This is a genomic window from Micromonospora sp. NPDC048871, assembly GCF_043198155.1.
Lineage (GTDB): Bacteria > Actinomycetota > Actinomycetes > Mycobacteriales > Micromonosporaceae > Micromonospora.
Genome location: NZ_JBICUM010000012.1, coordinates 100235 through 156559, shown reverse-complemented (window position 1 = coordinate 156559; position 56325 = coordinate 100235). Strand labels below are relative to the sequence as shown.

The window sequence follows — 56325 nt, the reverse complement described above, 5'->3', positions numbered from 1 at the left end:
GGCCGGGGTGGTGCGCGACGGCGAGCGCAGCCTGCCGGTGCAGGTCGGGGCGCCGCTGACCACTCTGGAGGAGCTGCGGGAGGTGGTCGTCGCCCCGCCGGTCAAGAAGACCCCTGCGGTACGGCTGGGTGACATCGCCACGGTGGAGGAGCAGCTGACCCCGGCCACCGCGATCACCCGTACCAACGGCCGGGAGAGCCTGGGCATCACGGTCACCGCCGACCCGGACGGCAACGCGGTGGAGATCTCGCACGCGGTCGGCGACCGGCTGGACGACCTGCGGACCGCTACCGGAGCCGAGCTGACCGTGGTGCTGGACCAGGCGCCGTTCGTGGAGAAGTCGATCAAGACCCTGAGCACCGAGGGCCTGCTGGGTCTGATCATGGCCGTGGTGGTCATCCTGGTGTTCCTGCTGTCGGTACGGTCCACCGTGGTCACCGCGGTCTCCATCCCGCTGTCGGTGGTGGTCGCCCTGCTGGCCCTCTGGCTCGGCGACTACTCGCTAAACCTGCTGACCCTCGGCGCGCTGACGGTGGCGGTCGGGCGGGTGGTCGACGACTCGATCGTGGTGCTGGAGAACATCAAACGGCATCTGACCTACGGCGAGCCGAAGCGGGAGGCGATCCTCACCGCCGTACGCGAGGTGGCCGGGGCGGTCACCGCCTCCACCCTCACCACGGTCGCCGTCTTCGCCCCGATCGCCCTGGTCGGCGGCTTCGTCGGGCAGTTGTTCGCGCCCTTCGCGATCACCGTCACCGTGGCCTTGCTGGCCTCCCTGCTGGTGTCGCTGACGGTGATCCCGGTGCTGGCGTACTGGTTCCTCAAGCCGGTTACCGGGTCCGACGGTGCGGCCCTGCGTCAGGCCGCCGAGCAGCGCGAACTGCGCAGCCCGTTGCAGCGGGCGTACCTGCCGGTGATCCGGTTCGCCACCGGACGGCGGGCCTACCGCTGGGCCACGTTGGCCGTGGGAGTGCTCGTGCTCTTCGGCACCTTCGGCCTGGCCCGGCAACTGGAGAGCAACTTCCTCGACGACTCCGGCCAGGACACCCTGAACATCCGGCAGGAACTGCCGGTGGGCACCGGGCTGGCCGGCACCGACGCGGCGGCACGTCAGGTCGAGGCGGTGCTGGCGCAGACCCCGGGTGTGGAGTCGTACCAGGTCACGGCCGGTGGCGGGGACAGCCCGTGGACCGGCAGCGCCGGCAACAACGTGGCCAGCTACGCCCTGCGGCTGGACGGGGAGACCGACGCCAAGGCCATGCGCGGCATCCTGCGGGAGCGGTTCGCCGCCCTGGGCGCGACGGCCGGTGAGATCACCTTCCCGGCCGGTCAGGGTGGTGCCTCCGCCAACGAACTGGCGGTCATCGTGACCGCCGCCGACCAGCAGACCCTGGCGACCGCCGCCGAGCAGGCCCGGGTGGCCCTGGCCGGCATCTCCGGTGTCGAGGACGTCTCGACCACCCTCGCCCAGCAGGTACCCCGGGTGGAGGTGACCGTCGACCGGGTAGCGGCCAGCCGGGCCGGGCTCACCGAGGCGGCGGTCGGTCAACTGGTGGCCCAGTCCTTCCGGGGTACCCCGGTGGGTCAGATCAGCCTGGACGGCGGTAGCCGGGACCTGGTGCTGCGGCTGTCCGCCAAGCCGCCGCTGACCGTGGAGGAACTCGAGGCCCTGCCGGTCGGGGCGGTCAAGCTGGGCGACATCGCCGAGGTCACCCAGACCGAAGGACCCCAGCAGGTAAGCCGGATCGACGGTGAGCGCAGCGTCTCGGTGACCGGTACGGTGACCGGCTCGGACCTCGGTGCGATCAGCAGCGAGTTGCAGCGGCGGCTGGACGCGATCGAGGTGCCGGGGGCCACCCTGACCCTGGGCGGGGTCAGTGCCGAGCAGCAGGAGACCTTCGCCGACCTGGGCCTGGCCGTGCTGGCCGCGATCGCGATCGTGTTCCTGATCATGATGGCCACCTTCCGGAGCGTGGTGCAGGCGCTGATCCTGCTGGTCTCCATCCCGTTCGCGGCCACCGGGGCGGTGGCCCTGCTGCTGGCCACCGGAACCGCGCTGAGCGTGCCGGCGCTGATCGGCGTACTCATGCTCGTCGGCATCGTGGTGACCAACGCGATCGTGCTGCTGGACCTGGTCAACCAGTACCGGGCACAGGGGATGGGGGTACGGGAGGCGGTGGTCGAGGGTGGCCGGCACCGGCTGCGCCCGATCCTGATGACCGCGATCGCCACCATCTTCGCGTTGACCCCGATGGCCTTCGGGCTCACCGGGGAGGGGGGCTTCATCTCCCGGCCGCTGGCGATCGTGGTGATCGGTGGGCTGCTCAGCTCCACCCTGCTCACCCTGGTCCTGGTGCCCACCCTGTACGCCATGGTGGAGGACACCAAGCAGTCGCTGCGCCACCGGCGCTCGGGCGACTCCTCGGAGTCCTCCGAGCCGGAGGCCGAGGCCACCCAGCCCACCGGCGAGGCCGCCTCGGCCGAGGTCGAGGCCACCGACAAGCAGCCGGCGCAGAGCCGGCCGGTGCCGGCGGCACCCTCCGGGGCGCTGCTGGAGGGCACCGACCAGTTCGAGGTGCTCCGGCTGCCCAGGAGCCGCAACTCACCCCTCCCCCCGGCGGAGTAACCACGTCGACGCTTCAGGCCCCCGGCCGACCGCCGGGGGCCTCGGCGTCCGCTGTGCCGTGACTCGGAGGCCGGGCAGGTATGGTCCGCCTCGTGGTCTCCACCGTGTCGGTCCTCACCCGCAACCGGAACTTCCGGAATCTGTTCATGGCCGAGTTGGTGGTCTTCGGGGCCGACTGGTTCGTGATGGTGCCGTTGCTGGTCCTGCTGCCGAAGCTGACCGGCAGCGGGGTGTGGGGCGCCCTGGTGCTCGCGGTGGACACCGGCATCCTGGCGTTGCTGCTGCCGTACGCCGGGGCCATCGCCGACCGGTTCGACCGCCGCAAGATCATGATCGTGTCCAACCTGGCCGCGCTCGTCGGGGTGCTGCTCCTGCTCGGGGTACGCAGCTCCGGTACGGCGTGGCTGGCGATGCTGGGCATCGGAGTGATCGCGATGGCCAAGGCCTTCTACTCCCCGGCCGCGCAGGCCGCCCTGCCCAATGTGCTCGAACCCGAGGAACTGGCTGCGGGCAACGCGGTGGCCGGTTCGGCCTGGGGCACCATGACCATCGTCGGGGCCTCACTCGGCGGGGTGCTCACCGCCGCCACCGGCCCGTACGTCTGCTTCTGGGTGGCCGTGGTCGCGTTGGTGGTCGCCGCCGGCCTGGCGGGGCGCATCCGCCGGCCCTTGCAGGCGCCCCGCGACAAGAACACGCCGGTACCGCAGACCTGGACGGCGATCCGCGAGGCCCTGGGCTACATCGGACACCGCCCCCGGGTGCTGGCCCTGGTCACGGTCAAGTCGGCGGTGGGGCTGGGCAACGGCGTCCTGACGGTCTTCCCGCTGCTGGCCGGGCTGTACGGGGTCGGCCCGATCGGCACCGGCCTGCTGTTCGCGGTACGCGGTGCGGGCGCCCTGATCGGTCCGATCCTGATGCGCCGGGTGCTGACCAACCGCGCCTGGCTGCTGCCGGGGCTGGCCCTGTCCATGTCGGCCTACGGGCTGGCCTACCTGGGCACCTCCCTGGTGTCCTGGTTCCCCTTGGTGCTGGTCCTGGTCTTCGTGGCGCACTTCGCCGGTGGCAGCAACTGGGTGATGTCCAACTTCGCGTTGCAGGGCGAGGTGCCGGACCGGTTGCGGGGCCGGGTCTTCGCCACCGACATGATGCTGGCGACCCTGGCCATCTCGGTCAGCCAACTCGTGGTCGCCTTCGTCATCGACGTGGTGGACGAACGGGTCGTGCTGGCCGGCTGTGGCCTGGTCACTCTGGTGTACGCGATCGGCTGGCGGGTGGCCACCCGACGGCTCTCGCTGGCCGCCCCGGAGCCGACCGTCGCCGAGACCGGCACTCGGTGAGGGCACTGGTGCGGTCAGGCTAGAGCCTGCGAGCAAAGCGCGCTCGGGCGCGAGTTGCGTCTCAGGGGACGGGCGGTGCCCCGGACCCGGTCGGTGAACCCCTAGCATGGGCGGCGTGCCGACCACCTTCGCCGCCGGCCCTTACCGGGTCCGGGTCCCCGCCACCAGCGCGAACCTGGGGCCCGGCTTCGACGCCCTGGGTCTGGCCCTGGCGCTCTATGACGATGTGGCCGCCGAGGTGACCACGAGCGGCGTGACCGTTTCCGTGGTCGGTGAGGGCGCCGGTGACCTGCCGCTGGACGACAGCCACCTGTTGGTACGCGCGATGCGGGCGGCCTTCGACGAACTCGGTGGGCAGCCGAGGGGACTGTCGGTGGAGTGCGTGAACCGGATCCCGCAGGCCCGTGGGCTCGGCTCCTCCTCGGCCGCCATCGTCGCCGGGGTGCTGCTGGCTCGGGCCCTGGTGACCGACGGGACCCAGCGGCTCGACGACGACGCCGCGCTGCGGCTGGCCGCCCGGATCGAGGGCCATCCCGACAACGTGGCACCCTGCCTGCTCGGCGGGTTCACCCTGGCCTGGACGGAGCCCTCCGGCGCACGGGCCGTGTCGTTGCCGGTGGCCGAGGGGGTACGCCCCACGGTGCTGGTGCCCACCGAGCGGGGCCTGACCGCCTCCGCCCGGGCGGCTCTGCCGCCGACCGTGCCGCACGGCGACGCCGCGCTCAACGCCGGTCGGGCGGCGCTGCTGGTGCACGCGTTGACCACCCGGCCGGATCTGTTGCTGCCGGCCACGGTCGACCGACTGCACCAGGACTACCGGGCGTCCTCGATGCCGGGTACGGCCGCCGTGGTGGAAGAGTTGCGTGCGGCCGGTGTGGCCGCTGTGGTCAGTGGGGCGGGTCCGACCGCCCTCGCCCTGTCTGACCTGCCCGAAGGGTTCGAGCCGGGAACAGATTGGCGGATTCTGCGGTTGCCGGTGGACGTACGCGGTGCCCAGGTCGGGCAAGGTAGACTCGGACACGCGGAGCGGGACCCTGTTGCCGCAGGTCGCAAGAGTTGATTACGCTCTAGACTTAGCACAGCCGCGAAGCATGCGATCTCCTGCGGGTCGGCGCCCCCCGAAGCTTTCGGCGGTAAGCCCGTCACCCCTGCCTAGGCCACGCCGCACCGCAGTCTTCACTGGTCGCCGCAGACGGCGAAACGCCGCCCACAGCTTTCCTGGGTGGGTCGGGCGACCGACCGGCTGCTGTGTCACAGACTCCCGCGAAGCGTCATGCGAGGCGGGTGCACCGAGGCCGCCCGGCCACCTGTAGTCGATTCCGGGCAGTCCCGGCCTATCGAGGGAAGGAATCCATTGAGCGACACCACCGACGTGACGTCGGATGTTTCCAACGTCGCTGGCGATGCCACCACCGCTGCTCCTGCCCGCCGCCGGCGTAGCGGCACCGGCTTGTCGGCGATGCTGCTGCCGGAGCTGCAGAGCCTGGCTGCGTCGCTCGGCATCTCGGGGACGGCTCGCATGCGCAAGGGCGAGCTGATCAGCGCGATCACCGAGCGGCAGGGCAGCGCCGCGGGCGCCCCTCGACCACGGGCCGAGGTAGCGGCGGCCGCCGCGCCGGCCCGCGAAGAGGTCCACGCCGAGGTACGCGAGAGCGCTGAGCGGCCGGAGTCCGGTCGCCGTGCCGCCGAGCAACCGGCGGCGAGCGTCGAGACCGAGGGCCGGACCCGGACCCGGCGCAGCCGGGCCACCGCCGCAGCGGAGCCGCGCGTTGAGGAGCCCGCAGCCGAGGCCGGCGAGCGGACCGAGGGCCGGGCGCGCCGTACCGAGCGGGCTGCGGAGCAGACCGCTGAGCGTCCTGCCGAGCGTGCCGAGCGCGGCGCGGAGCGGACCGCCGAGCGGACCGACCGTGCCGCCGAGCGGGGCGAGCGTGCCGCCGAGCGCACCGCCGAGCGGGCTGAGCGCACCGAGCGGGGCGACCGCACCGAGCGCACCGAGCGGGGCGACCGCACCGAGCGCACCGAGCGGGGCGATCGTGCTGAGCGCACCGAGCGGGGCGACCGTACCGAGCGGGGCGAGCGGGGTGACCGTGCCGACCGCGGTGAGCGCGGCTCCGAGCGGGGTGACCGTGCTGAGCGTGGCGAGCGCGGGGACCGCGGACAGCGTGCCGAGCGGGACACCAACAACGACGACGACGACGAGAGCGGAGGTCGGCGCAGCCGGCGTAGCCGCTTCCGGGACCGTCGGCGCGGCCGGAACGAGCGTGGCGAGTCCGGCGGCGAGTCCGGCGGCCGTGAGCCGCAGGTCGGCGAGGACGACGTGCTCGTGCCGGTGGCCGGCATCGTCGACGTCCTCGACAACTACGCCTTCGTCCGGACCACCGGCTACCTGGCCGGTCCGAACGACGTGTACGTGTCGATGTCCCAGATCAAGAAGTACGGCCTGCGCCGGGGTGACGCGATCACCGGTGCGGTGCGGGCGGCCCGGGACGGCGAGCAGCGTCGCGACAAGTACAACCCCCTGGTCCGGCTGGACACCATCAACGGGATGGAGCCGGACGAGGCCAAGCGGCGGCCGGAGTTCTACAAGCTCACCCCGCTCTACCCGCAGGAGCGACTGCGGCTGGAGACCGAGCCGCACATCCTCACCACCCGGGTGATCGACCTGGTCATGCCGATCGGCAAGGGGCAGCGGGCGCTGATCGTCTCGCCGCCGAAGGCCGGTAAGACCATGGTGCTCCAGGCGATCGCCAACGCGATCACGCACAACAACCCGGAGTGCCACCTGATGGTGGTGCTGGTCGACGAGCGGCCCGAAGAGGTCACCGACATGCAGCGCTCGGTCAAGGGCGAGGTCATCGCGGCCACGTTCGACCGTCCGCCGCAGGACCACACCACGGTCGCCGAGCTGGCGATCGAGCGGGCCAAGCGCCTGGTCGAGCTGGGCCACGACGTGGTCGTACTGCTCGACTCGGTGACCCGGCTCGGTCGGTCGTACAACCTGGCGGCGCCGGCCAGCGGCCGGATCATGTCGGGTGGTATCGACTCCACCGCGCTGTACCCGCCGAAGCGGTTCCTCGGCGCGGCCCGCAACATCGAGAACGGCGGCTCGCTGACCATCCTCGCCACCGCGCTGGTGGAGACCGGTTCGATGGCGGACACGGTCATCTTCGAGGAGTTCAAGGGCACCGGTAACGCGGAGCTCAAGCTGGACCGGAAGATCGCCGACAAGCGGACCTTCCCGGCCGTGGACGTCAGCGCCTCCGGTACCCGCAAGGAGGAGATCCTCCTCGCGCCGGAGGAGCTGGCCATCATCCACAAGCTCCGCAAGGTGCTGCACTCGCTGGACTCGCAGGCGTCGCTGGACCTCCTGCTGGACCGGCTCAAGCAGTCCCGTACCAACATCGAGTTCCTGATGCAGATCGCCAAGTCGACCCCGGGGGAGTAACCTCCGCCGACGAAGATCGACGAAGGGGGCGTGGCCGACTGGCCGCGCCCCCTTCGCATGGCCGCTCCCTTCCCGGATCCCGCCGCCCGTACCCCTTTGGGCGCAAAGGGGGTGTTGTCTCCGCTGGCCCAGTCCGCCCCGGCGCGCGACCGGCCGGCGGGGGAGGGGGAGGAATGGTGGGCGGGGCGGTGGGAATGCGTACGGAAGGGCTGTTGTTGCTACCGGCGACCAGCTGGTGTGGCCCGATTTCGGGGCCCGCGGCAGCCCATGGCAGACTGGTCAATCGGCCACCGGTTCCGGTTCACGCCCCACGATCGACGCGCAACGGCGTGTCAGGGCGACCCGGCGACCACGACGAGAGGACCGAGGCGACATGAAGCAGAACATCCACCCGGAGTACGTGACCACCGAGGTCACCTGCTCCTGCGGCAACACCTTCAGCACCCGCAGCACCGCCAAGGGGGGCTCGATCCACGTCGAGACCTGCAACGCCTGCCACCCGTTCTACACCGGTAAGCAGCGCGTCCTGGACACCGCTGGTCGGGTCGCCAAGTTCCAGCAGAAGTACGCCAAGGTTCAGGCCAAGAAGGCCAAGTAGCTCCTGGTCCGACGCCCGCGCCCGGCTCTCGCCGGACGCGGGCGTCGTCCGTCTGTTCCCGCCTCCAGCCATTCTCGAAGGAGCGATGCACAGCATGAGCAGCGAGCGTCTGGCCAGGCTCCTCGACGAGTACGCCGAGCTGGAGAAGCGGCTGGCCGACCCGGCCATCCACGCCGATCAGGGCACCGCCCGGCGGGTCGGTCGGCGGTACGCCGAACTGGTCCCGCTGCACAAGGCCGCCGCCGAGCTGGAACAGGCCCGGGCGGATCTGGCCGCGGCCCGGGAACTGGCCGCCGAGGACCCCTCCTTCGCGGCCGAGACCGAGACCCTGGCGGCGGAGTTGCCCGCGCTGGAGGAGCGGCTGGCCGAGCTGCTGATCCCGCGCGATCCGCACGACGCCAAGGACGTCATCGTCGAGATCAAGGCCGGTGAGGGCGGCGAGGAGTCCGCCCTGTTCGCCGGGGATCTGCTGCGGATGTACACCCGGTACGCCGAGCGACGTGGCTGGCTCACCGAGGTGATCGACGCCCAGGACTCCGACCTCGGCGGGGTCAAGGACGTCTCCCTGGCGATCAAGACCAAGGGGGTCCCCGAAGGGGGCAACGGGGTGTGGTCCCGACTCAAGTGGGAGGGCGGGGTCCACCGGGTGCAGCGGGTCCCGGTCACCGAGTCCCAGGGGCGCATCCACACCAGCGCCGCCGGGGTACTCGTGCTGCCCGAGGCCGAGGAGGTCGATGTCACCATCGACCCCAACGAGCTGCGGATCGACGTGTTCCGCTCCTCCGGGCCGGGCGGCCAGTCGGTGAACACCACCGACTCGGCGGTACGCATCACCCACCTGCCCACCGGCATCGTGGTCTCGTGTCAGAACGAGAAGTCCCAGTTGCAGAACCGGGAGCAGGCGATGCGGATCCTGCGGGCCCGGCTGCTGGCCGCCGCCCAGGAGCAGGCCGACGCGGCCGCCTCGGACGCCCGCAAGGCCCAGGTGCGTACGGTCGACCGGTCGGAGCGCATCCGTACCTACAACTTCCCGCAGAACCGGATCACCGATCACCGGATCGGCTACACGGCGTACAACCTGGATCTGGCGCTGGCCGGGGAACTCGACGGGGTGCTGGACGCCCTCACCGAGGCCGACCGGGCCGCCCGACTGGCCGGGGACCCGGAACTGGCCCGCCGCTGAGCAGCCTCAGGCGCCGCGGGGGCAGCCCTTGGCCCGCAGCATCTCCCGGTCGGCCGCCTCGAAGGCGGCGCTGAGGGCGTCGCGCTGGCCCGGGCCGCCCGCGCCGACCTCGGAGAAACCGATGCTGACCCCGACCGGGGTGCCGGGCACCAGGGATTCCCAGTCCTCGGTGCGGATGGCGGCGTCGATGCGCCGGGCCACCTCGGCGGCCTCGGTCATCCCGGCACCGGGCAAGACGACCACGAACTCGTCGCCGCCGTAGCGGGCCACGAAGTCACCCCGGCGCATCACCCGGTTGATCACCCCAGCGATCCGCTGGAGGACCAAATCCCCGGAGTGGTGCCCGTGCCGGGTGTTGACCGCCTTGAAGCCGTCCAGGTCGCAGACGCCGATGACGACCCGCTCGCCGCGGGCGACCACGGCCGCGATGTAGCGCTCCAGCCGGCGGCGGTTCGGCAGCCCGGTCAGCGGGTCGGTGAGGGCCTCCCCCTCGAAGCGGGCCGCCTCCCGGCGCATCTCCTCGTGGTCGATGCGGGCGGCGATGCCGTCGATGTAGACGTCGCGGAGTCGGTCGTGCCGTTGGGCGGCCAGCCGGAAGGCCAACCGGTCGGCCCGGTGCGCCCCCGCGTGGTCACCGGCCCGGCCCAGGGCGATGCTGCGCAACCGGGCCGGTTCGGCGGCACCGAGGGTCTCGGCGCTGACCTGCACGCTGCCCAGCCGGGTGACCGCCTCGATGGGCCGGCCGTCGGCGATGGCCAGGCAGACCTGACCGAGTTGGCGCATGTCCCTGGCGCGGGCGCTGTCCGCCCCGTGCCCGAGCAGCCGGGCCGGGTCGGCACCTCCCACGGTCTCGACGACGTCACCGAGGGCGGCCCGGCGGGCCCCGGCGTACCCGTAGGCGGCGAGGCTGCTGGGGCGCAGTCGGTCGGCGGTGCCGTTGGCGATGAACCGGGTCAGGTCGGTGGCGATGTCCCGCAGTACGCGCAGACAGCCGTCGCCGTCGCCGGTGTGGTCCAGGGCCACCGCATTGCGTAGCCGGATGCCCGGGGCGGCGAAGGTCTCCTCCGGGATCCCGGCCGCGTTGCCCAGTTGCCGGGCCCGTTCGATCGCACCCAGGGCGTAGCCGTGGAAGCTCAGGTAGGAGTAGGCCATGGCCAGGTCGTGCCAGCCCCAGGCGGTGTCCCGATCCGGGTCGTCGACCGCACCCAAGGCCCGGGCGGCCCGCACCAGGTGGGTGACGCAGCGGTCCAGCGCGCCCTGGTGGTGCGCGGCCAGCGCGGCCAGGGCGTTGAGGTGCCCGTGCAGGTAGGGCTCGGCGAGATCGCGTACGACGGCGGAGGCTTCCTCGATGGCCCGGGTGTACTCGGCCGTGCGGCCCAGGTTGATCAGGGCGGAGAGGCGTTGCACCAGCGCATCGCCCCGGGTATGCGGGTCCCGGGTGGTACGCAGCACCCCGTCCAGGATCGCGTACGCCTCCGTGGAGCGACTCACCTCCTGGAGCGCCCGCGCTTTCCTCAGGGCGTCAACCTGGTCCTCGACCCGGTCGAGCCAGCCCACCCGCGACCTCCCGTCGGCGTGCCGCTGCACCTGCTTTTGCACGTGCACCGCGACGACTCATGATTATGGCGTGACCACGCAGCCGCAACACCCGTCCGAAGGACCGAGACGGCACCGTCCGTCTCTGCTGGTGGCCGCTGCCACCCGGGACCTGCTCGCCGCCGGGGTGGAATCGGCCCGTACGGACGCGGAACTGCTGGCCGGGCACGTTCTGGGGCTGTCCCGAGGCCGGCTGGCGCTGGCCGAAGATTTCACCGACGAGCAACGAAACCGTTACCAGGCGTTGGTGGACCGCCGGGCGCGCCGTGAGCCTCTGCAACACCTCACCGGCACTGCCGGATTCCGGCATCTGGATCTGGCGGTCGGGCCGGGTGTGTTCGTGCCGCGCCCGGAGACCGAACTGCTCGCCGGCTGGGGTGTCGACCGGCTCCGCAGCATGACGAGCCAGGAGCCCCTGGTGGTCGACCTGTGCAGCGGGTCCGGGGCGATCGCCCTGTCGGTGGCCCAGGAGGTGCCGGCCGCCCGGGTGGTGGCGGTGGAACGGTCACCGGCCGCGCTGGCCTGGCTGCGGCGCAACGCGGCGGACCGGGCCGCGGCCGGAGACCGACCGATCGAGGTGGTGGTGGCCGACGCCACCGACCCGGACCTGCTGGCCGCCCTGGTCGGCCAGGTCGACCTGCTGCTGTGCAACCCGCCGTACGTGCCGCAGGCGGTGGCCGTACCCCCGGAGGTGGCCGGACACGACCCGGCGGAGGCGGTCTTCGGTGGGATGGACGGCCTGTCGGTCATCCGTCCGGTGATCGACCGTGCGGCGACCCTGTTGCGCCCGGGTGGTCACCTCGGGGTGGAGCACGACGACACCCACGGCGCGGCCGTGCCCGACCTGCTGGCCGCGGACGGTCGCTACACCGCGATCACCGCCCATCCCGACCTGACCGGGCGTCCCCGTTTCGCCACCGCGTCCCGCCGAACGGACCACCCACCGGCCGGCACGACCGGCACGTGGCAGACTGGCTCCTCGTGATGCTCTACGACTGCCGGTCGCTGGCCGACCGGGACCGCGGCATCGCTGCGGCCATCGAAGCGGTCCGCAACGGCGAGCTGGTGGTCCTGCCGACCGACACGGTCTACGGGGTGGGTGCGGACGCCTTCACCCCGTACGCGGTCAAGGCCCTGCTGGATGCCAAGGATGCCCCGCACACGCCGCCCCCGGTGCTGATCGGCTCCCGGCACACCCTCGACGGCCTGGTCTACTCGCTGCCCACCGAGGCGCGGGACCTGGTGGAGGCGTTCTGGCCGGGGGCGTTGACGATCCTGGTGCAGCATTCCGCGAGCCTGCGGTGGGATCTCGGCGACGACAGCGGGGTGGTGGCGGTACGGATGCCGCTGCACCCGGTCGCCCTGGAGGTGCTGCGGGAGACCGGTCCGATGGCGGTCGCCTCGGCCAACAAGAGCGGCCAGCCGCCCGCCCTGACGGCCGAGGAGGCACGCGACCAACTCGCCTACTCGGTGCGGGCGTACCTGGAGGCGGGGCCGGCGGTGGACCCGGTGCCCAGCACGATCGTGGACCTCACCGGTGACGATCCGGTGCTCGTCCGGGAAGGTGCCATCGGGCTGGACCGGCTGCGGGAAGTGGTGCCGGAGCTGCGCGAGAGCCAGGAGGCGTAGGTGCCTCCCTTCACCGTTCTGCACGTCTGCATGGGCAACATCTGCCGCTCCCCGATGGCGGAGCGGCTGCTGGTGCTGGCCGTACGGCAGCGCCTGGACCGGCGCGACATCGACCCGGCCCGCGCCGACGACCTGCTGCACAGCCACAGCGCCGGCACGGGTGGTTGGCACGCCGGCGAGGAGATGAACCCGCCGGCCGCCCGGCAGGTGATCACCCGGGGTGGCAGCACCGCCGGGTTCGCGGCCCGCAAGCTGCGCTCGGAGCACATCGACGCGGCCGACCTGGTGCTCACCGCCACGGCCGACCAGCAGGAGTACGTGGTGGCGCTGCGGCCCGACGCCGCGGCGCGCACCTTCGTGCTGGGGGAGTTCGGGCGGGTGCTGGCCACCCTGGACCCCTCCGGCTTGCCGGCGGCCGAGGCTTCCCCGGAGGCGGTGTACGCCCGGGGGGTGGCGCTGGTCGAGGCGGCCCACGCGGCTCGCCAGGGCACGACCCTGCTGCCCACGGACGACCTCGACGACCCGTGGGGGCGCGGGGACCAGTGCTTCACCCGGGTGGCCGACGAGATCGAGGAGACCGTGCAGCCGCTGGCCGCCACCCTGCTGCCCTGATCGGTGAATCTCCTCCGGATTCGGAGGAAAAGGCAGCAGAAGTGGTGATTAGCGCCATTCTGGGAGGGTCCTGACGGCTCCTGCGGGGAGAGCTGATGACCCGGGCGTTGCTGCCGAAAGTGTTCACCGTCCTGTTGGCCGGCACGCTGGCCGGCCTGGCGCTGGCGGTGGCGGCGCTGCCCGCCGCCCTGGTGTACGGCGTCGGGCTGGCGTCGCTCGCCGCGCCGTACGCGGACCTGCCCAGCAGCCTGCGTACGCCACCGACCGCCCAGCGGTCCAACCTGTACGCCAACGACGGCACCACCCTGATCACCTCCTTCTACCAGGAGGACCGGGTGGACGTGCCGTTGGACGAGGTGGCGCCGGTGATGCGCCAGGCGATCATCGCCGCCGAGGACGCCCGGTTCCACGAGCACAGCGGGGTGGACCTGCGCGGCGTCGTGCGGGCCTTCACGGTCAACCAGCGCGACGGCACCACCCGGCAGGGCGCCTCCACCCTGACCATGCAGTACGTGCGCAACGTGCTGAGCAACGATCCACGGCTCAGCGAGGAGCAGCGGGCCGCCGCCACCGAGGTCAGCACCGCCCGCAAGATCCAGGAGATCCGGTACGCCCTGGCCCTGGAACGGGAACTGACCAAGGACCAGATCCTGACCCGGTACCTGAACATCGCCTACTTCGGCGCGGGGGCGTACGGTGTCGCCGCCGCCGCCCGGCGCTACTTCTCCACCTCCCCGGCGGAGCTGACCCTGGCTCAGGCGGCCTTGCTGGCCGGGCTGGTGCGCTCACCGCACACCGACGACCCGATCAACGGTGACGCGGACAGTGCTACCGCCCGCCGAGGGTACGTCCTGGACCGGCTGGTCGAGTCCGGCCAGGTCCCGCCCGACGTGGCACAACAGGCGCAGGCCGAGCCGTTGAACCTGCGCCCCAGCGAGACCCCGAACGACTGCACCGCGGTACCCGAGGGGCACAACGACTGGGGCTTCTTCTGCGACTGGTTCACCCGGTGGTGGAGTGACCAGCGGGCCTTCGGCAGCTCGGTCGACGAGCGGCAGCGCACCCTGCGCCGGGGCGGCTTCACGATCGTCACCTCCCTGGATCCGGCCGTGCAACGGTCCACCACCGAGCAGGTGCGGCGGATCTACTCGGCGCAGTCCCGGTACGCGATGCCCACCGCGGTGGTGCAGCCGGGCACCGGGCGGGTGCTGGCCATGGCGGTGAACCGGACCTACAGCGTGGCGGCCAACCCGGCGGGGCAGAAGAACCACCCGAACACCGTCAACCAGCTCGTCGCCGGTGGCGGCACGATCGTCGGCTACCAGGGTGGCTCCACCTTCAAACTGTTCACCCTGCTGGCCGCGTTGGAGGCCGGGCTGCCGCTGAACACCGTGTTCGACGCGCCGGACCGGATCGTCACGGGCTTCCGGGCCAGCGGCGAGACGAGCTGCGGCGGCTACTGGTGCCCGGAGAACGCCAGCGCCTCGATGAGCGGGGAGCACGACATGTGGACCGCCTTCGGGGAGTCGGTCAACACCTACTTCGCCTGGCTGGCCGAGCGGATCGGGGCCGACCGGGTGGTGGAGATGGCCCAGCGGCTCGGCATCGTGCTGCGGGCCCGGGACGACGCGCAACTGGCCCGGCACGGGGCCCGGGAGTGGGGACCCTTCACCCTGGGGGTGGCCGCCACCACCCCCCTGGACCTGGCCGGGGCGTATGCCACCGTGGCGGCGGAGGGGATCTGGTGCGCCCCCACCCCGATCACCGCGATCACGGACGCCGCCGGGCGGCGGGTGACCGCCGGCCAACCGGACTGTCGGCAGGTGCTCGACGTCGACGTGGCCCGGGCGGCTGCGGACGCGGCTCGTTGTCCGGTCGGCGACCAGTCGATGTACCGCACCTGCGGCGACGGGACGGCCGCCCGGCTGCGCAGCCAGCTAGACCGGCCGGTGGGCGGCAAGACCGGCAGCTCCGATCGGTACGCCACGGAGACGGTGGTCGCCTTCACCCCCCAGTTGGCGGTGGCCGCGATGGCGGCCAACCCGGACGACCCCCAGGACCCGGTGGGTCAAGCGGTGCAGCGCGCGATGGTGGATTCGGTGGGGGAGATCCTCGCCTTCACCCTGCGGGACCAGCCGGTACGTGACTTCGTGCCGCCCAGCGAGACGACCGCCTGGCGGGTCACCGGCGAACGCACCGGCAACTGAGCCAGGCTGTCCTCACCCCTCGGCGCGGGCGGTGATGTTGCGGGCCATGCCGCCGAAGACAACGGCGTGAAAGGGCGCCACCGCGGCCCAGTAGGCGTGCCCGGCCAGGCCGTGCGGCAGGAAGACCGCGCGCTGCCGGTAGCGGACGGCACCGTCCTCGCCGCGCTGCACCCGCAGCTCCAGCCAGGCCCGGCCGGGCAGCCGCATCTCGGCCCGCAGCCGCAGCACCTCGCCCGGCACGATCTCCTCCACCCGCCAGAAGTCCAGCGCCTCGCCCACCCGCAGCTGGTGCGGGTCGCGTCGGCCCCGGCGCAGTCCCACCCCGCCGACCAGCTTGTCCAGCCAGCCGCGTACCGACCAGGCCAGCGGGAAGGAGTACCAGCCGTGCTCGCCGCCGACCCCCTCGATGACCCGCCACAGCGCCTCCGGTGATGCCGCCACCGGCCGTTCCCGTACGTCCGTGTAGGCGGTGCCGCCGCTCCAGTCGGGGTCGCTGGGCAGGGGTTCGGCCGGGGCGTTCGACCCGGCGGCGGTCGACCAGCGGGTCTCCACCTGGGCGTCGCGGACCTTGGCCAGGGCCAGGGCGACGGCCTCGTCGAAACCGGTAAGCCCGCCCGGTGGGTCCGGCAGGTACCCGGCGATGTCGTGCTCGTGGGCCACCGCCTCGTGGATCAGGCTGGCCACCAGGGGCCGGGCCAGCGAGTTGGGGACCGGGGTGACCAGCCCCACCCAGTACGAGGAGAGGGTGGGGGTCAGCGGGCGGACCGGCAGCAGCAGTCGGCGGGGCAGCCCGGCGACCCGGGCGTAGCGCTGCATCATCTCGCCGAAGGTGAGCACGTCCGGGCCGGCGATGTCGAAGCCCCGGTCGACCTCCTGCGGCAGGTCGGCGCAGCCGACCAGGTAGTACAGCACGTCCCGGACCGCGATCGGCTGGATCCGGTTGGTCACCCAGCGCGGGGTGACCATCACCGGTAGCCGCTCGGTCAGGTAGCGCAGCATCTCGAAGGAGGCCGACCCGGAGCCGATGATCACCGCCGCCCGCAGCACCACGGTCGGCACCCCGCTCTCCCGCAGGATCCGCCCCACCTCACTGCGCGAGCGCAGGTGGGCCGAGGCGGTCGGGTCCTCCGCGGCCGGTTCCGGGCCGCCCAGGTAGACGATCCGGCGTACCCCGGCCGCGCGGGCCGCGGTGGCGAAGTTCACGGCGGCCTGCCGGTCGGCGGCCTCGAAGCCGGCCTGCCCGAGGGAGTGCACCAGGTAGTACGCCACCTCGATCCCGGCCAGGGCCGCCGGCAGGGTCTCCGCCCGGCTGAGGTCCCCCTCGGCGATCTCGACCTGTCCGGACCAGGGCACGTCGCGCAGTCGGGCGGCCCGGCGAGCCAGGCAGCGTACGTCGTGTCCGGCGGCCAGTAGACGGGGCACCAGACGTCCGCCGATGTACCCCGTCGCGCCGGTGACCAGGCATCTCACGGGCTCCAGTCTGCGGCCCAATAGACTCACTCGCTGTGGAGACCGCGACAGGCACCTTCTGGGGGCCGGACTTCGAGCAGTTGAGCACGGGCGATCCGGAGATCGCGGAGGTGGTGCTCGGTGAGCTCGACCGGCTGCGTACCGGCCTGCAACTGATCGCCAGTGAGAACCTCACCTCACCGGCGGTGCTGGCCGCGCTGGGCTCCACCCTGACCAACAAGTACGCCGAGGGCTACCCGGGGCGGCGCTACTACGGCGGCTGCGGCCAGGTGGACCGGGCCGAGGAGATCGGCATCACCCGGGCCAAGGACCTGTTCGGTGCCGAGCACGCCAACCTGCAACCGCACTCCGGGGCCAGTGCCAACCTGGCCGCGTACGCCGCCCTGGTGCAGCCGGGGGACACCGTGCTGGCGATGGAGCTGCCGCACGGCGGGCACCTGACCCACGGCAGCCGGGTGAACTTCTCCGGCAAGTGGTTCCACACCGTCGGCTACACCGTCCGGCGGGACACCGAGCTGATCGACTACGACGAGGTACGCGACCTGGCCCTGGCCCACCGGCCGAAGATGATCATCTGTGGCGCCACCGCGTACCCCCGGCTGATCGACTTCGCCCTGTTCCGGGAGATCGCCGACTCCGTCGGGGCGTACCTGATGGTGGACGCGGCGCACTTCATCGGGCTGGTCGCCGGGCAGGTGATCCCCTCCCCGGTGCCGTACGCCGACGTGGTCTGCGCCACCACCCACAAGGTGCTGCGGGGTCCACGGGGCGGGATGATCCTGTGCCGGGAGTCCCTGGCGGAGCGGATCGACAAGGCGGTCTTCCCCTTCACCCAGGGCGGTCCGCTGATGCACGCGGTCGCCGCCAAGGCGGTCGCGTTGCACGAGGCGGCCCAGCCGGAGTACCGCCGCTACGCCGCCCAGGTGGTGGCCAACGCGCAGGCCCTGGCCGACGGGCTGGCCGCCGAGGGGATGCGCCCGGTCTCCGGGGGCACGGACACCCACCTGGCGCTGATCGACCTCCAGTCGATCGGGGTGACCGGGGCCGAGGCCGAGGCCCGGTGCGACGCGGCGACCATCACCCTGAACAAGAACGCCATCCCGTACGACCCACGTAAGCCGATGGTCGCCTCCGGCATCCGGGTGGGCACCCCGAGCGTCACCACCCAGGGCATGACCGAACCCCAGATGCGGCAGGTCGCGGAGTTGATCGCCCGAGCGGTACGCACCGACCCCGCCGCCCCGGGCGGGACCGACGAACTGAACCGGATCGCCGCCGACGTGGCCGAGTTGGCCGCCGACTTCCCGGCGTACCCCCGATGAGCGCCTCCGGTGCCCCGGAGCCGGCGGCCAAGCCCGCGCCCCGGGCGGGGGAGCCCGGTGCCATCCGGGCCCGGCTGCCGCACCTGCGCCTGCCGCTGCTGGCCTGTGCCGGGCTGGCCGTGGTCGGGGTGCCGATCGCGGCCCTGGTACGCGGCCCCACCAGCGCGGCCGGGGTGGCCGCCGGGATCGGCCTGGTCATCGTCAGCTACCTGATCTCCAGTTTCTCGGTGGCCTGGGCGGACGCGGTCAACCCGAAACTGATCATGTCCGTGGGCCTGGTCACCTACGCCACCAAGATGGTCTTCCTGGGGGTGGTGATGGCCGCGGTGGCCAAGAGCGGCTGGCCGGGGCTGCCGGACATGGGGGTGGCCATCATCGCGGCCGTCGTGGTGTGGATCGCCGCCCATGTGAGTTGGGCTATGCGGGCACCGCTGCCGACCGGGAACCGGGTGTCGGGTCACTGAACCGGTCCGCGGTGTCCGTGGGCGTTTCGTGGCCCTGTTTCGGTGGCTGTGCAGGAGTAAGCTGGCTCCGGCTGACGCGCCCGCACTCGCCGCCCGCACGCTGCTCGCAGTGTGGGGGGTGCCGCACATCTGCGAAACTCCTGGCTGATAGTGTTCGCCTCGTCATGGCCGACAGCCCTCACCACGGAAACTCCGACGAGCACTCGTCGGAAGGCGTAGCCGGAGCCGTTTTTGGTTACCTGCTCGCCGGCATCGTGGCGTGGGGATTCCTCGGTTGGTTGGCGGCGAAACTCCTCGGCCTGCCGACCGGCATCGGGATCGGGGTGGGCATGATGCTCGGCGCAGCCGGAGCGATCTACCTGATCATGAAGAGGCTCAGTGCCTGAGTGCCGGCACACGCGGGTCTGTCGAGTGCGGAGGATGACACGTTGAGCGGACAGTTTGTCGCCGCAGAGGGCCTTCCATGGCCCCCCAAGGTCGATGACTTCTATCCGCCGGATCTCGCGGGTCCGTGGGTCACGAAGTTCACCCTCATGATCTGGCTGGCCGTCGGGCTGGTGATGATCTTCTTCCTGCTCACGTACCGGAACCCCAAGCTGGTGCCGAGCAAGGGCCAGTGGATGGCGGAATCCGTCTACGGCCTGGTGCGGGACAACATCGCCCGGGAACAGATGGGCAAGGAGGGCATCAAGTTCGCGCCCTACTTCACCGTGCTGTTCTGCTTCATCGCGGTGACCAACCTGTTCGGTATCACTCCCGGGTTGCAGATCTCGCCGAACTCACACATCGCCTTCCCGATCGTGCTCACGGCGGTCACCTATGCGATGTACATCTACGTCGGTATGCGTAAGCACGGCGTGGGCCGCTACCTCAAGCAGAGCCTGATCCTGCCGGGCATTCCCTGGCCCATGCACTTCCTGCTGGTGCCGATCGAATTCCTGCAGACCTTCATCAACCGGCCGGTCACCTTGGCGGTGCGACTCTTCGCCAACATGTTCGCCGGTCACCTGATCCTGCTGGTCTTCACGGTCGGTGGCTTCGTGCTGCTCGCCTCGGACAACCTCTTCATCCAGGCGACCTCCGTCTTCGCCTTCCTGATGGCGATCGTGATGGCCTTCTTCGAGGTGCTGGTCTCGCTGTTGCAGGCCTACGTCTTCGTCACGCTGAGCGCCAACTACATCGGGACCTCGCTTTCGGACGAACACTGATCCGACCCGGTGGGATGCCCGCCCGAGCTTTAGGTACGACCGCGTACGCGTGAAACCCTCACGCGTCAAACAGGAGGAATACCCGCAATGACTGTTCTTGCCGAGATCAGCGGTAACGTCAACACGATCGGCTACGGCCTCGCCGCCATCGGCCCCGCTGTCGGTGTGGCCCTGATCTTCGTGGCGTACATCAACTCCAGCGCCCGCCAGCCCGAGTCGGCCGGCTACAACCGCACCTGGCTGGTCCTGGGCTTCGCCCTGGTTGAGGCGCTCGCCCTCTTCGGCCTGGTGCTTGCCTTCGCCGTCAGCTGACCGTCCGTTAGTCGACCCGGAGGTCTGACATGAATCTCGCTGCCGAAGGTCATCACCCGCTTGTGCCGATCTGGCAGGAGCTGGTCATCGGGACGATCGCCTTCGCCCTGCTCTGCTTTGTGCTGCTGAAGTTCGTCATGCCGCGCATGGAGACGATGTACCAGGCGCGGGTCGACGCGATCGAGGGTGGCCTCAAGCGCGCCGAAGCGGCGCAGGCCGAGGCCAACCAACTTCTCGAGCAGTACCGGGCCCAGCTCGCCGAGGTGCGTACCGAGGCGGCACAGATCCGGGACGACGCCCGGGCCGACGCCGAGTCGATCCGTACCGACATCCTGGCCAAGGCCCGGGAGGAGTCCGACCGGATCATCGCCGCCGGCCGGGAGTCGCTGGCCGTGGAGCGCGAAACCATCGTGCGCGAGCTGCGCGCGGAGGTCGGCGGTCTCGCGGTCGACCTGGCCGGTCGGATCGTGGGCGAGTCGCTCGCGGACGAGGCCCGCCGCAAGGGCACCGTCGAGCGCTTCCTCACCGATCTCGAGAGCGCGGGGGCCCGCTGATGCAGGCCGCCAGCCGGGAGTCCTACGCCACCGCCCTGGCGCGGCTGGAGGAGTACGTCCGCGGCGCCGAGCCAACGGCGATCACCACCACCGGCACCGAACTGCTCGCCGTGGCAGACCTGCTGCGGCGGGAGGTCCGGCTGCGTCGGGCCCTGTCCGACCCGGCCCGCGAGGGCGCGGACCGGACGGGTCTGCTGACCGGGGTGCTCTCCGGCAAGGTCGGCGCGGAGACGCTGGACCTGCTCGGCGGGCTGGTCGCCGGCCGGTGGTCGGCGCCGTCGGAGCTGCTCGACGGTGTGGAGCGCCTCGGCGTGCAGGCGCTGCTCGCCGGTGCCGACCGCGCCGGCGAACTCGGTGAGGTGGAGGACGAGCTGTTCCGCTTCGGCCAGGTGGTCGCGGGGGATCCGCAGCTGTCCAACACCCTGTCCGACCCGGTGGCGCCGGTGGCGCAGCGGGCCGAGCTGATCGGGATGCTCCTGACGGGCAAGGCCCGACCGACGACGGTGCGACTGGCGGAGGCGGCCCTGGCCGGCTTCGGTGGCCGATCGTTCTCCACCGCGCTGTCCCGGCTGGTAGAGCTGGCGGCGGAACGCCGCGACCGGCAGGTCGCGTACGTGACCGTCGCGGCACCGCTGACCGAGGACGAGGAGCGTCGGCTGACGGACCAGCTCTCGGCCATCTACGGCCGGGTGGTCGCCGTGAAGCTTACGGTTGACCCGACGATCCTCGGCGGAGCGAGCGTTCGGGTGGGTTCGGACCTGTACGACGGGACGATCCTGCGCCGCCTCAACGAGACCCGTAACGCGCTCGCAAAGCGCTGACCTGCACCCCGCGATGCGCCCGGAATAACAGTCGACCCGAGGACCGGTCGGTACTAGGTATCCCGGGCCCCTGATACTTAAGGAAGCAGAGGATGGCCGAGCTGACCATCTCGACGGAGGAGATCCGCGGCGCGCTTGAGCGCTACGTCTCCTCCTATTCGCCCGACGTCTCCCGTGAGGAGGTCGGCACCGTCGCCGACACCGGTGACGGCATCGCCCACGTCGAGGGCCTGCCCTCGACCATGACCAACGAGCTGCTGGAGTTCGAGGACGGCACCCTCGGCGTGGCGCTGAACCTCGACGTCCGGGAGATCGGTGTCGTCGTCCTCGGCGACTACTCCGGGCTTGAGGAGGGCCAGCGGGTCAAGCGCACCGGCCGGGTGCTCTCCGTGCCGGTCGGTGACGCCTTCCTCGGTCGCGTGGTCAACGCGCTCGGCCAGCCGATCGACGGCCTCGGTGACATCGCCGACGAGGGCTACCGTGAGCTCGAGCTCCAGGCCCCGAACGTGATGGCCCGGCAGTCCGTCTTCGAGCCGCTGCAGACCGGCATCAAGGCCATCGACGCGATGACCCCGATCGGTCGTGGCCAGCGGCAGCTGATCATCGGTGACCGTAAGACCGGTAAGACCACGGTCGCGCTGGACGCCATCCTCAACCAGCGGGAGAACTGGGCCTCCGGCGACCCGAAGAAGCAGGTTCGCTGCATCTACGTCGCCATCGGTCAGAAGGCCTCCACCATCGCCTCCATCAAGGGGCAGCTGGAGCAGGCCGGCGCGATGGAGTACACCACCATCGTGGCCTCCCCGGCCTCGGACCCGGCCGGCTTCAAGTACCTCGCCCCCTACACCGGCTCGTCCATCGGGCAGCACTGGATGTACGGCGGCAAGCACGTCCTGATCGTCTTCGACGACCTGAGCAAGCAGGCCGAGGCGTACCGGGCCGTGTCGCTGCTGCTGCGTCGCCCGCCGGGCCGTGAGGCGTACCCGGGTGACGTCTTCTACCTGCACTCCCGGCTGCTGGAGCGCTGCGCGAAGCTCTCCGACGAGATGGGCGGCGGCTCGATGACCGGCCTGCCGATCATCGAGACGAAGGCCAACGACATCTCGGCCTTCATCCCGACCAACGTCATCTCGATCACCGACGGCCAGATCTTCCTGGAGACCGACCTGTTCAACCAGGGAGTCCGCCCGGCGATCAACGTCGGTACCTCGGTCTCCCGGGTCGGTGGCGCCGCGCAGATGAAGCCGATGAAGAAGGTCTCCGGTTCGCTGCGGCTGAACCTGGCCCAGTTCCGTGAGCTGGAGGCCTTCGCGGCCTTCGCCTCGGACCTGGACAAGGCCTCCCGCGCCCAGCTGGACCGTGGTGCCCGTCTGGTCGAGCTGCTCAAGCAGCCGAACTACTCGCCGTACCCGGTGCAGGACGAGGTCGTCTCGGTCTGGGCCGGTACCGAGGGCAAGCTGGACGACATCCCGGTCGGTGACGTGCGGCGCTTCGAGACCCAGTTCCTGGAGCACCTGCGGCGTAAGTACAACGCCACCCTCCAGGCGATCGCCGACAACAAGTGGGACGACGAGATCATCGCCGCCCTCGACTCGGCCGTCACGGAGTTCAAGAAGGGCTTCCTCGGCCGCGAGGACGAGCGCACGATCAACGAGGCGCCGGCGGCGCCGCTGGAAGGCGAGGCCGAGCACGAGACGGTCACCCGCTACAGCGGCGGTTCCTCGGCCCAGAAGAAGTAGGGTCGGGCCATGGCGGCGCAGGTACGTGTTCTTCGTCAACGCATTCGCTCGGCGAAGGGGATGAAGAAGATCACCAAGGCGATGGAGCTCGTGGCGACGAGCCGGATCGCCAAGGCTCAGGCCCGGGTGGAGGCGTCCCTGCCGTACGCCCAGGCCATCACCGGCGTGCTCACCGCGCTGGCGTCCAACGCCTCGGTCGACCACCCGATGCTGACCCCGCGCGAGCGGGTTCGGCGGGCGGGCGTGCTGCTGGTAACCGCCGACCGAGGTCTGGCCGGCGGTTACAGCACCAACGCCATCAAGACCGCGGAGTCGCTGATCGCGCGGCTCAAGGAGGACGGCAAGGAGCCGGTGCTCTACGTCGTCGGGCGTAAGGGCGTGTCGTTCTACCGGTTCCGTAACCGGCCGATCGAGGCCAGTTGGACGGGCTTCTCCGAGCAGCCGTCGTTCGCCGACGCCCGCGAGGTGGGCGACACCCTGGTCAAGGCGTTCACCGCCGGTGCGGATGACGTCGACGGCGGTCCGGGTGCCGACGGTGTGCTCGGGGTGGACGAACTGCACATCGTCTTCACCGAGTTCAAGTCGCTGATGACCCAGACGCCGGTGACCCGGATCATCGGGCCGTTGCAGGTCGAGGAGCGGCCCCGGTCGGAGGCCACCCCCGGCCTGCTGCCGGACTACGAGTTCGAGCCGGACGCGGAGGAACTGCTCGACGCGCTGCTGCCGAAGTACATCAACACGCGGATCTACGCGGCGTTGCTGGAGTCGGCGGCCAGCGAGTCGGCGGCCCGTCGGCGGGCGATGAAGAGCGCCACGGACAACGCCGAAGAGATGATCGACAAGTACACGCGTGAGATGAACTCGGCCCGCCAGGCCGGGATCACCCAGGAGATCAGCGAGATCGTCGGCGGCGCGAACGCGCTGGCCGCGTCGGGAAGTGAAGTGTGATGACTGCCCCAGTAGAGACCAAGACGGCCACTGGTCGCGTGGTCCGGGTCATTGGCCCGGTCGTCGACGCCGAGTTCCCGCGCGACGCCATGCCGGACCTCTTCAACGCCCTGCACGTGGACGTGACCCTCTCCGGCGGCGAGAAGACGCTGACCCTGGAGGTCGCCCAGCACCTGGGTGACAACCTGGTCCGCGCGATCTCGATGCAGCCCACGGACGGTCTGGTCCGGGGTGCCGAGGTTCGTGACACCGGCTACCCGATCCGGGTGCCGGTCGGTGACGCCGTCAAGGGTCACGTCTTCAACGCGATCGGCGAGTGCCTCAACCTCACCGAGGGCGAGACCATCCAGGCCGACGACCACTGGGGCATCCACCGCAAGGCCCCGGCCTTCGCGGACCTGGAGCCGAAGACCGAGATGCTGGAGACCGGCATCAAGGTCATCGACCTGCTGGCCCCGTACGTCAAGGGTGGCAAGATCGGCCTGTTCGGCGGTGCCGGCGTGGGCAAGACGGTGCTCATCCAGGAGATGATCACCCGGGTGGCCCGTAACTTCGGTGGTACCTCGGTCTTCGCCGGTGTGGGTGAGCGGACCCGTGAGGGCAACGACCTCATCCACGAGATGACCGACTCGGGCGTCATCGACAAGACCGCCCTGGTCTACGGCCAGATGGACGAGCCGCCGGGCACCCGGCTCCGGGTCGCCCTCTCCGCCCTGACCATGGCGGAGTACTTCCGGGACGTGAAGAAGCAGGAGGTGCTGCTCTTCATCGACAACATCTTCCGCTTCACCCAGGCCGGTTCCGAGGTCTCCACCCTGCTGGGCCGGATGCCCAGCGCGGTGGGTTACCAGCCGACCCTGGCCGACGAGATGGGCGAGCTCCAGGAGCGGATCACCTCCGTCCGGGGCCAGGCCATCACCTCGATGCAGGCGATCTACGTGCCGGCGGACGACTACACCGACCCCGCTCCGGCCACCACCTTCGCCCACCTGGACGCGACCACCAACCTGGAGCGGTCGATCTCCGACAAGGGCATCTACCCGGCGGTGGACCCGCTGGCCTCCTCGTCGCGGATCCTGGCCCCCGAGTTCGTCGGCCAGGAGCACTTCCAGGTGGCCAGCGAGGTCAAGCGGATCCTCCAGCGGTACAAGGACCTGCAGGACATCATCGCCATCCTGGGCATCGAGGAACTCTCCGAGGAAGACAAGATCACGGTCCAGCGGGCCCGGCGGATCGAGCGCTTCCTGTCGCAGAACACCTACGCGGCGGAGCAGTTCACCGGCGTGCCCGGCTCGACGGTCCCGATCAAGGAGACCATCGAGGCGTTCCGGAAGATCAGCGAGGGGGAGTACGACCACTTCCCCGAGCAGGCGTTCTTCATGTGCGGTGGGCTCGACGACCTGGAGAAGAAGGCCGCCGAGCTGATGAAGGGCTGACCCTTCGCACAGTTGCGTTGACGAAAAGGACCGCCCCGGACAACTCCGGGGCGGTCTTTTCGCTCGGCTTGAACAGATTCTGTCGCCGCTGTCCGGTTTTCGGTGCTCGGCGATCACGTAACTCGCGAGATACCGTCTATTCCACGCTCATTCGCCGATGAGCGGTGACCGTGTTCAACCATTCGGATGCGCGTACCCGTATCCCCTGTGGGATGCGACGAACGGAGATGCTCGTGGGTAAGGCCGGCAGGCGCGACAAGCGCGGTGGGCGTTCGTCGATCTGGCGTGGCGTGCCGGGCTGGGCCAGGTTCTGCACCATCTTCGGTGTCGTGTTGATGATGCTCAGCGGCACCTCACTGGTCGGTGCCGAGGCGTTGATGGCCCGCTACGAGGGAGCGATCGGCAAGGCGGACCTCTTCGGCGACCAGGCGGCCGGGGCCAGTGAGCGCAAGAGCGACATCAAGGGGCCGCTCAACATCCTGCTGGTCGGCATCGACCCCCGCAACGACCGGACCGCACCGCTGGCCGACGCGATCATGGTGCTGCACGTGCCGGAGGAGTTGGACCGGGCCTACCTCTTCTCCATGCCCCGCGACCTCTACGTGGAGATCCCTGCGTACCCCCGGGCGAACTTCAACGGTGCCACCTCCAAGCTGAACGACGCGATGTCCTTCGGCAGCCGGGTGCCCGACGGCGGCAAGCCGGACCCGGCGCGGGGCTTCGAACTGCTGGCCACCACGGTGCAGAACGTCACCGGGATCAAGCGGTTCGACGCCGGTGCCATCATCAACTTCTCCGGCTTCCAGAAGATCGTCGACGCGATGGGCGGCGTCACGATGAACATCGAGCGGGAGGTCCGCTCCGAGCACCGGGAGCCGGACGGCAAGCACCGTAAGGGCAACCCCAACGGCGAGGGCTACATCGGGCCGCAGGCCGTCTACCCCAAGGGCAAGCAGCACCTGAGCGGGTGGCAGGCGCTGGACTACGTCCGCCAGCGGTACCCGAAGAACGGTGTGCCCGACGGTGACTACGGCCGTCAGCGACACCAGCAGCAGTTCGTCAAGGCGATGGCCGCCCAGGCCTTCAGCGCCGACGTGGTGACCAACCCCGTCAAGCTGGACCGGGTGCTGCGGGCCGCCGGCGAGTCGCTGATCTTCAGCGGGCGGGGCCACAGCGTGGTCGACTTCGGGCTGGCCCTCAAGGACATCCGTCCCGGCAACATCCAGATGATCAAGCTTCCGGGTGGCGGGGTCTTCGGCAACCGGAACAACTACCTCGGCGAGAAGTTCGAGCCCGAGGTGGAGGACTTCTTCGTGGCGTTGGAGCGGGGCCTGCTGGATCCGTTCCTTCTCGAACATCCCAAGCTGGTGAACAAGGGCTGAATCGTGGTGCACGTCTCGGCACCCGGCTGTAACACAGGTCCGCAGGGTGACTAGACTTTCCCCAATCCGCCTCAGCAAGGAGACAGCGTGGCAGAGCAGCTCAACGTCCAGCTCGTGGCCGTAGAGGAGAAGGTCTGGTCCGGCAAGGCCGAGATGGTCATGGCCCGGACGACCGAAGGTGAGCTGGGTGTGCTGCCGGGGCACGCGCCCCTGCTCGGTCAGCTCGCCGAGCCCGGCCGAGTACGCATCAAGCTCCCCGGCGGCGAGCAGCTCGCCTACGAGGTGTCCGGCGGCTTCCTGTCCGTGAACGGGCAGGGCGTCACCGTCCTCGCCGAGAGCGCCACCCCGGCCTCCGTCACTTCGGACAACTGAGCCGATCCGCCGATGGAGATCGTGGAAGGGATCGGAATCGGCTTCGCCGTCATTCTCGGCGCGATCCTGTTCCTCTTCATCCGGCGGGCACTTGTCACCCGAAGCGGGGGCATCATCCGGCTCAGCGTCCGGACCTCCACCATGCTCGACGGCCGCGGATGGTCGCCCGGTTTCGGCAGGTTCGTCGGGGACGAACTCCGCTGGTACCGGATGGTCAGTTTCGCCGTACGCCCCAAGCGGGTGCTCTCCCGTGAGGGGCTGAACGTGGAGCGGCGGCGGCTGCCGGAGGGACAGGAACGGATGTCCATGCCGGCGGACTGGATCATCCTCCGCTGTACGAGTCGACACGCCCCGGTCGAGATCGCCATGGCGCGATCCACCGTCACCGGGTTCCTATCCTGGCTCGAGGCCGCTCCTCCGGGGGCGGTCTCGCCACGTCTGATCCCTCAACAGGACTGGCCCGCAGCCTGACCCGCCAAGTCCGACGGCTCGACCGCCGATTGACTCGGCCGGTCGGTATCTAAGGCCGTTGGTCCGCTTGTGCGGTTGGTCCCTTGGCCGTCGAGGTCCGGCGCCATTGGTCGGGCGCCTGGCTCAACGGCTGACTGCCGGATGGCTCACCTGAGTAATTTGGGCTTGTTTCGGCGATTTGCCCGCGCAATCGGCGCAATCCGCGCAAGCGGGGCCTCAGGCGCGCACCAAATGCGGGTGATCGACTCCGTTTCGCCGGAATGGCGGGGTCCGGCCCGACGGGATACCGCCATTTCGGCGAAACGGCGCGAGCCCTCCGCCCGTCGGGGCTCAGGTGCACGGCGCTCGGGTCCGACTCGGCCCGCAGGGCTCGGCCCTCGTGGCTCGGGCTCGGGCTCGGGCTCGGGCTCGGGAATGGTGGCGGCTGGCGGGTGGTTGGACATCCCTGACCGGCCGATGCAGGCCGCCTGAGCTGGGCAGATGGCTCCGTGAGTGTCTGGCCCGGCGGGAATGATGGCGGGCAGCCGGTCGTTGTACATGGTCCCGGCGCCACGAAGGGCCATGCCCCGTGCGAAGCCCTCCGGTCCGCGAAGGGCCCGGGTCTCGTGCGTGAAGTGCCCCGGCCTCGTGTGTCAGCCGGTGATTCTTCCCCCCTGTTTTCAGCGCCTGTTGGCGTTTGCGCGCACCCGGTTCCCCCCTTTCGTGGTGTGTGTCTACCCCCGAATGGAGTTTGGTCATGAACTCGATCTTCCGTAACAGTGTGCTCGGTATTGCTGGTGTGGCCCTCGCCGGTGGTGTCTTCGCTGGCCCGGTGGCTGCTCAGGCGGACGCCACTCCGGTGAAGTCGAGTCCGGTGGCCGCGGTGCAGGCTGACAAGCCCGATACGGGCAAGTTGATTCCGCATGGTGTGCAGGGCAAGCAGTCTCGCATCGATCTGGACGCTGAGCAGGTCGCGAACACGAAGGCGATCATCGCGGCCACGAAGAAGAACGGCATGGACGAGCGTGCCGCGGTGGTGTCGATCGCTACCGCGTTGCAGGAGTCGAAGTTGGAGAACCTGGGTCATCTCGGTGACCGCAACGATCATGATTCGCAGGGTTTGTTCCAGCAGCGTCCGTCCAGTGGTTGGGGCACGGTGGAGCAGATCACCGATCCCGAGTACTCCACGACCGCGTTCCTGAAGGGCCTCAAGCAGGTTGATGGTTGGCAGGACATGCCGTTGACCAAGGCCGCCCAGGCCGTGCAGGTGTCGGCGTACCCGGACCACTACGCCCAGTGGGAGCAGCAGGCCGCCGACCTGGTAGCTCAGCACTGGAACAGCTGACAGGCAACAACTGACCCCGGTAGACAACGCGAAGAGCCGGTACCCGATCTCGGGTGCCGGCTCTTCGGCGTCTTCACATCAGGTCAGCTCGGTGACCCGGGCGCGGAGCCAGTCGACGACAGCCTCGGTGACCGCCGGGTCGACCGGGTTGCGGATCTCCCGGCGGTACGCCCCCAGGGACGCCCGGCCCGGCTGGTGGCGCAGTACGTGGGTGATGTCCGGCAGGAGCCGGGTCTGCACCGGGCCGCCGGCGTGCTCGGCGATCAGGGCCAGGTCGGCCGGGTCCACCTGAAGGTCCTTGCTGCCGGTGACGGCGAGGATCGGCGCGCTGATCCGGGCGAGGTCGGGGCGGGGGTCGTACCGCAGGAACTCCCGCATCCACTTCGCGTTGATCCGCTGCCCGCCCATCCGTGTCACGTCGCCGGTGGTGGCCAGGATCTTCTCGTGGTTGCGGGCCACCCTGGCCACCAGGTTCAGACGCATCAGCCGCAGCATCAGGCGTACCGGGGCGGGCAGGGTGGGCAGGATCTGGGCTGTCTGCCAGCGCAGCACCTCGGCACCGAGCCGGGCACTGCTGGAGAGCAGGACCAACCCGGCGGTGGTCACCCCACGCGCGGCGAGCACGGTGGCGGTCAACGCCCCTTCGCTGTGCCCGACCAGGAACAGGGCCCGGCTGTCCACGTCTGCCTCGGCCTCGAGCGCGGCGAAGGCCGCCTGGGCGTCGTCCACGTTGTCGTGGAACCCGGTGGGCCAGAACCCGCCGGAACTCTCGCCGATTCCACGCCGGTCGTAGCGCAGGGTGGCGACACCTGCGGTGGCCAGCGCGGCGGCCAGGTCCCGCTGGATGCCGAGGCGCATCCGGCGGTGGTCGCCGTCGCGGTTCAGCGGCCCGGAGCCGGGCAGCAGCAGGGCGGTGGGGTGGGGCCCCGGACGGTCCGGCAGGGTCAGGGTGCCGACCAGGCGGTGACCGGCGGAGTCGAAGGTCAGTTCGCGCTCGGTGCTCACCGGCGTACCGCCTTCGCCACGGCGGCCGCGTCGTCGGCGCCGATGACCAGTGCGTCGTACCGCTGGCCGGTCAGGGTGATGCGCACGGCCGGTTGGTTGGCGCGGACGCTGACGAACTCCTTGCCGGCCCGGCCGCGCCAGGTGCCGACCTTGCGGGCGCCGGGCAGGCCGAGGCCGGGTGCCCGGATGCCTCGGGGGGCGCGCAGGCCGTCGGGCTGCACGGTGACGGCGGTTACGGCGGAGCGCGGGACGGTGACGTCACCCCGGAGCGCCCACAGCTTCTCGGCGGGGGTGAGCCGGATGCGGATCGAATCGGGGGTGAGGTCGATGGTGGCCATCGGCGCTCCTTCGTGCTCGCTATAATCTCGTCAGTGAGAACATTATCAGAGGCGAGAACGATGGGGAGACGTGTGTGGCCCTCGACACTGCTGAGCTGCTGCTTCATCCGGTACGACTGCGGATCGTCCAGGCATTTCTGGGTGGCCGGACGCTGACCACCGCCGACCTGCGCGCCGAACTGGCGGACGTGGCCCCGGCGACCCTGTACCGGCAGGTCGGCACCCTCGCCGGTCACGGGGTCCTGCGGTCGGTCGGGGAACGGCGAATCCGGGGTGCGATCGAGCGCAGCTACCAGTTGGACGAGGCGGCGGCCGCGGTGGACCCCGAGGCGATCCGGGGGATGACCCCGGAACAGCACCGCCGGGCCTTCCTCACCTTCGTCGCCGGGCTGCTGGCCGACTTCGACCGCTATCTGGACAACGGTGGCGGGGACCTGGCCCGGGACCTGGTCGGCTACCGGCAGAACGCCTTCTACGCCAGCGACGCCGAGACGGTCGAGTTCATCACCCGGATGCGGGAGCTGTTCGCCGAGTACGCGGCGCTCGGGCCGGGCCCGGACCGGGTGCGGCGGTTGTTCACCACCCTGCTGATCCCCGCTCAGGCGGACGGGCCGGGCACCGTGCCGTCGGAGGCCACCAGCTCCACCTCGTAACCCTGCCCGTCGGCCAGGTAGGCGGCGTAGGTGCCGGCGCCACCGGCGTACGGGTGTCGGTCGGGAAAGAGCAGTTCCCAGCCGTACGCCGGGGCCTGCTCGACAAGCCGGTCCACCGCGGCGGGTGGACCGGCGTGAAAGGCCAGATGGTTCAGCCAGCCCCAGCTGTGCATTGCCGCGCCCAGGTCGGGTACCCAGACCTCCACGTGGTGCAGGGCGCCGAGCGTCACCGGCCTCCGCCGGGGACCCATAGCACGTCTCCGTCCGGATTTGCCGTTCTTGACAGGATAAAGAGCAGATCCGACAGCCGGTTGAGATACTTTGCCGGAAGGAGGCTGGTCCGGTCGGGGTCGTGTGCGACGAGCGCCCACGCCGACCGCTCGGCGCGCCGGGCGATCGTCCGCGCCGCGTGCAGCAGCGCCGCGCCCGCGGTGCCGCCGGGGAGGATGAAGGAGTCGAGCGTGCTCAGGCGTCCGTTGAACTCGTCGCACCAGCCCTCAAGGCGCTCGACGTACTCCTCGGTGACCCGCAGCGGCGGGTACTTGGGGTCCGGCTCGACCGGGGTGGACAGGTCGGCGCCCACGTCGAACAGGTCGTTCTGGATCTGCCCCAGCACCGTATGCAGGGACTCGTCGAGCTGCCCCAGGGCCAGTGCCACGCCGAGTGCCGCGTTGCACTCGTCGACATCAGCGTACGCGCAGATCCGTGGGTCGGTCTTCGACACCTGCTCGTTGTTGCTCAACCTGGTCATGCCGGCGTCGCCGGCCTTGGTGTAGATGCGCGTGAGGTGGACGGCCATGACGCACAGCCTACGGATACCCGACCTGACCATCCCGACGCGCCCGCAGCCGGGCACCGGCTTCTCCGCCGGGGTCGGACCGGGCGACGCGGGCGACCCGGCGATATCGGATGTCGACGTCATCCGGGTCAACGGGGCGGCCCGACTGGCCGGCACGGTGCACGTGGTCGGGGCCAAGAACTCCGCGTTGAAGCTGATGGCCGCCGCCCTGCTGGCCCCCGGCCGAAGCGTGATCACCAACGTGCCGCGGATCACCGACATCGCCATCATGGGGGAGGTGCTGCGCCGGCTCGGCTGCGATGTGCGGTTCGGTGCGGACGACCCGGTGGATCCCATGGTCGCGGGCGGGGGAGTGCCCCGCTCCCGTTCGGTGGCCATCGAGGTGCCGGAGCAGCCGGGGGTCGAGGCCGACTACGACCTGGTTCGTCGGCTACGCGCCTCGATCTGCGTACTCGGTCCGCTGCTGGCCCGGCGCGGCTACGTGCGGGTGGCCCACCCGGGCGGGGACGCCATCGGCTCGCGGGGGCTGGACATGCACATCGCCGGGCTCACCCGGATGGGCGCGGACATCTCCGGTGAGCACGGCTTCGTGATCGCCTCCGCACCGCAGGGACTGCACGGCGCGGAGATCACCCTGGACTTCCCCAGTGTCGGGGCCACCGAGAACCTGGTCATGGCGGCGGTGCTGGCCAACGGGACCACCGTGATCGACAACGCGGCCCGGGAGCCGGAGATCGTGGACCTCTGCACCATGCTCATCCGGATGGGGGCGCTGATCGAGGGGGAGGGCACCTCCACCATCACGGTCGTGGGCGTACCCCGGCTGCAGCCGGTGCGGCACGCGACCGTGGGGGATCGGATCGTCGCCGGCACCTGGGCCTTCGGGGCGGCGATGACCCGCGGCGACGTCACCGTGACCGGCCTGGACCCGAGCTTCCTGGAGATCGCGCTGGACAAGGTGGTCGCGGCCGGTGGGCTGGTGGAGACCCGGGCCAACGCCTTCCGGGTACGGATGGACGACCGGCCCCGGGCGGTGGACGTGGTGACCCTGCCCTATCCGGGCTTCGCCACCGACCTGCTGCCGATGGCGATCGGCCTGGCCGCGCTCAGCGACGGCGCCTCCCTGATCACGGAGAACATCTTCGACGGCCGGTTCATGTTCGCCAACGAGATGATGCGCCTCGGCGCGGACATCAAGACCGACGGCCACCACGCGGTGGTACGCGGCCGGGAGCAGCTCTCCGGCGCACCGGTTCGGGCCACGGACATCCGGGCCGGCGCTGGACTGATCATCGCCGGGCTCTGTGCCGACGGGGTGACCGAGGTGTCCCATGTGCATCACGTGGACCGGGGCTATCCCGACTTCGTGGCCGACCTGCGGGCCCTCGGCATCGAGGTGGAGCGGGCCACCGCGCCGGAGGAACCGGAACTGACCATCTGAGCCTGAGTCGCCGTGCCGTCCGGCTGAACCGCCTTATCGGTCGTTCAGTCCCGCCGACTAGGGTCTGTGTCGGAAGTCCTCGGTCGAGCCGAGGGCTTCGGCAGGATGCAGGCAGAGACTCCGAATCGCAGCGAGGGAGCAACAGATGGCGGGTCGACTCGCGGTTGTCGGTGCCGGGCTGATGGGCTCGGGCATCGCCCAGGTGGCGGCGCAGGCAGGCTGGCAGGTGACCCTGCGGGATCTGGACGAGGCGGCGACGCAGCGCGGCATGGACGGCATCCGGACCTCACTGACCCGGTTCGCCGACAAGGGCAAGATCTCCGCCGAGGAGGTCGAGGCGACCCTGGGACGGATCACCCCGACCACCGACCTGGAGGCGGCGGCGGAGGCGGACATCGTCGTCGAGGCGGTCTTCGAGCGGCTGGAGATCAAGCACGAGGTGTTCCGGGCGCTGGACCGGATCTGCAAGTCGGACGCGATCCTGGCCACCAACACCTCGGCCATCCCGGTGACCCAGATCGCGACCGTCACCGAGCGCCCGGAGGCGGTGGTCGGCACCCACTTCTTCTCCCCGGTGCCGATGATGAAGCTCTGCGAACTGGTCCGCGGCTACAAGACCAGCGACGCCACCCTGGAGGCGGTCAAGTCCTTCGCGGAGGGGATCGGCAAGACCGTCGTGGTGGTCAACCGGGACATCGCCGGCTTCGTCACCACCCGGCTGATCTGCGCCCTGGCCATGGAGGCGGTCCGGCTGGTCGAGGCCGGGGTGATCTCCGCCGAGGACCTGGACACCGCCTGCAAGCTCGGCTTCGGGCACGCCATGGGCCCGCTGGCCACGGTCGACCTGACCGGGGTGGACGTGCTGCTGAACGCCACCCGCAACATCTACACCGACACCGCCGACGAGAAGTTCTTCCCGCCGGAGCTGCTCCAGCGCATGGCCACCGCCGGTGACCTGGGCCGCAAGACCGGCCAGGGCTTCTACTCGTACTGAGGGTGTGATGTAAGGAAGGGCACCTTCTTAACGCCTCGTGCATAGGAAGGGCCCCTTATTAACAAGATCAGCTGGATCTCGTTAATAAGGGGCCCTTCCTATGCACCGTCAGCCGTCGCGGCGGGTGGTCCAGCGGAAGGTGGTCAGGCAGAGCACCAGGCCGATCACGCACCACAGGCCCAGCACCAGGGCCACCCGGGTCAGCTCGAAGGAACCGCCCGGCTCGCTGGCGCCGAAGCTCTCCGGCAGGAAGACCGCGCGCAGGCCCTGGCACATCCACTTGAGCGGGAAGATGGCCGCCACCTGCTGCATCCAGCTCGGCAGGTTGGTGAAGACGAAGAAGACCCCGGAGATGAACTGGAGCACCAGGGCGATCGGGGTGACCACGGCCGAGCCGCTGCGCGCCGTGCGGGCCAGCGAGGAGATCGCGATGCCGCACAGGGTGCAGGCGGTGACCCCCAGCGCGCTGACCCAGCCGAAGGTCAGCCAGGCCGAGGCCGTGGAGGGCAGGTCCAGGTCGAACAGCAGCACCGAGACGGTGAGCAGCAGGGCGGTCATCACCAGCCCGGTCACCAGCACCATGATCACCTTGCCGGCGAACCAGACCCACTTCGGCATCGGGGTGCCCCGGTAGCGCTTGAGCACTCCCCGGTCCCGCTCGATGGGGATCCAGATGCCGAGGTTCTGGAAGCTGACCGTCATCAGGCCGGTGGCGATCATGCCGGTGATGAAGTACTGGGTGTAGCTCACCCCGCTGCCCAGGTCGCCGTCGAAGATCGACGCGAAGATCAGCACCATGATGATCGGGAACCCGAGGGTGAACACGACGGATTCCCGGCTGCGCAGGAACTGCCGGATCTCCAACCGCCCCTGCCGCAGGGCGAGACTTGCCGGCCCCGGCCGACGGGCGGGCGCGGCGGCGGCGACCGGGGGCGCCGACTTCGTCGTGGTGGTCATCGGTGTCCGATCATCCGCAGGTAGATGTCCTCAAGAGTGGGCCGGGTGACGGTCAGGCCGGGCACCTCGCCACCGAGCCGCGCGGCCAACTCCGCCACCAGCGCCGTCGGCGTCGCGCTCTGCGCGCTCTCCAGGGTGCCCTCGGGGGTACGCCAGGAGACCGTGGCCAGGGCCTCCTGCCGGTTGCCGAGGCTGTTCGGCGGGGCCACCTCGACCAGTCGGCCGCCCGCGATGACCCCTACCCGGTCGGCCAGGGCCTCGGCCTCGTCCAGGTAGTGGGTGGTGAGCACGATGGTGGTGCCGGCTGCGGAGAGGTCCCGGATCAGATCCCAGAACTCGCGGCGGGCCTCCGGATCGAATCCGGTAGTCGGCTCGTCGAGGAAGAGCAGCTCAGGGCGGCCGATGATGCCCAGGGCGACATCCAGTCGGCGCTTCTGCCCCCCGGAGAGGGTGTGCGTACGGGCGCGGGCCTTACCGGCCAGACCGACCCGGGCGATCACCTTGTCCGGGTCGTCGGCGTCCGGATAGAAGGCGGAGAAGTGGTGGACCACCTCGGCGACGGTCAGTTCGTCGAACTCGCCGGTGCCCTGGAGCACGATGCCCACTCGGGCCCGCCACTGCGGGGTGGCCTCGGTCGGGTCGACCCCGAGCACCCGCACCTCACCGGCGTCCCGGTGCCGGTAGCCCTCCAGGATCTCCACCGTGGTGCTCTTGCCGGCACCGTTCGGCCCCAGCAGGGCGAACACCTCGCCCCGGTGGACGTCCAGGTCCAGCCCGGCCACCGCGACATTGTCGCCGTACGCCTTGCGCAGCCCTCGGACGTGGATCGCGACCTCGTCACTCATGACCTCAAGTGTGCGACCTGCACCGGCGGATCACCTGCACCGGGGGTGGTGGTTCCCGCCACCACCCCCGGGGTGTTAAGCGGGGCCCCTTCCTCTACCGCAGGCGTTAAGAAGGGGCCCTTCCTTACCCCTCAGCGGGGGTTGTAGGTCATGCAGTCGGCCATGTCCGCGTCCGGGCCGACCCGGATCGAGGGAGCCTGGCACTCCAACTGCTCGTTGTGTCGGCAGTCGGCCCGTTTGCAGGCCCCCACCTGGGCCTTCTGGCCGTCCGCACCGGCCCGGATGGCCGGCATCTCGATGAAGGTGTGGCAGTGGGCGTGGTCCATGCTGCCGATCGTGATGGCGAACGCGTGACAGTCGTTGGTGTGGTTGTACGCGCAGGCGGCCACCACACACTCCTGGACGCGCGGCATCTCCAAGGCTGCGGTCATCGCGACCTCCTCTAGGTATTTGCCTGATTTTAGGCATCTGGGAGATCTGTGTGGTCCGGTTCGCGGGATCCGGCCACCGGCCTAGCCCGCGCCGAGCACCTCGGAGAGCAGGGCCGGTTCGAGACCGCGTTCGGCCAGACCGGCCAGGATGTGCGGCAGCGCCTCGTCGGTCATCGGGGCGTTGGCCTCGGTCACGTGCAGGACGATCACCGAGCCGGGGCGTACCTGGTCCAGCACGGCCCGCACGATCGGCTGCCAGGCGGTGGCGAAGGGGTCCCCGCTGACCACGTCGCCGTCGACGACCGTCAGGCCGAGGGGGGCTAGTGCGGTCAGCGCCGTCCGGTCGTGGCAGAGCCCGGGGAACCGGAAGTACCGGGTCTGCCGACCGCCGTAGGCGCTGACCAGGTCGAAGGTGCGGGCCACGTCGGCGGTCATCTTCCGGCGGTCGATGCGGGGCAGGCCGTAGCAGTCCGCGGTGAAGGCCAGGTGCCCGTAGGTGTGGTTGGCCAACTCGAACCGAGGGTTGGCGGCCAGCCGCCGGGTCACCTCCGGGTACTGCTCCACCCACATGCCGGTGAGGAAGAAGGTGGCCGGGACACCCTCCCGCTCCAGCCGGTCGATGATCTTCAGATTGGCGTACGAGGTGACGGCACCGCTGCGTAGCTGGCGTCGCATCGCGTCGGTCATGTCCGCGTCGAAGGTCAGCGCCACCTTGTTTCCCCGACGTGGGCCGTGGTCGACCACCGGGGGCAGCGCGTCCGTCCGGGTAGCGCCGGGCAGGGTCCCGGCCGGCGGGGTGGACGATGCACTCGACGGGTTGGCCGACGCCTCGGACCGGTCACTGGCCTCCGCCTCGACGAACCTGGCGCCGGACTCGGACCCCTGCCCGAGGTCGGCACCCTCGGGCTGGCGCAGGGGGTTCAGGACGGCCAGCAGGGTCAGGGCACCGAGGACGGCGGCCAGGGTCGCCAGAAGCGGAACGCGGGAAGTCTTCACGGACACCGGAGGATGATGTCAACCGTGCCCGGCGGGCAACATCATCCGGCCCGGCAGCGCCTGGGGCGGGGCCGGAGGCGCAGCGGGTACCCCCAGGTCAGACCCGGAAGCCGGCCTCGCGGGCGGCCCGGCGTTCCCGGCGGCGTTCCGCCCTGCGGCGCAGGAACCACGGCAGGAAGAGCAGGAAGGCGACCAGGAACACCAGCACCAACACCGGCAGGATGATCGCCACCAGGGACATCACCACACTGGTGGCGTCCTCGGCGGTGCTGGCCACCGGGGCCCCGACACCGGCCGTGGCCGCGTTGATGACCGGCCGGGCGGCGGACTTGAGCAGGTGGATGCCGAGGGCGATGGCCACCCCGACCAGCACCGGCCACCACTGGCCCTCACTGGCGAAGAAGCTGTCGGGATCGCTGACCGTCACCGTCTCGGCGGCCGAGCCGGCACCGAAGGCCAGGCCGCCCGCAGTCGGGCGGACCACGGTCTGCACCACGTCGTTGACGTGGTCCACCACGGGCACCTTGTCCGCGACGACCTCGACGACCAGCAGGGCGGCGAGAATGGCCAGCACCCAGCCGTTACCCAGCCACTGCCAGCCCCCGGGCAGGTCGATCACGCTGGTGTAGCGGGCCAGCCCACCCATCAGCAGCAGCGGGATGTACGCGTTCAACCCCGCCGAGGCGGCCAGTCCGGTACCGGTGAGCAGTTCGAGCACCATCTCAGCATCGCACCGGCACGCCAGTGGCGCTCGGCGGCGATCCCCGGTGCCTCCGCTACCCTCGTCGGGTGCGGTTGGTGATTGCGAAATGCTCGGTGGACTATGTCGGACGGCTCTCGGCCCACCTGCCGCCGGCCACCCGGCTGCTGATGGTGAAGGCGGACGGGTCGGTGTCGATCCACGCCGACGATCGGGCCTACAAACCCCTGAACTGGATGAGCCCGCCCTGCCGGCTGGAGGAGGCCCCCGGGGTGTGGCGGGTGGTCAACAAGGCCGGTGAGGAGCTGCGGATCACCCTGGAGGAGATCTTCCAGGACACCTCGTACGAGCTGGGCGTCGACCCGGGGCTGCGCAAGGACGGGGTGGAGGCCCACCTTCAGGAGTTGCTGGCCGCCAACCCGGAGACTCTGGGCGAGGGGTTCACCTTGATCCGCCGGGAGTACATGACCGCGATCGGCCCGGTGGACCTGCTCTGCCGGGACGCCAACGGAGGCACGGTCGCGGTCGAGGTCAAGCGTCGGGGCGAGATCGACGGGGTGGAGCAGCTCACCCGCTACCTGGAACTGCTCAACCGGGACCCGCTGCTCGCCCCGGTTTCCGGGGTCTTCGCCGCCCAGGAGATCAAGCCGCAGGCCCGGGTGCTCGCCACGGACCGGGGGATCCGCTGTGTGGCGGTGAACTACGACCGGCTGCGCGGCATCGAACGTGACGAGCTGACCCTCTTCTAGAGCTTCCGGCCGTACAGCAGCTTGACCGCCTTGACCAGGCGGTCGACGTCGGCCTGGGTCCGCTCGAAGGTGGTCGACGGCAGCAGGGAGCGGGCCCGCCGGCGGGTGATCGACTTGGCCCGGCCGAACTCCCGCAGCCCGTCCTCGCCGTGGATGCGACCGAAGCCGGACTCGCCGACCCCGCCGAAGGGCAGGGTGGACATCCCGGCGAAGGTCAGGGTGGAGTTGATCGAGGCCATGCCGGAGCGCAGGCGTCGGGCGATGGCCACTGCCCGTCGCTCACCGAAGACCGAACCCCCCAGGCCGTACGGCAGGGCGTTGGCCCGCCGCAGGGCCTCATCGGCGTCGCGGACCCGGTTGATGGTCACCGTGGGCCCGAAGGTCTCCTCGCGTACGGCGGCGGAGTCCTCCGGCACCTCGACCAGCACGGTCGGGTGGGCGTATGGCGGCCGTACCGAATCCGGGCCGCCGAGTGCGGCCCGTCCGCCCCGGGCCAGGGCGTCGGAGATGTGCCGGCGGATGACCTCAAGCTGGCTCGGCATGGTGATCGGCCCGATGTCGGTGCCCTCCGGGCCCACGGTCAGTCGCCCGGCCCGCTCGACCACCTTCTCCACGAAGGCGTCGAAGACCGGCTCCACCGCGTAGACCCGCTCGATGCCGATGCAGGTCTGCCCGGCGTTGGTCATCGCCCCCCAGACGCACGCCTCCGCGGCGGCGTCCAGGTCGGCGTCGACATCCACGATCATCGCGTCCTTGCCGCCGGCCTCCAGCAGCACCGGGGTCAGGGACTCGGCGCAGGCCGCCATGACCTTCTTCGCGGTGACCGTGGAGCCGGTGAAGGCCACCTTGTCGACCCCGCTGCGGCACAGGGCGGCACCGATGTCCCCCAGCCCGTGCACGGCGGTGAAGACGGGCTGTTCCGGCACCACCTCGGCGAAGGTGTCGACCATCCACTGCCCGACCAGGGGGGTGTATTCGCTGGGCTTGAAGACCACCGCGTTACCGGCCGCCATCGCGTACGCGGCCGAGCCGATCGGGGTGAAGACGGGATAGTTCCAGGGGCCGATGACCCCGATCACCCCGTGCGGCTGGTACTCCAGGTGGGCGGTGAACTCCGCCAGGATGAGCCGGGAGCGCAGCTTGCGGGGGCCGAGTACCCGGCGGGCGTTGCGGGCCGCCCAGTCGACATGCTCCACCGCGGTGACGATCTCCACGATGGCGTCCGCGACCGGCTTGCCGCCCTCGAGGTGCACCAGTTCCGCCAACTGCTCCATCCGCTGCACGAGCAGCCGCCGCCAGCGCAGCAGCCGGTCGCGTCGGCCGTCGAAGCCCAGCCCGGCCCACCACTGGCCGGCGGTGCGGGCCCGCGCGACGGCCTGCTCCACCTCGGCGGGGGTGGACAGCGGCAACCGGCCGGCCTCCGCCCCGGTCGCCGGGCTGGTCGAGATCAGTTGATCGCCCTCGATCACCGGGGTGCCGGGCAGATGCACAGCCGTCATGGCGGAAGTCTAGACCCGAAACCTACTCACCGGTAGGACGGGCTCGGCCCGGGTCAAGTCCGGGCGAACGCCGTATTGGCGGCCATGGAAGTGACGAACGGAAGGTGGCTGGCTGGTTACTGGGTGATGGCCGGATGGTCGGTAGAGGTGACCGGGTGGGGATGGCAGGCTGACCATGGGATGGCGCAGGACGTGGAGGTCGGACGGCCCATGGAGCAACATCCGCAACTGTTGCCGCTGTTGACGGTGGCCACCGGCCCGCTGCGCGGGTTGAGCTTCCGGCTGCGTCCGCACCCCATGGTGATCGGCCGGGACGCGGCGGTGGACATCGTCGTGCACGATCCCCACCTGAGTCGTCGACACGCCGAGGTCCGGCTGACCGGTGCGGGGGTCCGCCTGGTGGATCTCGGTTCCACCAACGGCACCTGGGTGAACGGACTGCGTACCGCCGAGGCGGTCAGCCTGACCGACGGCGACATGATCCTGATCGGCCGCACCGAGCTGCGCTTCTTCGACCCCGCCCTGGCCCGGACCGACCCGGTGGGCCTGAGCTTCGGTATGCCCCTACAGGACCGGCGCAGCCCGCTGGTGCTGCCCACGGCTGCGGCCGACCTGGCGCCGGGACGGATCACCCTGGCCCCCTGACCGGTGGGCGCAACCGCTCCCGTGTGAGCCCCCGAGCCCCCTGAGCGGTCACCGCGTGGCAGACTCGCGCCAAAGCCTTAGCGGCCGTTCAAGTCCGGCCGTGCGGAGCGGACAGGGAGGCCGGGTCATGGCGCGGGAATTCACCAGGGTGGGTGTGGTGGGTCTGGGCACCATGGGTGCCGGCATCGTCGAGGTGTTCGCCCGCAACGGCGTCGAGGTGGTCGCCGTGGATATCTCCGAGGCCGCCCTGGAGCGCGGGCGGGCCAACCTGACCGGCTCCACCGACCGGGCGGTGGCCCGGGGCAAGCTCGCCGAGGCCGACCGGGACGCCCTGATCGGCCGGGTAACCTTCGCCGTCGGGCTGGGCGCCCTGGACTCCGTGGACCTGGTGATCGAGGCGGTCCCCGAGCGTCTGGACATCAAGCAGCGCCTCTTCGCCGAACTGGACCGGGTGTGCAAGCCGGAGGCCATCCTGGCCACCAACACCTCCTCGCTGAGCGTCACCGAGATCGCGGTCGCCACCACCCGTCCCGACCAGGTGATCGGCATCCACTTCTTCAACCCCGCGCCGGTGATGAAGCTGGTCGAGGTGGTGCGCACGGTGGTCACCTCGGCCGAGGTGGTCGCGGATGTGGAGGCCCTGTGCGTACGCCTGGGCAAGGTCGACGTGACCATCACCGACCGGGCCGGGTTCATCGCCAACGCCCTGCTGTTCGGGTACCTCAACCAGGCGATCGGGATGTACGAGTCCCGCTACGCCACCCGTGAGGACATCGACGCCGCGATGAAGCTCGGCTGCGGCCTGCCGATGGGCCCGCTGGCCCTGCTGGACCTGATCGGTCTGGACACCGCGTACGAGATCCTGGACACCATGTACCGGCGGGGCGGACGGGACCGCCGACACTCCCCGGTGCCCCTGCTGCGGCAGATGGTGACCGCCGGGCTGTTGGGCCGCAAGTCCGGCCGAGGCTTCTACACCTACGAGCGGCCCGGCTCCGGCCGGCTCGTCCCGGACGAGTCGACCCCGGTGGCGTCGGCACCCCTGGAAGGGGCGCGAACGGTAGCCACGGTCGGGGTGGTCGGCTCGGGGGCCCTGGCCGCCGGCCTGGTCGAGTCCCTCACCACCGCCGGCTACCAGGTCACCCAGGTAGACCCGGCCACCGAGTTGGCCTCCCTGGCCGAGGCGGACCTGGTGATCGAGGCGGTGGCCGACGAACCGGAGGTCAAGAAGGCGCTGTTCGCCGGCTTGGGCGAGGTCTGCAAGCCGGGGGCGGTGCTGGCCACCACCACCGCCACCCTGGCGGTGATCGAGTTGGCCATGGCCACCGGGCGCCCGGCCGAGGTGGTGGGCCTGCACTTCGCCAACCCGGCCACCCCGCTCGTGGAGATCGTCCAGACGATCCTCACCTCGGCGGAGACCACGGCCACCGCCCGGGCGGTCGTCGCCGCCCTGGGCCGGACCGGGGTGGTCTGCGGAGACTCCGCCGGGTTCATCGTCAACGCCCTGCTGTTCCCGTACCTCAACGACGCGGTACGGATGCTGGAGGCCCACTACTCCACCACGGACGACATCGACGCCGCGATGAAGCTGGGCTGCGGCTACCCGGCCGGCCCCTTCGAACTGCTCGACTCGATCGGACCGGACAGGTCGCTGGCCGTACTGCGGGCGGTGTACCGGCAGTCCCGCGAGCCCGGCCTGGCCCCGGCACCCCTGCTGGAACAACTGGTGACCGCCGCCCGCTCCTTCCGCGGGTAAGGAAGGGCACCCTTTTAACGCCTGCGGTAGAACAGGGGCCCCTTGTTAACACCAGCGCCCTCGGGGCCGCTGTAGGGCACGGTCGTACGCTGGACGGCGTGAGCCCCCGTCGTAACCGTCCCCGCCGTGACGACGCCGAGCGTCTGGACACCGAACGCGCCCGCCAGGGCGTCGCCTCGGTGCAGCAGTGGCGCGACGGCGACTGGCAGGTACGCGGGATCAGCGGCGGCTCGTCGGTCAAGACGTACCGCTGTCCCGGTTGTGACCAGGAGATTCGGCCCGGGGTGGCGCACCTGGTCGCCTGGCCTGCCGACGGCCGTGGCGACCTCACCGACCGGCGGCACTGGCACAGCGGGTGCTGGCGGGCCCGCGACCGCCGGGCCCCGGTCATCCAGCGCGGACGCGGCGCCCCACGCCACGGCTGAGACCCGGGCGCGGAGGCACAGCTGAGACCGGCGGGGCGATCTTTGTCACCTCGGGCGGCGGCTTGGAGCGCTACGCGGGAGGATGGCGGGGTGAGCGCATCGATCCGGGCGTCGTCGATCCTGCCGGGGCGACGGGAAGACATCGAGTTGCACACCGCGGACGGGCTCTGCCTGGTCGGTGAGTTGGCGCTTCCGGTCGACCGGCCCCCGGTGGCCACCCTGGTCTGCCTGCACCCCCTGCCCACCCACGGCGGGATGATGGACAGCCACGTGTTCCGCAAGGCGGCCTGGCGGCTGCCCGCCCTGGCCGAGGTGGCCGTGCTCCGGTTCAACACCCGGGGCACCAGCAGCGTGCGCGGTACCAGCGAGGGCACCTTCGACTCGGCCGTCGGCGAGCGCTTCGACGTGGCCGCCGCCATCGAGTACGCCGAATTCCACGAACTGCCGAACATCTGGCTGCTCGGCTGGTCCTTCGGCACCGACCTGGCCCTCAGGTACGGCTGCGACCCGGCGGTGACCGGCGCGATCCTGCTCTCGCCGCCGTTGCGCTTCTCCGAGCCGACCGACCTGGCCCAGTGGGCCGAGTCCGGCAAGCCGCTGACCGCCCTGGTGCCGGAGTTCGACGACTACCTCCGCCCCGAGCAGGCCCGGGAGCGGTTCGCCGCGGTGCCACAGGCCGAGGTGGTCGGGGTGCCCGGGGCCAAGCACCTGTGGGTCGGCGACGCCGAGACCGTGCTCGACGAGGTGGTCCGGCGGGTCAACCCGGCCGTGTCCGTGCCGCTGCCGACCACCTGGGACGGCCCGATGGAGACCGGCGACGCCAGCGCGTACGCCGACCGCACGGTGGCCGCCTTCTCCGACACCCCGGTGCCCGGCCCCCAGCAACGCCAGGCCGACTGAGGCTGACTACCGCCGCTTGAGGTGGCTGATGAAGGTCTGCCAGGTCGGTGGGGTGAAGGCGAGTATCGGTCCCTGGCGGTCCTTGCTGTCGCGGACGGCGACCACCTCGGGCAGGTTGTCGGCCACCTCGACACAGTCTGTGCTTCCACTGCGGGTGGCGGTGTGCCAGGTAGCGTCGGTCAGGTCCATGACTTCGCCACTTCCTTGAGGAGTTCGATCGACTGCTGGCGGGACAAGGCCTCGTTACGCACCGTCTCCCACCGTGCCAACAGAGTAGCCACATCGGACTCCCGGTCGGTGGGTCGGGCGGTCAGCTGAGTCTCCTGGCTCGCCACCCAACCCCCTTCCACGCCCCGGGCCAGCGAGAACGATCCGTAAAGGCCGACGTGCAGCCCGACGCTGAGGGGGACGACATGGATGCTGATGTTCGGCCGTTGCGCGCAGGCGGCCAGGGACTCGACCTGATGGATCATCAACGTGTGGAAGCGTTCCTCCCGGCGGTGCAGGATGGCCTCGTCGATGACCGCGATGAGCTGCGGCGGATCCGGTCGGGTGAGGATGGTCTGCCGGTCCAGCCGGGCCGCCACCCGCTTCTCCACCTCCTCGTCGCTGAGCAGGTCGTCGCAGCGGATCACCGCCCGGGCGTACCCCTCGGTCTGGAGCAGCGCCGGGATCAGGGTGGGCTGAAAGATCCGGAGCTGGCTGGCCAGGCGTTCGGCGTCCAGCCAGGGCAGGAACCAGGAAGGCTGGCCCTCGCGCTCGGCGATCCGCAACAACGCCACCAACAGCCCGCCGGAATGCAGCACCTCGTCGGCGCGGGCCAGCAACTGCCGGTCGTACGGTCGGCTGCCGGTCTCGACGGCGGAGACCATCGACGGCGAGTAGTGCACCAGTTTGCCGAACTCCTCCTGGCTCAGCCCGGCGGCGGTGCGCAGCCGACGTAACTGGGATCGGATCAGGTCGGCGCTCGATTCCTCCACAGTGCCTCCACAATCGGGTACCGAGAATCACTCACCAGGGGTCGGCGGGCCGTTGGTTCCGCAGCCAGATCACCACCACCTGCGATGACTTCCGACAGTAGTGCTTCGATCACCAGACTGTCAGCAGTGCCGGACCCGTTGGCTGCCATCAGGGCGTGGACGGGTTCAGGCCGGGTCGCCCCCACACCCCCGGTGGGCGCCCCGGGGCCGCCCACCCCATCCCCCCGGGTGGGCGGCCCGATCAACCCCACTTCGGGTACGTCTGTTGTCGCTGGAGCAGCAACAGACGTACCCAGAAGCCTGCTTCTCGGAGGTCGAGGTGCGTGTTCGTCCAGGGTCCGACGACGCATCCGCTGCGCCGACCGTCGGGGCGGCGGGTGGTGGGGGAGGGGGTGTGCTCAGGACCCGGCTGCCGACCCCGGGCCGTGGCCCCCACCCTGATCGGCCCCGCGCGACCGGCGCCGACACCCCGCACACCCCGCTGCGACCGATGTGGTGCTGTCGGGCGGACGGTCAGCCCTGGCCCTGCGCCCAGGCCCGGCTCCTGCTGCGGGCGGAGTACGAGGGGAATCCGATCGGCCTGTCGATCTACCTCGCCGGCCTGATGTACGAGGCGATGCGCGACCTCTACCGGCTCAACCCGTATGACGGCCCGCAGCCCAGAGCGCTGTTCGATCGCTTCGTAGCCTGGGGAGGACGCCGCCCCTCCCCGGAGCCGCCTCCTGACCGCTGAGCCGGACCCCTGCGCGGTGAACGCAGAGCCGGGGACCACCACCGAATGGTCGTCCCGGCCTGGCGGAGTGCGGGGTCAGTCTGAGATGATCTTGCTGGGTTTGGCGCTGCGCTCGTCCTTGGTCGGTTTGGTCGGGCGCTTGCCGTTCTCACCGGTGCTGGTGATCTTCGTGGGGGTGGCGCCCCGGCCGCCCGTGCCGGGCATCGCGGCCACCGTGGGTTCGCCGTCCACCCCCGCACTCGCCGTGCCGCCGTCGACCGTGGCCGGTTCGACCGCCGACTTCGCCGCAGGCTCATCCTCCACGGTGGTCACCGGCTCGGCGGCCGGCTTCGTCGCCGGGCCGTCGGCGCTGGGCTTCGTGACCTGGCCGTCGGCGGACGGATCACCGCCCTCGGCGGCGACACCGGCGGTCTCCAGGACCGGCCGATGGCCGTTCACCGGGGCCTCGGCGGGATCGACCGTCGGGTTGGCACCGGCGGGTGGGCCGCCGTTGACCGAAGGGCCCTCCACCGTACGGGCGACCGTGGCGGGGGAGGGGGCGGCAATCGCCGAGGAGACCCCGGCGGGGGCCGGTGAGGTGGGGCCGTCGGAGACCGTGGCCGCCGCCAGCCGCAGTTCCCGCACCTTGCGCTGCAACTCGTCGGACTCCTGCCGGGACTTCCAGGTCTCCTGACGCAGGTCGGCCAACTGCTGCTGGGCCTGGGCGATCTCCAACATCACCTGGGCCAGTTGCTGTCGGCCGGACGCCGCCTCCTGCTGGGTCGCGGCCAGGTGCTGCTGAGTGGTGGCCAGGTGCTGCTGGGTGGTGGCCGCGTACTCCTCGAACTGCCGACGGGAGGAGGCGACGTACTCGTCGGCCTCGCGTCGGGCGTTGGTGGCGAACTCCTCGGCCTGGGCGCGCAGCTCGGCGGCGTCCCGCTCGGCGGCCTGACGGATCTCGTCCGCGCCCTGCTCGATCTCGTTCTTGCGCGCGGTGTACTCCGCCTCCAGCGCCGCACGGCGGCTCTCGAACCCGGACTCCAGCTCGGCGGTGCGGGTGCGGATCTGCTCCTCGAGGGCGGTGGTACGGGTGCTGAAGCGCTGCTCCAACTCGGCCGTACGGGCCTGGTGCTGCTGCTCCAACTCCTCGCGGCGGCCGGTGTACTCGCGTTCGGCAGCGGCCTTGCGCTGGGCCAGTTCCCGGTCTGCGGCCTCCCGTCGGCCGTTGACCTCCTTCTCCACCCCGGCCCGCCAGGCCCCCAGTTCCTGCTGGGCCTGGGCCCGGGTGTGCTGGACGTGGGCCTCGGTCTCGTCGCGCATCCGCTGGGCGTACGCCTCGGTCTCGGCCCGGGTGCGCTTGGCCGCCTCGGTCGCCTGGGTGGTCAGCCGCTCGGCCTCCTGGCGGGCCTTGTTGCGGGCGGCCCGGCCGGCCTCGGCGGCGTCGTCGATGATCTGCTTGGCCTCCTGGCTGGCCTTGGCGTGGGTGGCCCGGCCGGTCTCGGTGGCCTGGTCGACCAGGCGCCTGGCCTCCTGCTGGGCCTTGGCATGCACCTCCTTGGCCGCCTCACGCAGCTGGGTGGCCTCCTGCTGGGCGGTGGCCAGCACCTCACGGGCCGACTCGCGCAGCTTCGTCGCCTCCTGCTGGGCCCGCTGATGGATCTCCTTGGCGGCGTCCCGGAGCTGGGTGGCCTCCTGCTCGGCCTTGGCCAGCGCCTCCTGGGCACCCTTGCGCAGCCGGGCGGCCTCCTCCTTGGCCGCCTTGCTGGCGGCCTCGGACTCCGCCCGGCGGGCTGCGGCCTGCCGCTCCTCCTCGGCGCGGCGGGCGGCCAGCGCGATCTCGAAGTCCTTGAGGGCCTCGGCGGCCTCGGCCCTAGCCTCGTCGATGATGTGTTCGGCGGCGGCCCGGCGCGCTTGGATCTCCTCGTTCGCGGCCGCGAGGATGTCCTCGGCCTGCTCCTCGGCGAGCGCGAGAATCTGCTCGACCCGCGGGCCGAGATGCCGGAAGGCGGCCCGGTCCACCACGGCGGACTGCTTGCGTACCGCAGCCAGATCCCGCTGGAGCACCTCGACCTGACCGGCCAGCTTGTGGATCTGGGAGAAGGCCTGCTCCCGTTCGGCCTCCAGGGCCGCGATCTCATGCTCCGCCCGAGCGACGTACTTCTCGACCTGTCGTTTGTCGTACCCCCGCAGGGCGGACTCGAAGCTGGGCTCCGTGGTCACATCCCCGCCGAGAGCGAACAGTTCCTCGCCGTGCGACATGCACCCATCCTCACACGCATCGGGCCCTCCTGGGGCGATACGGACGCCCCTGTTGGGAGCTAACTTCACCCGCCCAGGTGGGCGGTGCCCAGGGCCTGCGAAGGCAGGGCGACGCGGGGTGTCGCCGGTAACCCGGTGTCACCCCGCGTCGTGGTTCATGCCCCGGTGGTCGTCGTCAGCTGGAGGTTTCCGCGGTCACCTTCTTCTCGGCGTCGGCCGCCGGCTTGGCGGCCGGCTTCTCGGCCGCCGGGGTGTTGTTGCTGGGGACCCCCGGAACGATGCCGGCCAGGCCGGAGAGCATCTGCCCGAGCTGCGAGGTGACGGCGTCCTTCTGCCGGGTGAGGTCCTCGACCTCGCGGCGGGCCGCCTGGGTGGTCAGCTCGGCCTCGGTGCGGGCCTCGCTGAGCAGACGCTGGGACTCGGCGCGGGCCTCGCTGAGGGTCCGCTCGGCCAGGGCCTTGGCCTTCTCGATCGTCTCGGTGGCGTTGCGCTCCGACTCGACCCGCCGGGACTCGGCGCGCTGCTCGATCTCCTTGGCGCGCTCCTGGGCGGCGTGGGCCCGCTGCTCGGCCTCACCGACCAGCTTCTGGGTCTGCGCGACCTGGGCGGCGTGCCGCTCGGACTCCTCGCGCTCGGCCTTCTCCCGCCGCTCGGCGAGTTGCAGCTCCAGGGCCTGGAGGTCCTTGTCGCGCTTGTCGCGGGCGTCGGTGAGCAGCTTGGTCGCCTCGGCGCGCTTCTCCTCGGCCTCGCGGGCGGCCTTGGCCCGCTGCTGGGTGATCTCGCGCTCGGCGGTGGCGCGCAGGGTGGCGACCTCCCGCTCGACGGTCGACTTCAGCTCGGCCACCTCGTGCGCGGTGACCGTACGCAGCTGCTTGGTCTCGCGCTCCGCGTCGGCCCGCAGGGTGTCGGCCTCGCGGCGGGCCTGCACCCGGACCTCGGCCGCCTCCCGCTCGGCGGCGGTACGCAGGTTACCGGCCTCCCGCTCGGCGGTGGCCTTCATCGCGGCCGCCTCGGCCCGCGCCTTGTCGGTGATCTCCCGCGCCTCCAGGCGGGCGGCGGAGAGGATGCCCTCCGACTCGCGCTTGGCCTCGTTGCGGTGATCGTTGGCCTGCTCCTCGGCCAGCCGGAGGATCTGCTCGACCCGGGTGCCGAGGCCGGACAGCGTGGGGCGGCTGTTCTCCTCGAGCTGCTTGCTGGTGTCGGTGAGCTTCTGCTCCAGGGCGGTGAGCCGCTGCTCGGACTGGCGCAGCCGGCGCTGGGCGTCGTTGAGCGCCTGCTCGGCGTCGGCGCGGTCCTTGTTGGCCTGGCTCAGTGCGGCGTTCAGCCGGCCGATGAAGTCGTCGACCTGGCCGGTGTTGTATCCGCGCAGGCCAACCGTGAAATCTGGCTGCGAGTTCGCGTTATCGAAGAACGCGAGAGGGGAGGATTGCTGCTGGGGCATTGGGACATACTGGCAGACCCCCCGGGGTGCTTCGCAAGAGCGGCCCGCCCTTTGCCGTCCTCTTTACATGGTCAACTCGTAGGGTGACCGGAACCACGGCCCGGCAGGCGATCTTGCCAGCTCGGGGAGGAGCCCTTCGGTACGCAGCGTGACGCAGAAAAAGCCATCGCAGCTATCCGTGCACCGCTTTTCTTTCCGCCTCCCGGGGTTCCCGCGAATGGATGTGGGGCCGGGAGGCGGAAAACCATTGCGCGTTCACCGAAAGGCCGTCGCCGGACCCGTCCTCGGGCCGACGACGGCCACACCCGTTGGTGGTGTCACGCCGGTCGATGAATTCGGCTCCCGGGGTCACCCGTGGGTGGGGTGCGGGGCGGGCTCGACCAGTTCGACCAGGACCCCACCGGCGTCCTTGGGGTGCACGAAGTTGATCCGCGAACCCGCCGTACCCCGTCGGGGGGTGTCGTAGAGCAGCCGCAGGCCGCGCTCCCGAAGCGCCGCGCAGGCCGCCTCGACATCCGCCACGGTGTATGCCACCTGCTGCACCCCCGGACCGTTGCGGTCGAGGAACTTGGCGATGGTCGAGTCCGGGGTCAGCGGGGCCAGCAGTTGCAGGCAGCCGCCCTCCGGGGTCGGCCCGACCGCCAGCATCGCCTCCCGTACCCCCTGCTCGGTGTTCGTCTCGGTGTGCACGCATCGCATACCGAAGGTCCGGGTGTAGAAGTCGATCGCGGCGTCGAGGTCGGCGACCGCGATCCCGACATGATCGATGCGGCGCAGACCGATGTCTGTGACATAGTCGGCAGCGGGCTCGACGGGGCTGTTCTCAGGCATGACGCTAGTCTGACCGAACAGTCGTTAAGGCGTACAGGTCGGCACCCCCCTCGGAGGCAGGTATGGCTTCGGTGATCGTCAGCGGCGCACGCACCCCGATGGGGCGGCTGCTGGGCAACCTCAAGGACCTACCGGCAACCAAGCTCGGCGGCATCGCGATCGCGGCCGCCCTGGAGCGGGCCGGAGTCGCCCCCGACCAGGTGCAGTACGTGATCATGGGCCAGGTGCTCCAGGCCGGTGCCGGGCAGATTCCGGCCCGCCAGGCCGCCGTGGAGGCGGGCATCCCGATGTCCGTACCGGCGCTGAACATCAACAAGGTCTGCCTCTCCGGCCTGGACGCGATCGCCCTGGCCGACCAGCTGATCCGGGCCGGCGAGTTCGACATCGTGGTGGCCGGCGGCATGGAGTCGATGACCAACGCCCCGCACCTGCTGCTCGGTCAGCGGGGCGGCCACAAGTACGGCGACGTGACCCTCAAGGACCACATGGCCCTCGACGGGCTGACCGACGCCTGGGACTGCTGCGCGATGGGTGAGGCCACCGAGCGGCACGGCAGCACCCGCGGCATCACCCGGCAGGAGCAGGACGAGTTCGCCGCGGCCAGCCACCAGCGCGCCGCCGCCGCCCAGAAGAACGGTCACTTCGCCGACGAGATCACTCCGGTGGTCATCCCGCAGCGCAAGGGTGACCCGCTGGTGATCAGCGAGGACGAGGGCATCCGCCCGGACACCACGGCCGAGTCCCTGGCGAAGCTGCGCCCGGCGTTCGCGAAGGACGGCACCATCACCGCGGGCAGCTCCTCGCCGATCTCCGACGGTGCCGCCGCGGTGGTCGTGATGAGCAAGGCGAAGGCCAAGGAACTCGGCCTGACCTGGCTGGCGGAGATCGGCGCGCACGGCAACGTGGCCGGTCCGGACAACTCCCTGCACTCGCAGCCCTCCAACGCCATCCAGCACGCCCTGCGCAAGGGTGGGCTGACCGTCTCCGACCTCGACCTGATCGAGATCAACGAGGCCTTCGCGCAGGTCGGCATCCAGTCCATCCGTGACCTGGGGGTCAGCCCCGACAAGGTCAACGTCAACGGTGGCGCGATCGCGCTGGGCCACCCGATCGGCATGTCCGGCGCCCGGCTCGTACTCACCCTGGCCCTGGAACTCAAGCGGCGCGGCGGTGGCACCGGAGCGGCTGCCCTCTGCGGTGGTGGCGGTCAGGGCGACGCCCTGATCATCCACGTTCCGGCTCCCTCCGAGACGCCGTGAGCGGGTCCCACGGCCACGCCCCGACCGTGGCCACCGGGTCGGTGCGCCGCAGTCGGGACGTACCGATGCTGGTCGAGCGGGCACGGGCCGGTGACCACCGCGCGGTGGCCCGGTTGATCACCCTGGTGGAGTCGGGCGACGAGACCCTGCCGGCGATCGCGGCGGCGCTGGCACCGTACGGCGGCCGGGCCCAGGTGGTCGGCCTCACCGGTTCCCCCGGGGTGGGCAAGTCGACCACCACCAACGAGTTGGTACGCGCCCTGCGGGCCCGGGGCCACCGGGTCGGGGTGCTCGCCATCGACCCCTCCAGCCCGTTCACCGGCGGGGCTATCCTCGGCGACCGGGTACGGATGCAGGACCACGCCACCGACCCCGGGGTCTACATCCGCTCGATGTCCAGCCGGGGGCACCTCGGCGGACTGTCCGCGGCCACCCCCCAGGCGGTACGGGTGCTGGAGGGGGCCGGCTGCGACGTCGTCCTGGTGGAGACCGTCGGGGTCGGGCAGGCGGAGGTCGACGTGGCCTCCCTGGCCGACACCACCCTGGTGCTGCTCGCCCCCGGGATGGGCGACGCCATCCAGGCGGTCAAAGCCGGAATCCTGGAGATCGCCGACGTCTTCGTGGTCAACAAGGCCGACCGGGACGGCGCCGACCACACCGTCCGGGACATCCAGGGCATGATCGCCCTGGGCGAGCGGGGACCGGGCCAGTGGCGCCCGCAGGTGGTGCGCTCGGTGGCCGCCCGGGGCGAGGGGATCGACGACATCGCCGCGGCGATCGACAAGCACCGCGGCTGGCTGGTCGAGCACGACGAGCTGCGTCGCCGCCGGGAGGCGCGGGCCGCCGCCGAGATCGAGGCCATCGCGCTCGGCACCCTGCGCGCCCGGATCGGCTCCCTGCGCGACGGTACGCAGCTGCCGACCCTGGCCGCCGAGGTGGCCGCCGGCACCACCGACCCCTACGCCGCCGCCAACACCCTCCTGACCCAACTCACCGACTAACCCCTCCCACCCCCTCGCCCGCCCCGCCACGTCGCTGTCGGCCCGCCCGCGCCGCCCCGCGCGCGCCCGCTGGTGGCCGCCCGCCCGCGCCGCCGCCCGCCCGCGCCGCCGCCGATCATGCACTTTTTGTCTCGACATAAGGTGCGAATAGGGCAATTAGGCGACCGAAACTGCATGATCGACGAGGGTGGTGGGTGGGGGTGCTCGGGGGTGGTGGGTGGGTGATGTGTCTATTGGGGAGGGTGCGGCGGTTAGGCTCGCAGCGGCCCGCGGGGTGCGGGGCGGTGTGAACGCGGGGAGCGAGCATGGAGCACGAGTCGACGCAGGAGTTGCCGGTTACTCCGGACGCGGTGGCGGGTGGGCGTACGGAGATCTCCGACGAAGTCGTGGAGAAGATCGCGGTGGCGGCGGCCAAGGCCGTGCCCGGGGTGGTCGAGTTGGGCGGGGATGTCGCCCGGTTCTTCAACGCGGTGCTCGACCGGGTCGGGCTCGACCAGGTCGGTGACGCCCGGCGCGGCTGCTCGGCCCATGTCACCGATGGGGCCGCCGTGATCAACCTGGTCATCGTGACGGACGCCGGGCATCCGGTGCCCGAGGTGACCAACGCGGTGCGGGCCGCGGTGACCCAGGCCATCGAGGCGTACGGGCTGCGGGTCGACGAGATCAACATCCGGGTGGACGACGTGGCCATCGGGGGGCCGGCGGCCTGAGGTCGCGGGACCCCGGTGGCCGGCCCGGGCTCGCCGGTCCGGTCCGAGGGCCGACGGAGGGGCGGTTACCGTCTGGTATCGATTTCCTTATCGATCGTTCAGGAAGGGCTCTACACTCGACATGCAGTCGTGAAGGACTCGAGGAGGAGCCCGGAGATGAACGCCGACGAGATCGCTGCCGGACGGGCCCGCTGGCAGGCCCGTTACGACGCCGCGCGCAAGCGGGACGCGGACTTCACCACCCTCTCCGGGATGCCTGTCGAGCCGGTCTACGGGCCACCCGAGGGTGCCGCGTACCCCGGGTTCGACCGGATCGGCTGGCCGGGGGAGTTCCCGTACACCCGGGGTCTTTATCCGACCGGCTACCGGGGGCGGACCTGGACCATCCGGCAGTTCGCCGGGTTCGGCAACGCCCGGCAGACCAACGAGCGCTACAAGATGATCCTCGGCGCCGGTGGCGGCGGACTGTCGGTCGCCTTCGACATGCCCACCCTGATGGGCCGCGACTCCGACGACCCGCAGGCCCTCGGCGAGGTCGGCCACTGCGGGGTGGCGGTGGACAGCGCCGCCGACATGGAGGTGCTCTTCGATGGCATCGACCTGGCCGGGGTCACCACCAGCATGACCATCTCCGGGCCGGCGGTGCCGGTGTTCTGCATGTACCTGGTCGCGGCCGAACGGCAGGGGGCCGACCTGTCCAAGCTCGACGGTACGTTGCAGACCGACATCTTCAAGGAGTACATCGCGCAGAAGGAGTGGCTGTTCGACCCCGAGCCGCACCTGCGTCTGATCGGCGACCTGATGGAGTACTGCGCCGCCGAGATCCCCCGGTACAAGCCGCTGTCGGTCTCCGGGTACCACATCCGGGAGGCCGGCTCGACGGCCGCGCAGGAGTTGGCGTACACCCTCGCCGACGGCTTCGGCTACGTGGAGCTGGGACTTTCGCGCGGCCTGGACGTCAATGTCTTCGCCCCCGGGTTGAGTTTCTTCTTCGACTCGCATGTCGATTTCTTCGAGGAGATCGCCAAATTCCGGGCCGCCCGCCGGATCTGGGCCCGCTGGCTGCGCGACGTCTACGGCGCGACCAGCGAAAAGGCCCTCTGGCTGCGATTCCACACCCAGACCGCCGGGGTGTCGCTGACCGCCCAGCAACCGGTCAACAATGTGGTACGCACCGCGGTGGAGGCCTTGGCGGCGGTGCTCGGCGGCACCAATTCGCTGCACACCAACGCCCTGGACGAGACCCTGGCCCTGCCCACAGACGAATCCGCCGAGATCGCCCTGCGTACCCAGCAGGTGCTGATGGAGGAGACCGGGGTGACCAACGTGGCCGACCCCCTGGGCGGATCGTGGTACGTCGAGGCGCTGACCGACCGGATCGAGGCCGAGGCGGAGGAGATCTTCGCCCGGATCAAGCAGCTCGGTGGTGAGGGTCCGCACGCCATCGGCCCGATGACCTCCGGCATCCTGCGGGGCATCGAGGACGGCTGGTTCACCGGGCACATCGCCGAGTCGGCCTTCGTCTACCAGCAGGCGCTGGAGAAGGGCGACAAGAAGATCGTCGGGGTCAACTGCCACACCGGCACGGTCGCCAAGGACCTGGAGATCCTGCGCATCTCGCACGAGGTCGAGGTGGAGCAGCGCCGGGTGCTGGCCGAGCGCAAGGCCGGGCGGGACGAGGCGGCGGTACGCGCGGCGGTGGAGAAGATGGTGGCGGTCAGCCGTACCGAGGAGAACATGATCCCGGCGATGCTCGACGCCGTACGCGCCGAGGCCACCCTCGGCGAGATCTGTGACGCCCTGCGCGCGGAATGGGGCGTTTACCGCGAGCCTGCCCGGTTCTGACATCCAACCTCGAAAGGGCGGCTGGGCAGGGGTGACAGTGGCAACTGTCTCCGGCCACGGTTGATCTGAGTTCGGCGCGGCGCGTGCGAGACTAGATAACCATGAGCGACCCACGGATCACCTCGTCGATCTTTACCCGCGGCGCGGTCGACCTCAGCGCGCTGCGCACCCCTGCACCCAGCCCCGCCCCGGCACCGACCCAGGCCGCTCCCCCCGCCGGCATCCCTGCCGGGCTACCGGGTGGCGCTGTCGGTGGGGTCACCGTCATCGACGTGACCGAGGCGACCTTCCAGTCGGAGGTGCTGGAGCGCTCCCTGAGCACACCCGTGGTGGTGGACTTCTGGGCCGAGTGGTGCCAGCCCTGCAAGCAGCTCTCCCCGGTGCTGGAACGGCTGGCCGTGGAGGGCGGCGGCGCCTGGGTGCTGGCCAAGGTGGACGTCGACGCCAACCCCCGGCTCGCGCAGATGTTCCGGGTACAGGGCATCCCGATGGTGTACGCGGTGGTCGGTGGCCAGCCGGTCGACGCCTTCTCCGGGGTGGTACCCGAGGCGCAGCTGCGCCAGTGGATCCAGGCGATCCTCAAGGCCGGCGGAGTCTCCGTGGCCGAACCGGAGGACCCCCGACTCGACGCGGCCGACGACGCCCTGATGGACGGTGACCTGGACGCCGCCGAGCAGGCGTACCGGAAGATCCTGGCCGAGACCCCCAACGACGCCGCCGCGGAGGCAGGTCTGGCCCAGGTCGGCCTCGCCCGCCGGGTGTCCGGTGCCGACCCTCAGACCGCGCTGGCCGCAGCGGAGGCCAAGCCGGACGATGTCGAGGCGCAACTGCTGGCCGCCGACATCGAGGTGCTCAGCGGCCAGGCCGAGCAGGCCTACCAGCGGCTCGTCGGCCTGGTCCGGCGCACCTTCGGTGAAGATCGGGAGAAGGTACGCCAGCACCTCGTCGGCCTGTTCACCATCGCCGGCCCGGAGGACCCGACGGTCGCCTCGGCCCGCCGAGCCCTGGCCAGCGCCCTGTTCTGACCCCAGCCACGCCAGCGCGGGCCGGCGCTACGCCGGCCCGCCTCGACCCCCAGAGGACGGGAGCCCAGGTGAG

The 56325-nt window shown here is 70.8% G+C and carries 55 protein-coding genes (1 of these 55 running past the window's edge); 38 read left to right on the top strand and 17 right to left on the bottom strand.

The window, feature by feature from the left end:
* The 6 genes from ACGFIK_RS23125 to prfA form a co-directional block, all read left to right on the top strand.
* Nucleotides 1-2626 carry the 3' portion of an efflux RND transporter permease subunit gene (locus ACGFIK_RS23125; protein ID WP_327024305.1) on the top strand. Its footprint begins 635 nt before the window's first position, so only the last 2626 of its 3261 coding nucleotides appear in the window; the start codon falls outside the window, past its left edge; the stop codon is at nt 2624-2626.
* 92 nt (nt 2627-2718) lie between these two features.
* Complete coding sequence (locus ACGFIK_RS23120) at nt 2719-3963, top strand: MFS transporter (RefSeq protein ID WP_327024306.1); 1245 nt, start codon at nt 2719-2721, stop codon at nt 3961-3963.
* 106 nt (nt 3964-4069) lie between these two features.
* Entirely contained in the window at nt 4070-5023 is a 954-nt protein-coding gene (thrB, locus tag ACGFIK_RS23115; RefSeq protein WP_327024307.1) for a homoserine kinase, read from the top strand.
* Nucleotides 5024-5317: 294 nt separating this feature from the next.
* Entirely contained in the window at nt 5318-7408 is a 2091-nt protein-coding gene (gene rho, locus ACGFIK_RS23110; RefSeq protein ID WP_327024308.1) for a transcription termination factor Rho, read from the top strand.
* Nucleotides 7409-7781: 373 nt separating this feature from the next.
* Complete coding sequence (gene rpmE / locus ACGFIK_RS23105; protein ID WP_327024309.1) at nt 7782-8006, top strand: 50S ribosomal protein L31; 225 nt, start codon at nt 7782-7784, stop codon at nt 8004-8006.
* Nucleotides 8007-8100: 94 nt separating this feature from the next.
* Nucleotides 8101-9189, top strand: a complete 1089-nt coding sequence (prfA, locus tag ACGFIK_RS23100; protein WP_327024310.1) for a peptide chain release factor 1 — start codon at nt 8101-8103, stop codon at nt 9187-9189.
* Between the two features lie 6 nt (nt 9190-9195).
* Here prfA and ACGFIK_RS23095 read toward each other — a convergent pair whose 3' ends face one another.
* On the bottom strand, nt 9196-10746 hold the full coding sequence (locus ACGFIK_RS23095) for a GGDEF domain-containing protein (protein ID WP_327027449.1): 1551 nt from the start codon (nt 10744-10746) through the stop codon (nt 9196-9198).
* A 70-nt stretch (nt 10747-10816) separates the two neighbouring features.
* Here ACGFIK_RS23095 and prmC point away from each other — a divergent pair, with 70 nt between their 5' ends.
* From prmC to ACGFIK_RS23075, 4 genes are all read left to right on the top strand, one after another.
* On the top strand, nt 10817-11770 hold the full coding sequence (gene prmC, locus ACGFIK_RS23090; protein ID WP_327024311.1) for a peptide chain release factor N(5)-glutamine methyltransferase: 954 nt from the start codon (nt 10817-10819) through the stop codon (nt 11768-11770).
* A complete protein-coding gene (locus tag ACGFIK_RS23085) occupies nt 11770-12414 on the top strand; it encodes an L-threonylcarbamoyladenylate synthase (RefSeq protein ID WP_327027450.1) in 645 nt (214 codons plus the stop codon). The genes prmC and ACGFIK_RS23085 overlap by 1 nt, the downstream gene beginning before the upstream one ends.
* The gene (locus ACGFIK_RS23080) at nt 12415-13026 is read left to right on the top strand and encodes a phosphotyrosine protein phosphatase (RefSeq protein ID WP_327024313.1); all 612 of its coding nucleotides are present in this window, start codon (nt 12415-12417) and stop codon (nt 13024-13026) included. It abuts the gene before it with no gap.
* Between the two features lie 95 nt (nt 13027-13121).
* The gene (locus ACGFIK_RS23075) at nt 13122-15233 is read left to right on the top strand and encodes a transglycosylase domain-containing protein (protein ID WP_327024314.1); all 2112 of its coding nucleotides are present in this window, start codon (nt 13122-13124) and stop codon (nt 15231-15233) included.
* Nucleotides 15234-15245: 12 nt separating this feature from the next.
* Here the strand turns inward: ACGFIK_RS23075 and ACGFIK_RS23070 are convergent, their stop codons facing one another.
* Entirely contained in the window at nt 15246-16703 is a 1458-nt protein-coding gene (locus ACGFIK_RS23070; protein ID WP_327024315.1) for an SDR family oxidoreductase, read from the bottom strand.
* A 35-nt stretch (nt 16704-16738) separates the two neighbouring features.
* Here ACGFIK_RS23070 and glyA point away from each other — a divergent pair, with 35 nt between their 5' ends.
* The 14 genes from glyA to ACGFIK_RS23000 all read left to right on the top strand — a co-directional run bounded on the left by glyA (nt 16739) and on the right by ACGFIK_RS23000 (nt 29056).
* Nucleotides 16739-18025, top strand: coding sequence for a serine hydroxymethyltransferase (gene glyA, locus ACGFIK_RS23065; RefSeq protein ID WP_327024316.1), 1287 nt, complete (start codon nt 16739-16741; stop codon nt 18023-18025).
* Entirely contained in the window at nt 18022-18489 is a 468-nt protein-coding gene (locus ACGFIK_RS23060) for a hypothetical protein (protein ID WP_327024317.1), read from the top strand. The genes glyA and ACGFIK_RS23060 overlap by 4 nt, the downstream gene beginning before the upstream one ends.
* A gap of 164 nt (nt 18490-18653) precedes the next feature.
* Nucleotides 18654-18875, top strand: coding sequence for a hypothetical protein (locus ACGFIK_RS23055; protein WP_327024318.1), 222 nt, complete (start codon nt 18654-18656; stop codon nt 18873-18875).
* Complete coding sequence (gene atpB, locus ACGFIK_RS23050; RefSeq protein WP_327024319.1) at nt 18876-19697, top strand: F0F1 ATP synthase subunit A; 822 nt, start codon at nt 18876-18878, stop codon at nt 19695-19697.
* A gap of 87 nt (nt 19698-19784) precedes the next feature.
* Complete coding sequence (gene atpE, locus ACGFIK_RS23045; RefSeq protein WP_327024320.1) at nt 19785-20009, top strand: ATP synthase F0 subunit C; 225 nt, start codon at nt 19785-19787, stop codon at nt 20007-20009.
* Nucleotides 20010-20038: 29 nt separating this feature from the next.
* Complete coding sequence (locus tag ACGFIK_RS23040) at nt 20039-20563, top strand: F0F1 ATP synthase subunit B (protein WP_327024321.1); 525 nt, start codon at nt 20039-20041, stop codon at nt 20561-20563.
* Nucleotides 20563-21384: a F0F1 ATP synthase subunit delta gene (locus ACGFIK_RS23035; RefSeq protein ID WP_327024322.1), complete on the top strand. Its 822-nt coding sequence runs from the start codon at nt 20563-20565 to the stop codon at nt 21382-21384. The genes ACGFIK_RS23040 and ACGFIK_RS23035 overlap by 1 nt, the downstream gene beginning before the upstream one ends.
* 92 nt (nt 21385-21476) lie before the next feature.
* The gene (gene atpA, locus ACGFIK_RS23030) at nt 21477-23123 is read left to right on the top strand and encodes a F0F1 ATP synthase subunit alpha (protein ID WP_327024323.1); all 1647 of its coding nucleotides are present in this window, start codon (nt 21477-21479) and stop codon (nt 23121-23123) included.
* 9 nt (nt 23124-23132) lie between these two features.
* Entirely contained in the window at nt 23133-24071 is a 939-nt protein-coding gene (locus tag ACGFIK_RS23025; RefSeq protein ID WP_327024324.1) for a F0F1 ATP synthase subunit gamma, read from the top strand.
* The gene (atpD, locus tag ACGFIK_RS23020) at nt 24071-25507 is read left to right on the top strand and encodes a F0F1 ATP synthase subunit beta (protein WP_327024325.1); all 1437 of its coding nucleotides are present in this window, start codon (nt 24071-24073) and stop codon (nt 25505-25507) included. Before ACGFIK_RS23025 ends, atpD begins: the two co-directional genes overlap by 1 nt.
* A gap of 227 nt (nt 25508-25734) precedes the next feature.
* Nucleotides 25735-26889, top strand: coding sequence for an LCP family protein (locus tag ACGFIK_RS23015; protein ID WP_327027451.1), 1155 nt, complete (start codon nt 25735-25737; stop codon nt 26887-26889).
* A gap of 87 nt (nt 26890-26976) precedes the next feature.
* Nucleotides 26977-27261: a F0F1 ATP synthase subunit epsilon gene (locus ACGFIK_RS23010; protein ID WP_327024326.1), complete on the top strand. Its 285-nt coding sequence runs from the start codon at nt 26977-26979 to the stop codon at nt 27259-27261.
* A 12-nt stretch (nt 27262-27273) separates the two neighbouring features.
* On the top strand, nt 27274-27732 hold the full coding sequence (locus ACGFIK_RS23005; RefSeq protein WP_327024327.1) for a DUF2550 domain-containing protein: 459 nt from the start codon (nt 27274-27276) through the stop codon (nt 27730-27732).
* A 736-nt stretch (nt 27733-28468) separates the two neighbouring features.
* The gene (locus ACGFIK_RS23000; RefSeq protein WP_393341255.1) at nt 28469-29056 is read left to right on the top strand and encodes a hypothetical protein; all 588 of its coding nucleotides are present in this window, start codon (nt 28469-28471) and stop codon (nt 29054-29056) included.
* A 78-nt stretch (nt 29057-29134) separates the two neighbouring features.
* Here the strand turns inward: ACGFIK_RS23000 and ACGFIK_RS22995 are convergent, their stop codons facing one another.
* Both ACGFIK_RS22995 and ACGFIK_RS22990 read right to left on the bottom strand, forming a co-directional pair.
* Nucleotides 29135-30061 (bottom strand): alpha/beta hydrolase, encoded by a 927-nt coding sequence (locus ACGFIK_RS22995; RefSeq protein WP_393341254.1) that lies wholly within the window; start codon nt 30059-30061, stop codon nt 29135-29137.
* A complete protein-coding gene (locus ACGFIK_RS22990) occupies nt 30058-30399 on the bottom strand; it encodes a hypothetical protein (RefSeq protein WP_393341252.1) in 342 nt (113 codons plus the stop codon). Before ACGFIK_RS22990 ends, ACGFIK_RS22995 begins: the two co-directional genes overlap by 4 nt.
* A gap of 74 nt (nt 30400-30473) precedes the next feature.
* On the opposite strand from ACGFIK_RS22990, the gene ACGFIK_RS22985 reads away from it, so the two are divergent.
* A complete protein-coding gene (locus ACGFIK_RS22985) occupies nt 30474-31052 on the top strand; it encodes a helix-turn-helix domain-containing protein (RefSeq protein ID WP_393341249.1) in 579 nt (192 codons plus the stop codon).
* On the opposite strand, the gene ACGFIK_RS22980 is transcribed toward ACGFIK_RS22985, so the two are convergent.
* Together ACGFIK_RS22980 and ACGFIK_RS22975 are read right to left on the bottom strand one after the other, a co-directional pair.
* Nucleotides 30998-31282: a hypothetical protein gene (locus ACGFIK_RS22980; RefSeq protein WP_393341247.1), complete on the bottom strand. Its 285-nt coding sequence runs from the start codon at nt 31280-31282 to the stop codon at nt 30998-31000. The genes ACGFIK_RS22985 and ACGFIK_RS22980 overlap by 55 nt on opposite strands.
* Entirely contained in the window at nt 31279-31851 is a 573-nt protein-coding gene (locus ACGFIK_RS22975) for a cob(I)yrinic acid a,c-diamide adenosyltransferase (protein WP_393341245.1), read from the bottom strand. Before ACGFIK_RS22975 ends, ACGFIK_RS22980 begins: the two co-directional genes overlap by 4 nt.
* Here ACGFIK_RS22975 and murA point away from each other — a divergent pair.
* Nucleotides 31850-33292 (top strand): UDP-N-acetylglucosamine 1-carboxyvinyltransferase, encoded by a 1443-nt coding sequence (murA, locus tag ACGFIK_RS22970; RefSeq protein ID WP_393341243.1) that lies wholly within the window; start codon nt 31850-31852, stop codon nt 33290-33292. The genes ACGFIK_RS22975 and murA overlap by 2 nt on opposite strands.
* Before the next feature lie 145 nt (nt 33293-33437).
* Nucleotides 33438-34286, top strand: coding sequence for a 3-hydroxyacyl-CoA dehydrogenase family protein (locus tag ACGFIK_RS22965; protein ID WP_357529941.1), 849 nt, complete (start codon nt 33438-33440; stop codon nt 34284-34286).
* A 108-nt stretch (nt 34287-34394) separates the two neighbouring features.
* Here ACGFIK_RS22965 and ACGFIK_RS22960 read toward each other — a convergent pair whose 3' ends face one another.
* From ACGFIK_RS22960 to ACGFIK_RS22940, 5 genes are all read right to left on the bottom strand, one after another.
* Complete coding sequence (locus tag ACGFIK_RS22960) at nt 34395-35243, bottom strand: ABC transporter permease (RefSeq protein ID WP_327024336.1); 849 nt, start codon at nt 35241-35243, stop codon at nt 34395-34397.
* The gene (locus ACGFIK_RS22955; protein WP_393341240.1) at nt 35240-36088 is read right to left on the bottom strand and encodes an ABC transporter ATP-binding protein; all 849 of its coding nucleotides are present in this window, start codon (nt 36086-36088) and stop codon (nt 35240-35242) included. Before ACGFIK_RS22955 ends, ACGFIK_RS22960 begins: the two co-directional genes overlap by 4 nt.
* A gap of 131 nt (nt 36089-36219) precedes the next feature.
* The gene (locus ACGFIK_RS22950) at nt 36220-36519 is read right to left on the bottom strand and encodes a DUF1540 domain-containing protein (RefSeq protein ID WP_327024338.1); all 300 of its coding nucleotides are present in this window, start codon (nt 36517-36519) and stop codon (nt 36220-36222) included.
* A gap of 81 nt (nt 36520-36600) precedes the next feature.
* Nucleotides 36601-37521 carry a polysaccharide deacetylase family protein gene (locus tag ACGFIK_RS22945; protein ID WP_393341238.1) on the bottom strand — a complete coding sequence of 307 codons (921 nt, stop codon included), beginning with the start codon at nt 37519-37521 and terminating at the stop codon, nt 36601-36603.
* A gap of 91 nt (nt 37522-37612) precedes the next feature.
* Nucleotides 37613-38233 (bottom strand): DUF4126 domain-containing protein, encoded by a 621-nt coding sequence (locus ACGFIK_RS22940; RefSeq protein WP_357530020.1) that lies wholly within the window; start codon nt 38231-38233, stop codon nt 37613-37615.
* 71 nt (nt 38234-38304) lie between these two features.
* Here ACGFIK_RS22940 and nucS point away from each other — a divergent pair, with 71 nt between their 5' ends.
* Nucleotides 38305-38964 carry an endonuclease NucS gene (nucS, locus tag ACGFIK_RS22935; protein WP_327024340.1) on the top strand — a complete coding sequence of 220 codons (660 nt, stop codon included), beginning with the start codon at nt 38305-38307 and terminating at the stop codon, nt 38962-38964.
* Here nucS and ACGFIK_RS22930 read toward each other — a convergent pair.
* A complete protein-coding gene (locus ACGFIK_RS22930) occupies nt 38961-40463 on the bottom strand; it encodes an aldehyde dehydrogenase family protein (RefSeq protein WP_393341236.1) in 1503 nt (500 codons plus the stop codon). The genes nucS and ACGFIK_RS22930 overlap by 4 nt on opposite strands.
* Nucleotides 40464-40643: 180 nt before the next feature.
* Here ACGFIK_RS22930 and ACGFIK_RS22925 point away from each other — a divergent pair, with 180 nt between their 5' ends.
* The 4 genes from ACGFIK_RS22925 (at nt 40644) to ACGFIK_RS22910 (ending at nt 44189) form a co-directional block, all read left to right on the top strand.
* The gene (locus ACGFIK_RS22925; protein WP_393341234.1) at nt 40644-41108 is read left to right on the top strand and encodes an FHA domain-containing protein; all 465 of its coding nucleotides are present in this window, start codon (nt 40644-40646) and stop codon (nt 41106-41108) included.
* 127 nt (nt 41109-41235) lie between these two features.
* Entirely contained in the window at nt 41236-42864 is a 1629-nt protein-coding gene (locus ACGFIK_RS22920) for a 3-hydroxyacyl-CoA dehydrogenase family protein (protein WP_393341231.1), read from the top strand.
* Nucleotides 42865-42962: 98 nt separating this feature from the next.
* The gene (locus tag ACGFIK_RS22915) at nt 42963-43289 is read left to right on the top strand and encodes a hypothetical protein (protein WP_102660231.1); all 327 of its coding nucleotides are present in this window, start codon (nt 42963-42965) and stop codon (nt 43287-43289) included.
* 90 nt (nt 43290-43379) lie between these two features.
* Nucleotides 43380-44189: an alpha/beta hydrolase gene (locus ACGFIK_RS22910; RefSeq protein ID WP_327024344.1), complete on the top strand. Its 810-nt coding sequence runs from the start codon at nt 43380-43382 to the stop codon at nt 44187-44189.
* 6 nt (nt 44190-44195) lie between these two features.
* Here the strand turns inward: ACGFIK_RS22910 and ACGFIK_RS22905 are convergent, their stop codons facing one another.
* The gene (locus tag ACGFIK_RS22905; RefSeq protein ID WP_393341229.1) at nt 44196-44378 is read right to left on the bottom strand and encodes a DUF397 domain-containing protein; all 183 of its coding nucleotides are present in this window, start codon (nt 44376-44378) and stop codon (nt 44196-44198) included.
* The gene (locus tag ACGFIK_RS22900; RefSeq protein ID WP_393341227.1) at nt 44369-45169 is read right to left on the bottom strand and encodes a helix-turn-helix transcriptional regulator; all 801 of its coding nucleotides are present in this window, start codon (nt 45167-45169) and stop codon (nt 44369-44371) included. The genes ACGFIK_RS22905 and ACGFIK_RS22900 overlap by 10 nt, the downstream gene beginning before the upstream one ends.
* A 394-nt stretch (nt 45170-45563) precedes the next feature.
* On the opposite strand from ACGFIK_RS22900, the gene ACGFIK_RS22895 reads away from it, so the two are divergent.
* Nucleotides 45564-45902 carry a hypothetical protein gene (locus tag ACGFIK_RS22895; protein ID WP_327024347.1) on the top strand — a complete coding sequence of 113 codons (339 nt, stop codon included), beginning with the start codon at nt 45564-45566 and terminating at the stop codon, nt 45900-45902.
* Between the two features lie 75 nt (nt 45903-45977).
* On the opposite strand, the gene ACGFIK_RS22890 is transcribed toward ACGFIK_RS22895, so the two are convergent.
* The 3 genes from ACGFIK_RS22890 to mce form a co-directional block, all read right to left on the bottom strand.
* Nucleotides 45978-48140, bottom strand: coding sequence for a hypothetical protein (locus tag ACGFIK_RS22890; RefSeq protein WP_327024348.1), 2163 nt, complete (start codon nt 48138-48140; stop codon nt 45978-45980).
* 175 nt (nt 48141-48315) lie between these two features.
* A complete protein-coding gene (locus tag ACGFIK_RS22885; RefSeq protein WP_327024349.1) occupies nt 48316-49581 on the bottom strand; it encodes a DivIVA domain-containing protein in 1266 nt (421 codons plus the stop codon).
* A 348-nt stretch (nt 49582-49929) separates the two neighbouring features.
* Nucleotides 49930-50412: a methylmalonyl-CoA epimerase gene (gene mce, locus ACGFIK_RS22880; protein WP_327024350.1), complete on the bottom strand. Its 483-nt coding sequence runs from the start codon at nt 50410-50412 to the stop codon at nt 49930-49932.
* 62 nt (nt 50413-50474) lie between these two features.
* Between mce and ACGFIK_RS22875 the strand changes: the two genes are divergently transcribed.
* From ACGFIK_RS22875 to ACGFIK_RS22855, 5 genes are all read left to right on the top strand, one after another.
* Entirely contained in the window at nt 50475-51671 is a 1197-nt protein-coding gene (locus ACGFIK_RS22875; RefSeq protein WP_327024351.1) for an acetyl-CoA C-acetyltransferase, read from the top strand.
* Nucleotides 51672-51736: 65 nt separating this feature from the next.
* The gene (gene meaB, locus ACGFIK_RS22870) at nt 51737-52672 is read left to right on the top strand and encodes a methylmalonyl Co-A mutase-associated GTPase MeaB (protein ID WP_327027453.1); all 936 of its coding nucleotides are present in this window, start codon (nt 51737-51739) and stop codon (nt 52670-52672) included.
* A 305-nt stretch (nt 52673-52977) separates the two neighbouring features.
* The gene (locus tag ACGFIK_RS22865; RefSeq protein ID WP_327024352.1) at nt 52978-53382 is read left to right on the top strand and encodes an Asp23/Gls24 family envelope stress response protein; all 405 of its coding nucleotides are present in this window, start codon (nt 52978-52980) and stop codon (nt 53380-53382) included.
* A 156-nt stretch (nt 53383-53538) separates the two neighbouring features.
* Nucleotides 53539-55227 (top strand): methylmalonyl-CoA mutase, encoded by a 1689-nt coding sequence (locus tag ACGFIK_RS22860; RefSeq protein WP_393341221.1) that lies wholly within the window; start codon nt 53539-53541, stop codon nt 55225-55227.
* Nucleotides 55228-55328: 101 nt separating this feature from the next.
* Entirely contained in the window at nt 55329-56252 is a 924-nt protein-coding gene (locus ACGFIK_RS22855) for a tetratricopeptide repeat protein (protein WP_357529927.1), read from the top strand.
* The last annotated feature ends 73 nt before the right edge of the window (nt 56253-56325 follow it).

Excerpts from the sequence above, each read along its gene's own strand:
- thrB (WP_327024307.1), top strand. The coding sequence starts at position 4,070 with ATGGGCGGCGTGCCGACCACCTTCGCCGCCGGCCCTTACCGGGTCCGG.
- rpmE (WP_327024309.1), top strand. The coding sequence starts at position 7,782 with ATGAAGCAGAACATCCACCCGGAGTACGTGACCACCGAGGTCACCTGC.
- prfA (WP_327024310.1), top strand. The coding sequence starts at position 8,101 with ATGAGCAGCGAGCGTCTGGCCAGGCTCCTCGACGAGTACGCCGAGCTG.
- ACGFIK_RS23085 (WP_327027450.1), top strand. The coding sequence starts at position 11,770 with ATGCTCTACGACTGCCGGTCGCTGGCCGACCGGGACCGCGGCATCGCT.
- ACGFIK_RS23075 (WP_327024314.1), top strand. The coding sequence starts at position 13,122 with ATGACCCGGGCGTTGCTGCCGAAAGTGTTCACCGTCCTGTTGGCCGGC.
- ACGFIK_RS23060 (WP_327024317.1), top strand. The coding sequence starts at position 18,022 with ATGAGCGCCTCCGGTGCCCCGGAGCCGGCGGCCAAGCCCGCGCCCCGG.
- ACGFIK_RS23055 (WP_327024318.1), top strand. The coding sequence starts at position 18,654 with ATGGCCGACAGCCCTCACCACGGAAACTCCGACGAGCACTCGTCGGAA.
- atpE (WP_327024320.1), top strand. The coding sequence starts at position 19,785 with ATGACTGTTCTTGCCGAGATCAGCGGTAACGTCAACACGATCGGCTAC.
- ACGFIK_RS23040 (WP_327024321.1), top strand. The coding sequence starts at position 20,039 with ATGAATCTCGCTGCCGAAGGTCATCACCCGCTTGTGCCGATCTGGCAG.
- ACGFIK_RS23035 (WP_327024322.1), top strand. The coding sequence starts at position 20,563 with ATGCAGGCCGCCAGCCGGGAGTCCTACGCCACCGCCCTGGCGCGGCTG.
- atpA (WP_327024323.1), top strand. The coding sequence starts at position 21,477 with ATGGCCGAGCTGACCATCTCGACGGAGGAGATCCGCGGCGCGCTTGAG.
- ACGFIK_RS23025 (WP_327024324.1), top strand. The coding sequence starts at position 23,133 with ATGGCGGCGCAGGTACGTGTTCTTCGTCAACGCATTCGCTCGGCGAAG.
- atpD (WP_327024325.1), top strand. The coding sequence starts at position 24,071 with ATGACTGCCCCAGTAGAGACCAAGACGGCCACTGGTCGCGTGGTCCGG.
- ACGFIK_RS23015 (WP_327027451.1), top strand. The coding sequence starts at position 25,735 with ATGCTCGTGGGTAAGGCCGGCAGGCGCGACAAGCGCGGTGGGCGTTCG.
- ACGFIK_RS23005 (WP_327024327.1), top strand. The coding sequence starts at position 27,274 with ATGGAGATCGTGGAAGGGATCGGAATCGGCTTCGCCGTCATTCTCGGC.
- ACGFIK_RS23000 (WP_393341255.1), top strand. The coding sequence starts at position 28,469 with ATGAACTCGATCTTCCGTAACAGTGTGCTCGGTATTGCTGGTGTGGCC.
- ACGFIK_RS22990 (WP_393341252.1), bottom strand. The coding sequence starts at position 30,399 with ATGGCCACCATCGACCTCACCCCCGATTCGATCCGCATCCGGCTCACC.
- murA (WP_393341243.1), top strand. The coding sequence starts at position 31,850 with ATGACGCACAGCCTACGGATACCCGACCTGACCATCCCGACGCGCCCG.
- ACGFIK_RS22975 (WP_393341245.1), bottom strand. The coding sequence starts at position 31,851 with ATGGCCGTCCACCTCACGCGCATCTACACCAAGGCCGGCGACGCCGGC.
- ACGFIK_RS22965 (WP_357529941.1), top strand. The coding sequence starts at position 33,438 with ATGGCGGGTCGACTCGCGGTTGTCGGTGCCGGGCTGATGGGCTCGGGC.
- ACGFIK_RS22960 (WP_327024336.1), bottom strand. The coding sequence starts at position 35,243 with ATGACCACCACGACGAAGTCGGCGCCCCCGGTCGCCGCCGCCGCGCCC.
- ACGFIK_RS22955 (WP_393341240.1), bottom strand. The coding sequence starts at position 36,088 with ATGAGTGACGAGGTCGCGATCCACGTCCGAGGGCTGCGCAAGGCGTAC.
- ACGFIK_RS22950 (WP_327024338.1), bottom strand. The coding sequence starts at position 36,519 with ATGACCGCAGCCTTGGAGATGCCGCGCGTCCAGGAGTGTGTGGTGGCC.
- ACGFIK_RS22930 (WP_393341236.1), bottom strand. The coding sequence starts at position 40,463 with ATGACGGCTGTGCATCTGCCCGGCACCCCGGTGATCGAGGGCGATCAA.
- ACGFIK_RS22925 (WP_393341234.1), top strand. The coding sequence starts at position 40,644 with ATGGCGCAGGACGTGGAGGTCGGACGGCCCATGGAGCAACATCCGCAA.
- ACGFIK_RS22920 (WP_393341231.1), top strand. The coding sequence starts at position 41,236 with ATGGCGCGGGAATTCACCAGGGTGGGTGTGGTGGGTCTGGGCACCATG.
- ACGFIK_RS22905 (WP_393341229.1), bottom strand. The coding sequence starts at position 44,378 with ATGGACCTGACCGACGCTACCTGGCACACCGCCACCCGCAGTGGAAGC.
- ACGFIK_RS22890 (WP_327024348.1), bottom strand. The coding sequence starts at position 48,140 with ATGTCGCACGGCGAGGAACTGTTCGCTCTCGGCGGGGATGTGACCACG.
- ACGFIK_RS22885 (WP_327024349.1), bottom strand. The coding sequence starts at position 49,581 with ATGCCCCAGCAGCAATCCTCCCCTCTCGCGTTCTTCGATAACGCGAAC.
- mce (WP_327024350.1), bottom strand. The coding sequence starts at position 50,412 with ATGCCTGAGAACAGCCCCGTCGAGCCCGCTGCCGACTATGTCACAGAC.
- ACGFIK_RS22875 (WP_327024351.1), top strand. The coding sequence starts at position 50,475 with ATGGCTTCGGTGATCGTCAGCGGCGCACGCACCCCGATGGGGCGGCTG.
- meaB (WP_327027453.1), top strand. The coding sequence starts at position 51,737 with ATGCTGGTCGAGCGGGCACGGGCCGGTGACCACCGCGCGGTGGCCCGG.
- ACGFIK_RS22865 (WP_327024352.1), top strand. The coding sequence starts at position 52,978 with ATGGAGCACGAGTCGACGCAGGAGTTGCCGGTTACTCCGGACGCGGTG.
- ACGFIK_RS22860 (WP_393341221.1), top strand. The coding sequence starts at position 53,539 with ATGAACGCCGACGAGATCGCTGCCGGACGGGCCCGCTGGCAGGCCCGT.
- ACGFIK_RS22855 (WP_357529927.1), top strand. The coding sequence starts at position 55,329 with ATGAGCGACCCACGGATCACCTCGTCGATCTTTACCCGCGGCGCGGTC.